Annotated in this window: 50 protein-coding genes, 1 tRNA gene and 1 pseudogene (1 of these 52 cut by a window edge); 17 read left to right on the plus strand and 35 right to left on the minus strand. The window is 70.3% G+C overall.

The window, feature by feature from the left end:
• Positions 1 to 141: 141 nt before the first annotated feature.
• The 11 genes from kynU to ACIRS4_RS18370 all read right to left on the minus strand — a co-directional run bounded on the left by kynU (position 142) and on the right by ACIRS4_RS18370 (position 11,576).
• On the minus strand, positions 142 to 1,341 hold the full coding sequence (gene kynU / locus ACIRS4_RS18320) for a kynureninase (protein WP_404196586.1): 1,200 nt from the start codon (positions 1,339 to 1,341) through the stop codon (positions 142 to 144).
• The gene (locus tag ACIRS4_RS18325; RefSeq protein WP_404196588.1) at positions 1,334 to 2,173 is read right to left on the minus strand and encodes a tryptophan 2,3-dioxygenase family protein; all 840 of its coding nucleotides are present in this window, start codon (positions 2,171 to 2,173) and stop codon (positions 1,334 to 1,336) included. Before ACIRS4_RS18325 ends, kynU begins: the two co-directional genes overlap by 8 nt.
• Before the next feature lie 240 nt (positions 2,174 to 2,413).
• Positions 2,414 to 2,827 (minus strand): DUF3151 domain-containing protein, encoded by a 414-nt coding sequence (locus tag ACIRS4_RS18330; protein ID WP_404196591.1) that lies wholly within the window; start codon positions 2,825 to 2,827, stop codon positions 2,414 to 2,416.
• 168 nt (positions 2,828 to 2,995) lie between these two features.
• Positions 2,996 to 4,984 (minus strand): Ig-like domain repeat protein, encoded by a 1,989-nt coding sequence (locus ACIRS4_RS18335; RefSeq protein ID WP_404196596.1) that lies wholly within the window; start codon positions 4,982 to 4,984, stop codon positions 2,996 to 2,998.
• Between the two features lie 244 nt (positions 4,985 to 5,228).
• A complete protein-coding gene (gene fbaA, locus ACIRS4_RS18340) occupies positions 5,229 to 6,260 on the minus strand; it encodes a class II fructose-bisphosphate aldolase (protein WP_404196599.1) in 1,032 nt (343 codons plus the stop codon).
• Between the two features lie 133 nt (positions 6,261 to 6,393).
• Positions 6,394 to 6,942: an orotate phosphoribosyltransferase gene (gene pyrE / locus ACIRS4_RS18345; protein WP_404196601.1), complete on the minus strand. Its 549-nt coding sequence runs from the start codon at positions 6,940 to 6,942 to the stop codon at positions 6,394 to 6,396.
• A gap of 35 nt (positions 6,943 to 6,977) precedes the next feature.
• A complete protein-coding gene (locus ACIRS4_RS18350; RefSeq protein WP_404196604.1) occupies positions 6,978 to 7,766 on the minus strand; it encodes an aldose 1-epimerase in 789 nt (262 codons plus the stop codon).
• A 37-nt stretch (positions 7,767 to 7,803) separates the two neighbouring features.
• Positions 7,804 to 8,607: an SRPBCC domain-containing protein gene (locus tag ACIRS4_RS18355; protein ID WP_404196607.1), complete on the minus strand. Its 804-nt coding sequence runs from the start codon at positions 8,605 to 8,607 to the stop codon at positions 7,804 to 7,806.
• An 85-nt stretch (positions 8,608 to 8,692) separates the two neighbouring features.
• Positions 8,693 to 10,228 (minus strand): polyamine aminopropyltransferase, encoded by a 1,536-nt coding sequence (locus ACIRS4_RS18360; protein ID WP_404196609.1) that lies wholly within the window; start codon positions 10,226 to 10,228, stop codon positions 8,693 to 8,695.
• Positions 10,229 to 10,293: 65 nt separating this feature from the next.
• A complete protein-coding gene (locus tag ACIRS4_RS18365) occupies positions 10,294 to 10,869 on the minus strand; it encodes a DUF2617 family protein (RefSeq protein ID WP_404196612.1) in 576 nt (191 codons plus the stop codon).
• Positions 10,870 to 11,282: 413 nt separating this feature from the next.
• Entirely contained in the window at positions 11,283 to 11,576 is a 294-nt protein-coding gene (locus ACIRS4_RS18370) for a hypothetical protein (RefSeq protein ID WP_404196615.1), read from the minus strand.
• A 140-nt stretch (positions 11,577 to 11,716) separates the two neighbouring features.
• Here ACIRS4_RS18370 and ACIRS4_RS18375 point away from each other — a divergent pair, with 140 nt between their 5' ends.
• From ACIRS4_RS18375 to ACIRS4_RS18400, 6 genes are all read left to right on the plus strand, one after another.
• Positions 11,717 to 12,913, plus strand: coding sequence for a pyridoxal phosphate-dependent aminotransferase (locus ACIRS4_RS18375; RefSeq protein ID WP_404196618.1), 1,197 nt, complete (start codon positions 11,717 to 11,719; stop codon positions 12,911 to 12,913).
• A gap of 617 nt (positions 12,914 to 13,530) precedes the next feature.
• Entirely contained in the window at positions 13,531 to 14,112 is a 582-nt protein-coding gene (locus ACIRS4_RS18380; RefSeq protein ID WP_404196620.1) for a hypothetical protein, read from the plus strand.
• Between the two features lie 2 nt (positions 14,113 to 14,114).
• Positions 14,115 to 15,398, plus strand: coding sequence for a peptidoglycan-binding protein (locus ACIRS4_RS18385; RefSeq protein WP_404196623.1), 1,284 nt, complete (start codon positions 14,115 to 14,117; stop codon positions 15,396 to 15,398).
• The gene (locus tag ACIRS4_RS18390; RefSeq protein ID WP_404196626.1) at positions 15,395 to 16,105 is read left to right on the plus strand and encodes an ABC transporter ATP-binding protein; all 711 of its coding nucleotides are present in this window, start codon (positions 15,395 to 15,397) and stop codon (positions 16,103 to 16,105) included. Before ACIRS4_RS18385 ends, ACIRS4_RS18390 begins: the two co-directional genes overlap by 4 nt.
• Positions 16,102 to 17,415: an ABC transporter permease gene (locus tag ACIRS4_RS18395; RefSeq protein ID WP_404196628.1), complete on the plus strand. Its 1,314-nt coding sequence runs from the start codon at positions 16,102 to 16,104 to the stop codon at positions 17,413 to 17,415. Before ACIRS4_RS18390 ends, ACIRS4_RS18395 begins: the two co-directional genes overlap by 4 nt.
• Positions 17,416 to 17,806: 391 nt before the next feature.
• Positions 17,807 to 19,441, plus strand: a complete 1,635-nt coding sequence (locus ACIRS4_RS18400; RefSeq protein ID WP_404196631.1) for a sensor histidine kinase — start codon at positions 17,807 to 17,809, stop codon at positions 19,439 to 19,441.
• Positions 19,442 to 19,489: 48 nt separating this feature from the next.
• Here ACIRS4_RS18400 and ACIRS4_RS18405 read toward each other — a convergent pair whose 3' ends face one another.
• Positions 19,490 to 20,179: a response regulator transcription factor gene (locus ACIRS4_RS18405; protein WP_404196635.1), complete on the minus strand. Its 690-nt coding sequence runs from the start codon at positions 20,177 to 20,179 to the stop codon at positions 19,490 to 19,492.
• A gap of 221 nt (positions 20,180 to 20,400) precedes the next feature.
• On the opposite strand from ACIRS4_RS18405, the pseudogene ACIRS4_RS18410 reads away from it, so the two are divergent.
• Both ACIRS4_RS18410 and ACIRS4_RS18415 read left to right on the plus strand, forming a co-directional pair.
• Positions 20,401 to 20,643: pseudogene (locus ACIRS4_RS18410) on the plus strand (aminotransferase class I/II-fold pyridoxal phosphate-dependent enzyme); the annotation flags it as partial.
• Between the two features lie 270 nt (positions 20,644 to 20,913).
• Positions 20,914 to 21,237: a hypothetical protein gene (locus ACIRS4_RS18415; protein ID WP_404196638.1), complete on the plus strand. Its 324-nt coding sequence runs from the start codon at positions 20,914 to 20,916 to the stop codon at positions 21,235 to 21,237.
• Positions 21,238 to 21,432: 195 nt separating this feature from the next.
• Here the strand turns inward: ACIRS4_RS18415 and ACIRS4_RS18420 are convergent, their stop codons facing one another.
• The 3 genes from ACIRS4_RS18420 to clpB form a co-directional block, all read right to left on the minus strand.
• Positions 21,433 to 22,347 carry a hypothetical protein gene (locus tag ACIRS4_RS18420; protein WP_404196641.1) on the minus strand — a complete coding sequence of 305 codons (915 nt, stop codon included), beginning with the start codon at positions 22,345 to 22,347 and terminating at the stop codon, positions 21,433 to 21,435.
• A 620-nt stretch (positions 22,348 to 22,967) separates the two neighbouring features.
• Entirely contained in the window at positions 22,968 to 23,507 is a 540-nt protein-coding gene (locus tag ACIRS4_RS18425; protein WP_404196643.1) for a YbjN domain-containing protein, read from the minus strand.
• Between the two features lie 115 nt (positions 23,508 to 23,622).
• Positions 23,623 to 26,244, minus strand: coding sequence for an ATP-dependent chaperone ClpB (gene clpB / locus ACIRS4_RS18430; protein ID WP_404196646.1), 2,622 nt, complete (start codon positions 26,242 to 26,244; stop codon positions 23,623 to 23,625).
• A 117-nt stretch (positions 26,245 to 26,361) separates the two neighbouring features.
• Between clpB and ACIRS4_RS18435 the strand changes: the two genes are divergently transcribed.
• Entirely contained in the window at positions 26,362 to 26,775 is a 414-nt protein-coding gene (locus ACIRS4_RS18435; RefSeq protein ID WP_404196649.1) for a pyridoxamine 5'-phosphate oxidase family protein, read from the plus strand.
• Positions 26,776 to 26,997: 222 nt separating this feature from the next.
• Here ACIRS4_RS18435 and ACIRS4_RS18440 read toward each other — a convergent pair whose 3' ends face one another.
• Both ACIRS4_RS18440 and ACIRS4_RS18445 read right to left on the minus strand, forming a co-directional pair.
• Positions 26,998 to 27,336: a hypothetical protein gene (locus ACIRS4_RS18440; RefSeq protein ID WP_404196652.1), complete on the minus strand. Its 339-nt coding sequence runs from the start codon at positions 27,334 to 27,336 to the stop codon at positions 26,998 to 27,000.
• Between the two features lies 1 nt (position 27,337).
• Positions 27,338 to 27,556: a hypothetical protein gene (locus ACIRS4_RS18445; protein ID WP_404196655.1), complete on the minus strand. Its 219-nt coding sequence runs from the start codon at positions 27,554 to 27,556 to the stop codon at positions 27,338 to 27,340.
• 116 nt (positions 27,557 to 27,672) lie between these two features.
• Between ACIRS4_RS18445 and ACIRS4_RS18450 the strand changes: the two genes are divergently transcribed.
• Positions 27,673 to 28,686, plus strand: coding sequence for a helix-turn-helix transcriptional regulator (locus ACIRS4_RS18450; RefSeq protein WP_404196658.1), 1,014 nt, complete (start codon positions 27,673 to 27,675; stop codon positions 28,684 to 28,686).
• On the opposite strand, the gene ACIRS4_RS18455 is transcribed toward ACIRS4_RS18450, so the two are convergent.
• Complete coding sequence (locus ACIRS4_RS18455; RefSeq protein WP_404196660.1) at positions 28,649 to 29,695, minus strand: LuxR C-terminal-related transcriptional regulator; 1,047 nt, start codon at positions 29,693 to 29,695, stop codon at positions 28,649 to 28,651. The genes ACIRS4_RS18450 and ACIRS4_RS18455 overlap by 38 nt on opposite strands.
• A gap of 180 nt (positions 29,696 to 29,875) precedes the next feature.
• On the minus strand, positions 29,876 to 31,000 hold the full coding sequence (locus ACIRS4_RS18460; protein ID WP_404196663.1) for a sugar ABC transporter substrate-binding protein: 1,125 nt from the start codon (positions 30,998 to 31,000) through the stop codon (positions 29,876 to 29,878).
• Between the two features lie 293 nt (positions 31,001 to 31,293).
• Between ACIRS4_RS18460 and ACIRS4_RS18465 the strand changes: the two genes are divergently transcribed.
• Entirely contained in the window at positions 31,294 to 34,239 is a 2,946-nt protein-coding gene (locus ACIRS4_RS18465) for a hypothetical protein (RefSeq protein ID WP_404196666.1), read from the plus strand.
• Between the two features lie 55 nt (positions 34,240 to 34,294).
• Here the strand turns inward: ACIRS4_RS18465 and ACIRS4_RS18470 are convergent, their stop codons facing one another.
• The 5 genes from ACIRS4_RS18470 to ACIRS4_RS18490 form a co-directional block, all read right to left on the minus strand.
• A complete protein-coding gene (locus ACIRS4_RS18470) occupies positions 34,295 to 34,747 on the minus strand; it encodes a heat shock protein transcriptional repressor HspR (RefSeq protein ID WP_130438710.1) in 453 nt (150 codons plus the stop codon).
• 5 nt (positions 34,748 to 34,752) lie between these two features.
• Positions 34,753 to 35,931, minus strand: a complete 1,179-nt coding sequence (dnaJ, locus tag ACIRS4_RS18475; RefSeq protein WP_404196669.1) for a molecular chaperone DnaJ — start codon at positions 35,929 to 35,931, stop codon at positions 34,753 to 34,755.
• A 33-nt stretch (positions 35,932 to 35,964) separates the two neighbouring features.
• Entirely contained in the window at positions 35,965 to 36,618 is a 654-nt protein-coding gene (gene grpE, locus ACIRS4_RS18480; protein ID WP_404196672.1) for a nucleotide exchange factor GrpE, read from the minus strand.
• Positions 36,615 to 38,465: a molecular chaperone DnaK gene (gene dnaK / locus ACIRS4_RS18485; protein ID WP_404196675.1), complete on the minus strand. Its 1,851-nt coding sequence runs from the start codon at positions 38,463 to 38,465 to the stop codon at positions 36,615 to 36,617. Before dnaK ends, grpE begins: the two co-directional genes overlap by 4 nt.
• A gap of 95 nt (positions 38,466 to 38,560) precedes the next feature.
• A complete protein-coding gene (locus tag ACIRS4_RS18490) occupies positions 38,561 to 39,865 on the minus strand; it encodes an MraY family glycosyltransferase (protein ID WP_404196678.1) in 1,305 nt (434 codons plus the stop codon).
• A gap of 204 nt (positions 39,866 to 40,069) precedes the next feature.
• Here ACIRS4_RS18490 and ACIRS4_RS18495 point away from each other — a divergent pair, with 204 nt between their 5' ends.
• From ACIRS4_RS18495 to ACIRS4_RS18505, 3 genes are all read left to right on the plus strand, one after another.
• Positions 40,070 to 42,361 carry a heterodisulfide reductase-related iron-sulfur binding cluster gene (locus tag ACIRS4_RS18495; RefSeq protein ID WP_404196680.1) on the plus strand — a complete coding sequence of 764 codons (2,292 nt, stop codon included), beginning with the start codon at positions 40,070 to 40,072 and terminating at the stop codon, positions 42,359 to 42,361.
• A gap of 229 nt (positions 42,362 to 42,590) precedes the next feature.
• Positions 42,591 to 43,592 (plus strand): Yip1 family protein, encoded by a 1,002-nt coding sequence (locus ACIRS4_RS18500; RefSeq protein WP_404196683.1) that lies wholly within the window; start codon positions 42,591 to 42,593, stop codon positions 43,590 to 43,592.
• 189 nt (positions 43,593 to 43,781) lie between these two features.
• Complete coding sequence (locus ACIRS4_RS18505) at positions 43,782 to 44,312, plus strand: hypothetical protein (RefSeq protein ID WP_404196686.1); 531 nt, start codon at positions 43,782 to 43,784, stop codon at positions 44,310 to 44,312.
• A gap of 79 nt (positions 44,313 to 44,391) precedes the next feature.
• Here the strand turns inward: ACIRS4_RS18505 and ACIRS4_RS18510 are convergent, their stop codons facing one another.
• Positions 44,392 to 45,006 (minus strand): sugar O-acetyltransferase, encoded by a 615-nt coding sequence (locus ACIRS4_RS18510; RefSeq protein WP_404196689.1) that lies wholly within the window; start codon positions 45,004 to 45,006, stop codon positions 44,392 to 44,394.
• 176 nt (positions 45,007 to 45,182) lie between these two features.
• On the opposite strand from ACIRS4_RS18510, the gene ACIRS4_RS18515 reads away from it, so the two are divergent.
• Entirely contained in the window at positions 45,183 to 45,641 is a 459-nt protein-coding gene (locus tag ACIRS4_RS18515) for a hypothetical protein (protein WP_404196691.1), read from the plus strand.
• 32 nt (positions 45,642 to 45,673) lie between these two features.
• Here the strand turns inward: ACIRS4_RS18515 and ACIRS4_RS18520 are convergent, their stop codons facing one another.
• The 4 genes from ACIRS4_RS18520 to ACIRS4_RS18535 form a co-directional block, all read right to left on the minus strand.
• A complete protein-coding gene (locus tag ACIRS4_RS18520) occupies positions 45,674 to 46,816 on the minus strand; it encodes a serine hydrolase domain-containing protein (RefSeq protein ID WP_404196694.1) in 1,143 nt (380 codons plus the stop codon).
• A gap of 227 nt (positions 46,817 to 47,043) precedes the next feature.
• Positions 47,044 to 47,571 (minus strand): phosphoribosyltransferase, encoded by a 528-nt coding sequence (locus tag ACIRS4_RS18525; RefSeq protein WP_404196696.1) that lies wholly within the window; start codon positions 47,569 to 47,571, stop codon positions 47,044 to 47,046.
• Positions 47,568 to 48,143: a dCTP deaminase gene (gene dcd / locus ACIRS4_RS18530; protein ID WP_404196698.1), complete on the minus strand. Its 576-nt coding sequence runs from the start codon at positions 48,141 to 48,143 to the stop codon at positions 47,568 to 47,570. The genes ACIRS4_RS18525 and dcd overlap by 4 nt, the downstream gene beginning before the upstream one ends.
• Before the next feature lie 121 nt (positions 48,144 to 48,264).
• A complete protein-coding gene (locus tag ACIRS4_RS18535) occupies positions 48,265 to 48,456 on the minus strand; it encodes a hypothetical protein (RefSeq protein WP_404196700.1) in 192 nt (63 codons plus the stop codon).
• Positions 48,457 to 48,750: 294 nt separating this feature from the next.
• Between ACIRS4_RS18535 and ACIRS4_RS18540 the strand changes: the two genes are divergently transcribed.
• Positions 48,751 to 48,824 (plus strand) — tRNA-Gly (locus tag ACIRS4_RS18540).
• Between the two features lie 479 nt (positions 48,825 to 49,303).
• On the opposite strand, the gene ACIRS4_RS18545 is transcribed toward ACIRS4_RS18540, so the two are convergent.
• The 6 genes from ACIRS4_RS18545 to ACIRS4_RS18570 form a co-directional block, all read right to left on the minus strand.
• Positions 49,304 to 50,050: a hypothetical protein gene (locus tag ACIRS4_RS18545; RefSeq protein WP_404196703.1), complete on the minus strand. Its 747-nt coding sequence runs from the start codon at positions 50,048 to 50,050 to the stop codon at positions 49,304 to 49,306.
• 8 nt (positions 50,051 to 50,058) lie between these two features.
• Positions 50,059 to 52,449 (minus strand): hypothetical protein, encoded by a 2,391-nt coding sequence (locus ACIRS4_RS18550; RefSeq protein ID WP_404196705.1) that lies wholly within the window; start codon positions 52,447 to 52,449, stop codon positions 50,059 to 50,061.
• A gap of 52 nt (positions 52,450 to 52,501) precedes the next feature.
• Positions 52,502 to 53,047: a hypothetical protein gene (locus ACIRS4_RS18555; RefSeq protein ID WP_404196708.1), complete on the minus strand. Its 546-nt coding sequence runs from the start codon at positions 53,045 to 53,047 to the stop codon at positions 52,502 to 52,504.
• Between the two features lie 388 nt (positions 53,048 to 53,435).
• Positions 53,436 to 54,584, minus strand: coding sequence for a tyrosine-type recombinase/integrase (locus ACIRS4_RS18560; protein WP_404196711.1), 1,149 nt, complete (start codon positions 54,582 to 54,584; stop codon positions 53,436 to 53,438).
• The gene (locus ACIRS4_RS18565; RefSeq protein WP_404196713.1) at positions 54,584 to 54,796 is read right to left on the minus strand and encodes a helix-turn-helix domain-containing protein; all 213 of its coding nucleotides are present in this window, start codon (positions 54,794 to 54,796) and stop codon (positions 54,584 to 54,586) included. The genes ACIRS4_RS18560 and ACIRS4_RS18565 overlap by 1 nt, the downstream gene beginning before the upstream one ends.
• Before the next feature lie 141 nt (positions 54,797 to 54,937).
• Positions 54,938 to 55,195, minus strand: a complete 258-nt coding sequence (locus ACIRS4_RS18570) for a helix-turn-helix domain-containing protein (protein WP_404196716.1) — start codon at positions 55,193 to 55,195, stop codon at positions 54,938 to 54,940.
• A gap of 970 nt (positions 55,196 to 56,165) precedes the next feature.
• On the opposite strand from ACIRS4_RS18570, the gene ACIRS4_RS18575 reads away from it, so the two are divergent.
• Positions 56,166 to 56,387, plus strand: partial view of a hypothetical protein gene (locus ACIRS4_RS18575; protein ID WP_404196719.1) — the 5' portion only. It continues 141 nt past the right edge of the window; 222 of the gene's 363 nt are visible here — the first part of the coding sequence; its start codon is at positions 56,166 to 56,168; its stop codon lies beyond the right edge, outside the window.

Below are 56,387 nucleotides of genomic sequence, written 5' to 3' on the forward strand. Positions count from 1 at the left end.
TGACCGCCCGCCGCCACGGAGCGGAAAGCAGGCAACCGCACCCCGCGGCATGGCCGCCCGCAGTCATGGGGCGGAAAGCGGGCAGCCGGGCGCCGCGAGTGTCACCGCTGCCCGCGACTCGTGGACGTTGTCGCCTGCGCCTCAGGGAGCCAGGGTCTCCGCCAGTGCGCGGGCGGCCCTTTCCACGTCCGAGTAGGTGACGTACAGCGGGGTGAAGCCGAAGCGGAGGATGTCGGGGGCGCGGAAGTCGCCCACCACGCCTCGGGCGATGAGGTGCTTCATGACGGTCGCGGCGTCCTCGCAGCGCAGGGCCACCTGACTGCCGCGTTCCTCGTGACGCACCGGGGTCAGTGACTCCACGCGGCCCTCGGGGACGTACTCCGTCACGCACTCCAGGAAGAAGTCCGTCAGAGCGAGGGACTTGGTCCTGACAGTGTCGATCGAGACGCCCTCCCACACCTCCAGGGCCGCTTCGAGCGCCAGCATGGAGAGGATGTCGGGGGTGCCGACACGCCCCCGCAGCGCCCCCGGGGCCGGCTCGTAGGCGGGGCGCATGCCGAAGGGCTCGGCGTGCGAGTTCCAGCCGGGGAGCGGGGAGTCGAAGCGGTCCTGGAGGTCCCGCCGGACGTACAGGTACGCCGGTGAACCCGGGCCGCCGTTCAGGTACTTGTAGGTACAGCCGACCGCGAGGTCCACGCCGTGCTCGTCGAGGCCCACCGGCAGCGCGCCCGCGCTGTGGCACAGGTCCCAGACGGCGATCGCGCCCACCGCGTGCACGGCGGCGGTGAGCGACGGCAGATCGTGCAGCCGCCCGGTGCGGTAGTCGACGTGGTTCAGCAGCACCGCCGCCGTGCGGTGCGACAGGGCCGCCGGGACGTCGGCCGGGGCGAGGGGGCGCAACCGGCAGCCGGTCATCCGGGCCGCCGACTCCGCTATGTAGCCGTCCGTGGGAAAGGTGGTCGCGTCGACGAGGATCTCGTCACGCCCCGCTCCACGCTCCGCCGTCGCGATACGCACCGCCCCCACAAGTGCCTTGAAGACGTTGACACTTGTCGAGTCGCCCACGACGATCTGGCCGGCCGCCGCGCCCACCAGCGGGGCGATGCGGTCGCCGATCCGCTCGGGCGCCGTCCACCAGCCGCTCTCCTCCCATGAGCGGATGCGCAGTTCGCCCCACTCACGGCGGACGACGTCCTCCAGCCGGCCGGGCACGGACGCGGGCAGCGCGCCGAGCGAGTTGCCGTCCAGGTACACGTCCCCGTCGAGCAGGAACTGAGACCGCTTGGAGGCCAGTTGGTCGTCGGCGTCCGACTTCGTTGCCTTGGAGGCGAGCTCAGACATGGGACCTCGCCGTCCACAGCTCCGGGAAGACGTTCTTGCGGGCGCGCTTCTCCAGCCAGGCCACACCGGCCGAGCCGCCCGTGCCGGTCTTCGCGCCCATCGCGCGCCGGGTGGCGACGAGATGATCGTTGCGCCAGCGCCACACCAGTTCGGCGACATCGGTCAACGCCTCGCCCAGACGGGCCAGTTGGTCGCTCTCGTCACCCGAGTACAGGGCGGTCCAGGCCGCCTCCACCTCCGGCGACGGCTCGTACCGCAGCGACACGTCACGCGTGAGCACGGCCTCGGGGATCGCGTGCCCGCGCCGCGCGAGCAGCCGCAGCACCTCGTCGTAGAGGCTCGGCTCGTGCAGGGCCTTCTCCAGCTCGTCGTGGACGCGGGGCGCGCCGCGGTGCGGGACCAGCATGGACGCGGACTTGTCGCCGAGCAGGAACTCCATCCGCCGGTACATCGCCGACTGGAAGCCGGATCCCTCGCCGAGGGCGGAGCGGTACGCGTTGAACTGGGCCGGGGTGAGCTGCCCGAGCGGCTTCCAGGACGCGTTCAGCGCCTCCAGCTCCCGTACGGAGCGCTTCAGGGCGGCGATCGCCGTCGGCACGTCGTCGGAGCGCAGGGCGTTCGACGCCGTCTCCCACTCGTGGACGATCACCGTGAACCACAGCTCCATCACCTGGGTCGTGACCAGGAAGACCATCTCTCCGGGGTCGTCGGAGAGGGTGTGCTGGAGGTGGGTGAGCACGTCCGCCTTGACGTAGTCCTCGTACGGCGTCGTGCCTGCGAAGTCGAGGTTCGGGGTCTCGGGCTCGAGAGCCCCTTGAGCCTCCTGGGACATCGCTGTCTCCTGTTGTGTACTCCGGGTAGCGGTCCGCCCCTGCCGTTTTCGACAGGGGGCCCCGGTCCCCACGGGCATCCTCCGCAATCGTCACCCGAAAGTGCAAGGCCCGCCTGGTCACACTCGGGAGCGCAAGGCCCGCCTGGTCACACCCGGAAGCGCGAGACCCGCCCGGTCACACCCGGAAGCGCGAGACCCGCCCGGTCACACCGGACGGGCCCGCTGCCGTACGGCCGCCCGCTAGCCCAGCGTCTGGGCCGCCGTCGCTGAGGAGTCCTTCAGGAACTGCGAGCAGCGCTCGTACTCCTCCTGCTCCCCGATCGCTCCCGCGGCGCGGGCGAGGGCGTGCAGGGCGCGCAGGAAGCCGCGGTTCGGCTCGTGCTCCCAGGGCACCGGGCCGTGGCCCTTCCAGCCGTTGCGGCGCAGGCTGTCCAGGCCGCGGTGGTACCCCGTACGGGCGTACGCGTACGACTCGACGACGCTGCCCCGCTCGAACGCGTCGTCCGCGAGCTGGGCCCAGGCCAGGGAGGACGTGGGGTACCGGGCGGCGACGTCGGCGGGAGGCGTGCCGTCGGCGAGGAGCTCGCGGGGCTCGGGCTCGTCGGGGAGGTGGGTCGGGGGCGGGCCCCCGAGGAGGTTCTCGTGAATGGACATGGCCTCCAGTCTGTCACCGACGCGGCGGACCTCCGGAAACCGGTCGAGCCCGGCGCCCCCTGGGGGACACCGGGCTCGACCACGGTGCGCGGACCGTCGGCCCGCGCACCGCGCGCACGTCACGCGCCGCGCACACCTCACGCGCCGCTCACGTCACCCGCCGACAGCTCAGCGAGTGAAGTTGAAGTACTTCCACGGCCCGTACACCGTGGAGTTCACGTTGTCGCCGTTGTAGCCGTCGATGTAGGCGGAGCGGACGCGGAAGCGGTAGCCGGCCGCACCGTCGCCGTCGAGGGTGACGAGCGACTTGCCGTCCCTGCCCAGCCCGAAGTACTCGGGGTCGCTGCCCGCGTACCAGGCGCCCTGGACGTAGACCTGGAACTCGAGACGGGTGTGCCGGCCCGGGTAGGGGTTGTGCCAGGTGGTGATGAGCGGGTCGGCCGTCTGGTGGTAGGTCTGGTACCAGGTGTTGCCGAACTTCGTCCACTTGTAGTGGCGCGAGAGGCTCGTCGACACGCCGGCGCGGGTGCGCACGCCGGACACGGCCTGGGCCCAGCCGTAGCGGGCGTCGCCGGCGAAGACCGCGGTGACGGTGGTGTCACGGCTCATCCACATCGACGCCGACAGCTTGCCCTTGGCGTTGACGGTGCCGCGCTTGAGCAGCCGCTTGGGCTCCGGGCCCCACGGGTCGGCCCAGATCTCCACGACACGGTTCTTGTAGGTCGGGCCGAGGGTGGCCGTGTACGTCACCGTGGTGGCGTAGTTGACCGTGAGGCCGTTGCGGTCCAGGGTCAGCGCGGCCTTGGCGTGGGCGACCTTGACCAGCGCGGTCCCGGAGGCGGCCGAGTGCTGGGCGTCCCCGGCGTAGGCGACCTTGTAGGTGACGTTGCCGGAGGCCGTCGGGGTGTCCGTGAACGAGAACGCCCCGCCCGCGCCGAGCTTCTTCGTCCCGAGCGCCTTGCCCTGGGGGGCCTCGACGTCGAACCGGGTCACGGTGAGCGGGGTCCCGGCGGGCAGCGGCAGCGTCGCGGCGACCGTGCCGGAGACGGTGAGCGCCTTGGCGCGCTGGGCCGTCGCCGGCGCCTTGACGGTGACCTTCGGCGCGGACTTGGTCGGCTCGTCCAGGACGTGCAGGCGCGGGTTGGTGTCGTAGTTGTTCGTCACCGCGAAGAGCCGGCCGCCGTCGGGCTCCCAGACCAGACCGCCGTCGACGAGTGCGTCCCCGCCGCTGCTGCTGCTGGTGTTCGGGAAGTCGTACGTGCGCACGGACTTCGTCTCTCCGGGCCGGTAAACGAAGACGTCGTCTCGGTACACCGAGCCGGAGCCCACCGCGACGGTGCCGTCGGGGGCGACGGCCACGGCCGCTCCGCTGTAGTCGCTCGGGTAGGTGCCCACCTCGGCGAGGTCCGACGTCTGGAAGACGTGGTGCACGTTGCCGGCGTTCGCCGTGATGAGACGGTTGCCGTCCGGCGTGTAGGCGAGATCATTGGTGATCCCGGACCAGGCGGTGGTGTTGAGCGCGGCGCGGGCCGCGGTGCCCGTCGTCACGTCGTACGTCGCGACGGCGAACCGGTGGTAGGAGGAGCTGGCGGCCGCGATGACGTTCGGGTTCGCGGGCGAGGAGACCAGGCGCGGGGCGCCCGAGTACTCGGTGTCGGCGTCCTGGTCCAGGGCGACGACGGGCTCGGCGCCGGTCACGTCGACCGAGCCGATCGCGCCGTCGTGGTCGCCGCCGTAGCCGAACCAGACCTTGCCGCCGGCGAGGGCGACGTAGCGCGGGTCGGTGCCCTCGCCGGTCGCGTACCGGGCCTGCTCGGTGACCGCCGCGGTGTCCAGGGCCACGACCGCGTCGGCGCCCGGGACGGCGGCGTACAGGCGGCCCGAGTCCGCGGAGAGCGCGAGGCCGGTGACACCGGGCAGGCCGGTGACGGAGCCCAGCACCCTGCCCTCGTAGTCGGTGGCGACGACCTTGCCGATGTACGGGTCGCTGATGAAGACCTTCTTGTGGACGCCGTCGATGACGACGTCACCCGTGGACCTGAGCGGCAGGACCTTGCTGCTGTCCGCCGCCGCCGAGCCCGCGCCGCCCACGATCAGCGCCGCGGAGCTGAAGAGGACCGCGAGTGCCGTCGCGGCCGAGAGAGTGCGCTTACGCACGATGAAGAGACCCCCCATTGGTCCTTCGCGCTCCCGACGGGAACGCGGAAACCGCCGCCCCGGACCGGGGCGCGGTGATCCGCAGAGTAGAGCATGCCCCTGACATCCCGCTTCCCGGATTACCGACGGGAGCGGCTTTCGGACACACGAGGGCCCGGCGCCGTGCGGGAACACGGGCGCCGGGCCCTCGACCTGCCGGAAACCGCTTGCCGGTCAGGAACTGCTCGTCTTCACCCTCAGGGGGTTACTTGATCTTCGTGCCCGCCGAGCGCAGGTGCTGCGTCGCCTCGACGACACGCGCCGCCATGCCCGCCTCGGCCAGCTTGCCCCAGGTACGCGGGTCGTAGGTCTTCTTCGAGCCCACCTCGCCGTCGACCTTCAGCACGCCGTCGTAGTTGCGGAACATGTGGTCGGCCACGGGACGCGTGAAGGCGTACTGCGTGTCGGTGTCGATGTTCATCTTGACCACGCCGTTCTCCAGCGCGGTCGCGATCTCCTCCGCCGAGGAGCCCGATCCGCCGTGGAAGACGAAGTCGAACGGCTGCGAGCCGGCCGGCTTGCCGAACTTGGCGGCGACGCCCTCGTTCAGCTCCTTCAGCAGGTCCGGGCGGAGCACGACGTTGCCCGGCTTGTACACGCCGTGGACGTTGCCGAAGGACGCGGCCAGCAGGTAGCGGCCCTTCTCACCGAGGCCGAGCGCCTCGGCGGTGCGGATCGCGTCCTCGGCCGTCGTGTAGAGGGAGTCGTTGATCTCGTGGGAGACGCCGTCCTCCTCGCCGCCGGTCGGCGTGATCTCCACCTCGAGGATGATCTGCGCGGCGCGGGCCTTCTCCAGCAGCTCCTGCGCGATGGTCAGGTTGTCGGCGAGGGTCTCGGCGGAGCCGTCCCACATGTGCGACTGGAACAGCGGGCCGAGACCCGCCTCGACGCGCTTCTGGGAGATCGCGAGCAGCGGACGCACGTACCCGTCGAGCTTGTCCTTCGGGCAGTGGTCGGTGTGGAGGGCCACCGTCACCGGGTACTTCTCGGCGACGATGTGCGCGAACTCCGCGAGCGCGACGGCGCCCGTCACCATGTCCTTGCTGTACTGACCGCCCAGGAACTCGGCGCCGCCCGTCGAGATCTGGATGATGCCGTCGCTCTCCGCCTCCGCGAAGCCGCGCAGAGCCGCGTGCAGGGTCTGGGTCGAGGTGACGTTGATGGCCGGGTAGGCGAACTTGCCTGCCTTCGCCCGGTCGAGCATCTCGTTGTAGACCTCGGGGGTTGCGATGGGCATTCGTCCGCTCCTTGGGTGTGCGGGTTGGCGATCTGCGTTGTTACGGCCCTGACCTAGACCTGGGGTGCGACGTCATCGTCGTCCCCATCTTTCCAGACATGGCCCGATGATCGAGCGGGTGTCCGCCCGCCGGTCAGTCCAGGCCCAGCTCGTCCTTGGCGTACGCGTACAGGTACGGCACGCCCGCGCCCTCCTGGATCTTCTCCGCGGCGCCGGTGGCCCGGTCCACGATGGTCGCCACGGCGACGACCTCGGCGCCCGCCTCGCGCACGGCCTCGACGGCGGTGAGCGGCGAGCCGCCGGTGGTGGAGGTGTCCTCGACGACCAGCACCCGGCGACCCCGGATCTCCGGGCCCTCGACGCGCCGCTGCAGCCCGTGCGCCTTGGCCGCCTTGCGCACGACGAAGGCGTCCAGCGAGCGGCCGCGCGCGGCGGCGGCGTGCAGCATCGCGGCGGCCACCGGGTCCGCGCCCATGGTCAGACCGCCGACGGCGTCGAACTCCAGGTCGGCGGTCAGGTCGAGCAGCACCTGCCCGACCAGCGGGGCGGCCTCCCCGTCGAGGGTGATGCGGCGCAGGTCGATGTAGTAATCGGCCTCGAGACCCGACGACAGGGTCACCTTGCCGTGCACCACGGCCTTGTCCTTGATCTGCTGCAGCAGCGCGCCGCGTGTGTCCGTCATGCCGGACAGCTTAGAGGCGGACCCGGAGGTGGAACTCAGAGGCGGTTCCAGCGCCAGGTCGTCGTGGTCTCCAGCGGCTCCAGGGGGGTGACCAGGCGCGGGCGGGAGTTCAGGCCGTCGGGCGGTCCGGTCTGCGGTTCCACGCACACGGCCGCCTCCTGCTCGTCGTAGACGACGACCCACTGCTCGGGGCTGGTCACCTTCAGCTCCAGCCGCCCCGGCCAGGTGAGGGTCACGTCCACGCCGCCGGGCATGCCGAAGCAGTCGTCCCAGGGGCCGGGCTTCGGCTCGACGCGCTCGCCGGTGGGCAGGTGGTCTTCGCCGCGCTCCTCCTGCCAGGCGGGGTCGAAGGCGATCCGCACGCTCTCGCCGCCGAGGTCGCGGTTGAACCAGGGGTGCCAGCCGATCTGCGCCGGGAAGGACGAGCCGTACGTCTCCACCGCCATGGACAGCGTCAGCGCGTCCTCGGTCAGCGCCACGATCTGGGTGACGCGGCCGGGGTAGGGCCAGGGCTCCACCAGGTCGTACGTCAGGACCGCCTCGTCGGCGGAACGGCGGGCCACCCGCCAGACGCCGTCGCGGACGGTGCCGTGGATGGCGTGCGGCGGGGAGTTCAGCGGCATCTGGTGGACGGCACCGCCGTCGCGGAAGCGGCCGTCCCTGATGCGCCCGCACCACGGGACCATCGGGAAGCAGCCGAACCGCTCCCCCTGGCGCAGCAGCTCCACGCCGCCGACGCGCAGCCCCGTGACCCGTCCGCCGTTGCCGGGCCGCACGGTCGCCTCCGCGTCGCCCGCGGTCAGCGTGATGTCTTCGTCGCTCACGGGACGACCCTACCCAGGCGATCAAGAGCGCGCGGGCTCAACGACGGCGGCGCAACGCCCTGCCGACGACGATCGCCGACGCGACGGCGAACGCGGCGGCGGGGGCGGCCCAGCGCAGGACGTCGTTGCGGGCGATGGTCTCCGGGGCGGGGACGGGAGCGTAGCGGCCGCGCGGCGGAGCGTGGTCGACCTCCTCCGCACTGCGCCCGATCATCGTCCGGCGAGCGTGCGCGGCTTCGGCGGGGGGGCCGTCCAGGTCTTCGGCGGGTTCGGTGCCGGCGCCGGCTTCGGGTTCGGCGCCGGTGGGGAGGCCCGAGGGGGCTTCTTCGGCGGGAGTTCCTTCGGCGGGGGTTTCCGAGGCGGGGGCTGCTTCGGCGGGCTCCGGCGCGTCGGACTCCGGGCTCCCCCCGGAGGCCTCCGCCGCCCCCTCCCCCAGGTTCTCCGCGAACCGGTTCAGCAGCCGTGCGACGGCCGAGTCGACCGCGTCCGCCGGGAGTTCGGCGATCCGGCCCGCGGCGGACGCCGTGCCCTCGAAGAGGAGGGTGGTCCCGCCCTCCGACTCCCGCAGTCGCACGGTGAGCGCAAGCTTGACCGTGCCGCTCCCGCGGGCCTCGATCGCGTCGCCCTCCACGGCGTAGCCGTCGTCCTCGCGCGCGGTGACGCTCAGGGCGCCCCGGTAGGTGATGGTGTGGCCGGCGACGCGCAGCTTCAGCCGGCCCGCGACGGGCTCGGTGCCGGCGTCCTGCTGGAGCCCGGGAACGGCCCGGGCCACCTGCTCGGGGTCGGCGAGGGCCGCCCTCAGCCGCTCGGCCGGAACCGGAACGAACACCTCTTGCTCCATAGATGCGGAGCCTACCCAGGCCCACGCCACCACACCTCCCCTCCGCCAGAACTGGCCCCCTGGCGGAAAGCCGTCAGTGACGCCGTCAGTAACGCGGATGCACCAGCGTGGAGGCCCGCAAGCCCTCCGTCCGGCGGCGCAGCTCCCGCTCGCCGGCGTCGAGACGGAGCTCGGGCGGGCGGTCTTCCGCGGCCAGGACGAAGCCCCAGTCGCCGTCGCCGTCCGTGCGGTAGGCGGCCGTGCGCAGGCCCGCCGCGCGCAGTGTGGTCTCGACGGTCCAGAAGGCGTGGGGGCGGGCGGCGACCGGGCCGGCGTGGACGGCGAGCCGGCCCGCGGGGCGCAGGGCGCGGCGGACGAGGCCGTAACACTCCTGGGAGTACAGCTTGGCGCCGGCGGTCTCGCCGGGATCGGGCAGGTCGGCGATCACCACGTCGTAGGCGGCCGGGGGGATCTCCCGCAGGCGGTCGAAGGCGTCGGCGACGGTGACGTGGACGCGCGGGTCGTCCAAGGCGTGCTCGTTGAGGCGGGAGAGCGCCGGGTCGGTGCGGGCGAGGCGGAGCAGCCGGGCGTCGGGGTCGACGACGTCGAGACGGTCGACGCCGGGACGGGCGAGGACCTCGCGGGCGGCCAGCCCGTCGCCGCCGCCGAGGAGCAGCACCCGGCCGTGCGGGCCGCGCATCGCGGGGCGGACCAGCGCCTGGTGGTAGCGGCGCGCGGCAGGGCCGCCGCCGCGGAGCCGGCCGTCGAGGTAGAGGCCGACGGGGCCGCCGTCGGCGTCACCGGTGAGGACGACCTCCTGGACGCCGGTCCGCAGCGCCACCCGGACGTGGTCGCCGTACATCGCGTGCCGCGCGGCCCGTTCGAAGTCGTCGACGAGGACGGCGGCGGAGGCGAGGACGCCGAGGACGGCGATGCCGGCGGCGACGAGGGTCCAGCGGGCGCGGCGGGTGAGGTCGCGGCGGAACAGGCCGAGGACGAGGGCGCCCCCGGCGACCACGTTGACCGCGCCGGTCAGCAGGGAGCTGGTCAGCTGGCCGAGGAGCGGCAGCAGCAGGAAGGGGAAGGCCAGTCCGCCGACGAGCGCGCCGACGTAGTCCGCGGCGAAGAGGTCGGCGACCGCGCCGCCCGCGTCCTGACGGCGGATGCGCTGGATCAGCTCCATCAGCAGCGGCACCTCGGCCCCGATGAGCAGGCCGATGGCCAGGGAGAACGCGACGATCAGCACCCGGGGTCCGTCGGCCCACAGCCCGCCCCAGTCACCCGTCCAGGCGAACGCCGCGTACAACGCCATGGCGCTGCAGCCGCCCACCAGGGCGAGCACCACCTCGATCGCGGCGAATCCGGCGGCGGCGAGCCGGCGCAGCCGTTTGGCGGCGAGGGAGCCGATGCCCATCGCGAACACCATCACCGACAGCACGACGGAGGCCTGGGTGACCGAGTCGCCCATCAAGTACGAGGCGAGAGCGACCAGTTCGAGCTCGTACACCAGCCCGCAGGCGGCGCAGACGAAGACGCACACGAGGACCAGGAACCGCCCGGTGCCCTGCCGGACGGGCAGCCGCGCGGGGCCGCGCCAGGGGGGCGGGGCGCCGGGCGGGGCTGGTGCGTGCGACTCGATCACGACTGCGACGTTACGTCACGAGTGCGGCACGCTTCGTCACCCACACGTGTGGAACCCGGCGTAGGTCACGCGCCCCGCGTTTGAGCCGCCCTCGGCAGGAAGTCGCCGTCGGCGGACGGGCCGTCGGCGAGCGCCGGCACGCGCACACCCACCCTCGTGCGCGTCGCCACCAACTGCCCGTCCTGCGGGTACGCGTGCCAGGTGCGCCAATGGACAGCCCCCTCGCGCCGTTGGGCGACCAGCGCGGTGAAGGCGTGCGGGCTGCCGGGGAAGACGCCGGCCAGACCGTGCGGGTGCCCGGAGACGAGGGCCAGCAGTTCCTGCGCGCGCACGGCGAACTGACTGGACGTCAACTCTTCTACGTGTGCGGCGAATTCGTACTCCCAGTCGCCCACCCGCTTGGCCACGCCGAGCGGGAGCGGGGTGCTGCTGCCGGGGAGGCAGGCCACCGTCTCCGAGCAACTGCCCTGCTCCTCCTCGAGCAGCACCTGGTGCGAGGCGCCGAGGAGTCGCAACTGGACCTGAGCCCCGGACAGTTCGAGGTCGAGGGTGGCCAGGGCGGGCAGCGGTTCGCGCCCCAGGGCCCAGGCGAGGTCGGCCGCGCGCGTGTCGGTGTAGGACGTGTGCAGGGTCGTGAGCATGACTCGGCTCCGCTAGAACGCAAAGAAGAGGGAAGGTCCGGCACGCCCCGGCAGACACCGGGAGGTCGCCCGGTCGGCCCGTTTCCTGGGAAGGACGTCCGCGCGGGACGTCCGTCGGGGTCCGAGGGGCTGCGTTGGTGGATTAGAGGGAATCATGAACGGTGGCGCCGCCACAGCGTTTTTACCCAACTTAGTGGGGTTTCCATCCCCTAGGGGGCTCCACAGCTCAACTGTTCAACCACGGCGTACGCCATGCGGCCCTCGCGCACCACCGCGCGCGCCTGCGCGCGACCCCCGAGGCGGCGCAAGGCCCGGTGAGGCCGGACATGGTGCGACCGCGAGGGACGCCCCGGTCAGGAGCGGACCCTCGCGGTCCGGATACGGCTCCCCCCAGGGAGCTCAGCTGCCCCGTGTCAGCTGCCTCCGCCGCATCCGCCGCCTCCGCCGCAGGACGAGCCGCCTCCGCAGGAGCTGCCCGACGACGAGCCGCAGGAGGAGCTGCTGCCGCAGGAGCTGCCCGAGGACGAGCCGCAGGACGAGCCGGCGCCGCCCCCGCCGGCCCACCAGCCGCTGCTGTGGCCGCCCCGGCCGCCCGTGCGGCGTGCGCCCGCGCCGCGCCGGCGGGACGAGCCGCCCGTGCGGGCGTGTGCGATCAAAGACGCGACGAGCACGATGACGGCCGCCGCCAGGATGAGGCCCAGGAGCATGGCGTCACCCTCCTTTCGAATCCCCCGAAGCGGCCCCCCGTGGGCGCCTCGCGCGGCGTGTGAGCGTCGCGTGCACGGGGGATTCCCATCCGCCGCGCGGGCCAAAGCGCACTTGAGGAACTCCAGAGCTTCGGCGCAGGATGACCGGCATGACCTCCACCGCACGTCCCTTCCTCAACCGCCGTCTCACCGAGTTCGGGACGACGATCTTCGCCGAGATGTCCGCCCTGGCGGTGGCGACCGGGGCGATCAACCTCGGGCAGGGCTTCCCGGACACGGACGGCCCCGAGGAGGTGCGGGAGGCGGCGGTACGGGCGCTGCGGGACGGGCGCGGCAACCAGTACCCGCCGGGGCCGGGCGTCCCCGAACTGCGGACGGCGATCGTCGAGCACCAGCGGCGCCGCTACGGGCTGACGTTCGACCCCGACACGGAGGTGCTGGTCACCGCCGGCGCCACGGAGGCCGTCGCCGCCTCACTGCTCGCGCTGCTGGAGCCCGGGGACGAGGTCGTCGCCCTGGAGCCCTATTACGACTCCTACGCGGCCTGCATCGCCATGGCGGGCGGCACGCGGGTGCCGGTGACGCTGCGGCCGGACCCGGAGCACGCCCGCTTCCGCCTGGACCTGGACGAGCTGCGCGCCGCCGTCACCGACCGCACCCGGCTGCTGCTGATCAACACCCCGCACAACCCGACCGGCACCGTCCTCACCCGTGCGGAGCTGACCGCGATCGCCGAACTGGCGGTGGAGCGGGACCTGCTGGTCGTCACGGACGAGGTGTACGAGCACCTGGTGTTCGACGACGCCGAGCACGTGCCGCTGGCGACACTGCCGGGCATGCGCGAGCGGACGGTCACCATCTCCTCCGCCGGAAAGACCTTCTCCTTCACCGGCTGGAAGGTCGGCTGGGTGACGGCGGCCCCCGCGCTGGTCACGGCGGTGCGGTCGGCGAAGCAGTACCTGACGTACGTCGCCTCCGGCCCCTTCCAGTACGCGGTCGCCGAGGCGCTGCGCCTGCCGGACACGTACTTCTCCGCGTTCCTCGCGGACATGCGGGCCAAGCGGGACCTGCTCTCGGCGGGACTGACCGCGGCCGGCTTCGCGGTCTACCGTCCCGCGGGCACGTACTTCGTCACCACGGACATCCGCCCCCTCGGCGAGACCGACGGCTTCGCGTTCTGCCGCGCGCTGCCCGAACGCGCCGGGGTGGTGGCCATCCCGAACGCCGTGTTCTACGACCACCGCGACCAGGGCGCACCCTTCGTCCGCTTCGCGTTCTGCAAGCGGACAAGCGTGCTGGAGGAGGCGGCGTCCCGACTCAAGTCGCTGGCCGCGTAGCAGCCGCACGGTCCGGGCTCCTGCGTGGACCTCAGCCCCGCACCGCAGGAGTCACATGTCAGCAGACACCGTCACGACGCTGGGGCACGATGCCGGCGAGCGTTTCGACGACACGAAACCGCACGTCGCCTTCCTGCGCCACGGTCTCCCCTCTCACTCCGGGCGGCCTGGCGCCTGCATCGTCTGCGGTGCAGGCTGTTGCGGCCCTGCCTCTTCATTGATCCCGTGCTGGATCGGCGCTGGATACTCTGCCCCGGTGTCAGGAGTGCTCAGGTGTCGTAGACGGTGGAGCGATGCCCGACGTGTACGACCCACACCACCAGCTCGCCGTTGCAGGTGTGGGCCGCGGCCGTGGGCCGGTGTCCGTCTCATGGCGGGCCGGTTCGACGGCGCGTGACTGTCGGCCTGCCGCACCGGGCAGTTCCGGCAACGCGCGCTCGCCGAGCGGTTGATGCCGCGCCGTCGTCGCGCGGGAGTCGCCGGCTGCCGTGGTGTTCCGTCCGAAGCGCACCGCATGATCGGATGACAGGTTCTTCAAAGGTTCTTCATCACCTCCGGCCTACGGTCGGCAGGCCCGCCGCGCCTGCGGTCGGGCGCGACAGGAGGCGGGAGAACCGATGAGGACGAACCGGGTGCTGATGGCCGTGGTGACGGCGTCGGTCATGGCGATCACCCTGGCCGGCTGCGGGGGCGAGGGCGACACTCCGAAGGTCCCGACCGCGGGCGGTGACAAGGCGTCCGGCAACGCGTCCGGCAAGACGACCGCGCCGAGCGGCGGCGACGACGTGGCCGCGTACGTGAACGCCCAGCGCGAGTGGGTGAGATGCCTGCGGGAGAACGGGGTCGACGCCCCCGACCCGGACGCCGTGGGGCAGGTCGACTTCGGCGACAACGCGGCGCTGAAGAAGAACACGAAGTTCCTGGACGCCTCCGAGAAGTGCGCCTCGCTCAAGGCGGCCGTCCCCGAGAGCCTCGAGAACGCCGGCCGGCCCAAGCTCACGCCCGAGCAGATCAAGGTCAAGCGGGACTACGCCGACTGCATGCAGAAGAACGGCGCCCCCGACTTTCCCGATCCCGGCCCCGACGGGACCGCGCAGGGCTCCGAGTGGAACCAGACGTCGGCGGGGGCCAAGCGTGCCACCCGGGTCTGCGCTCCGATCATCGGTGACCCGGCGGACCAGCCCGCGGGCAAGGGCTGACGATGGCGGAGACGGTTGTGCAGGCCGATCACGAGCCCGGGGCGGCTCCCGCGCCGCCGCCGCGCGGTCGGCCCGGACGGCGAACGGTCCTGGTGGCGTCGGCTCTGGTCGTCGTGGCGGCAGTCGCCGTGGCCGGTGCGCTGGGCCTCGGCGGAGGCGGGGCGGAGAAGGGCTCCTCCGCCCCGCCCCGCTCAGGCTCCACCGTCCCGGTCACCCGGACCACACTGGCCGAACGCACCACGGTGGACGGTCAGTTGGGCTACGGCACCGAGATACCGCTGCCGGTCAAGGCGACGGGCACCGTGACCTGGCTGCCCGCGGAGGGCACGACCGTGGAGCGCGGCGGCACTCTGCTGCGCGTCGACGACCGGCCGGTGGTGCTGCTGCACGGGACGCTGCCGATGTACCGGGAGCTGGGCCTGACCACGGGCACCCGGCAGGGCACGCGGCAGGAGACCGGGGCCGAGGGGGACACCCGGGACTCCGGTGGCCGGGGCCGCACGGACGAGACCTCCGGGGCTCCGGACCCCTCCGGATCGGCGACGCCCGGCGGCGCCGGGACCGGGGCCGGAGGGACAGCGGGCACGCTGCGCGGGATGGACGTCCTGCAGTTCGAGAGCAACCTCGCCGCTCTCGGCTACACCGGCTTCACCGTCGACGAGGAGTTCACCGACCTCACCGCCCGCGCGGTCAAGCGCTGGCAGAAATCCCTCGGACTTCCCCAGACCGGCACGGTCGGCATCGGGGACGTCGTCTACTCCGCCGACAAGGTACGGATCGGCCACGCGAGTGTCCGGCTCGGCTCGCCGGCCACCGATGACGCCCTCACGTACACCGGTACGTCTCGGAAGGTCGTCGTCACCGCCTCGGCGGCGGAGGACTCCTGGGCCGTGCGCCATACCGCCGTCACGATCGGGCTGCCCGACGGGACATCGGTGAAGGGCGAGGTGGCCTCGGTGGGGAAGAGCGCGACCGCACCCGAGGAGGGAGGCGGGGAGGGTGACTCCGCGGCGCCCACGGTTCCGGTGACCATCACCGTCAACGACCAGAAATCCGTGGGACGGCTGGAGAGCGCGCCGGTCACCGTCGAGTACGTGGGGCGGGAACGGGCGGACGTCCTCACCGTCCCGGTCGCCGCACTGGTCGCCCTGGCCGAGGGCGGCCACGGCCTGGAGACCGCGGACGGCCGGTTCGTCGCGGTGAAGACCGGGCTCTACGCGGACGGCCGGGTGGAAGTGAGCGGAAGCGCGGTGCGCGAGGGCATGGACGTGAGGATCCCGGAGTGAGCGGAGCATCGGCGGTCGTCCAGTTCGACGCGGTCTCCAAGACGTACCCCGGCGGTGTGGCGGCGGTACGGGACGTGACCTTGCGCATCGGGCGCGGCGAACTCGTCGCGGTCGTCGGCCCGTCGGGCTCGGGCAAGTCCAGCATGCTGAACCTCATGGGCAGCCTCGACCGGCCCTCAGAAGGGCGGGTGCTGGTCGACGGCCACGACGTGGCGAAGCTGACGGACCGTGAGGTGTCGGCGCTGCGGGCCACCCGGATCGGCTTCGTCTTCCAGCAGTTCCATTTGGCGGTGGGGGTTCCGGTCCTGGACTCCGTGGCCGACGGGCTGCTGTACGCCGGAGTACCGCTGCGCCGCCGCCGGGCCGGCGCGGCGGCGGCGCTGGAACGGGTCGGCCTCAGCCACCGCGTCCACCACCTCCCGCACCAGTTGTCCGGCGGCGAGCGCCAGCGGGTGGCGGTGGCCCGGGCGGTGATCGGCGAACCGGCGGTCCTGCTGGCGGACGAGCCGACCGGCAACCTTGACTCCGTCTCCGGAGAGGCCGTACTCGGTCTGCTGCGCGAGCTGAACGACGCCGGGACCACGGTCGTGATCATCACCCACGACCGGGAGACCGCGGCCCGGCTGCCCCGCCGTATCGAGATGCGCGACGGCCGCGTGGTGGCGGACACCGCGGCCGATGCCGCGCCGAGAGAGGCGGGCCGATGAACGACGTAACGACGAACGGCCCGCCCATGGACGACGCCCCTCCGACGCTGCCGTCCGGCCCCCGCGGGGGCGGCGGACGTGGCCGCGGACGAGCGGGCGACGGCTTCGGTGGCACGGGCGTCGGCCGACTGCGGGCCGCCCGCCTCGGTCCTCAGGACATCGTGCGGCTCGGCGGGACCGGGCTGCGGACCCGTCCCCTGCGGATCTTCCTCTCCGCGCTCGGGATCGCGATCGGCGTCGCCGCCATGATCGCGGTGGTCGGGATCTCCGGCTCCGGCCGGGCGGAGGTGGACCGCCGGCTCGACGCGCTCGGCACCAACCTGCTGCGCGTCGCCCCCGGCGACTCGCTCGACGGCACCGAGGCCGAACTGCCCCACGAGGCCGTCGCGATGATCGGCCGCATCCCGCCCGTGCAGGACGTGGCCGCCACCGGCGCGACCGACGCGCACATCTACCGCAACGAGCGCATCGCCATCGGACGCACCGGCTCCCTCGAGGTCCTTGCGGCCGACCGGCGTCTGCTCCCCGCCGTCGGCGGCCACGTCCGCCGGGGCCGCTGGCTGGACTCCGCGACCGAGCAGTACCCGGCGGTCGTGCTCGGCTCCACGGCCGCGGGCCGGCTCGACGTGCACACACCGGGGACCCGGGTCTGGCTCGGCGACCGCTGGTTCTCCCTCGTCGGCGTCCTCGATCCCGTACCGCTCGCGCCGGAGCTCGACAGCGCGGCGCTGGTCGGCTGGCCGGCGGCCCGGACGTACCTGCGCTTCGACGGCCATCCGTCGACGGTCTACGTCCGTGCCGAGGACAGCCAGATCGCGGCGGTACGGGCCGTGCTGCCGGCCACGGCGTACCCCGAGAAACCGGGACAGGTACAGATCTCCCGGCCCTCAGACGCGCTCGCCGCCCGCGAGGCCACCGAGTCGGCGCTCACCGGGCTGCTGCTCGGCCTCGGTGGCGTGGCGCTGCTCGTCGGTGGTGTCGGGGTCGGCAACACGATGGTCATCTCGGTCCTGGAGCGGCGCCCCGAGATCGGCCTGCGCCGGGCTCTGGGGGCGACCCGCGGTCAGATCCGGACCCAGTTCGTGACGGAGTCGCTGCTGCTGTCGCTCATCGGCGGCCTCGGCGGGACGGTGCTGGGGACGGCGATCACGGCGGCCTACGCCCTCAGCCGCGACTGGCCGACGGTCGTCCCGGCGTGGGCAAGTGCGGCGGGGATCGGCTGCACCCTGGTCATCGGCATGATCGCCGGACTGTATCCGGCGGTACGGGCGAGCAGGCTGTCACCGACGGAGGCCCTGTCCGGCTCCTGAGCGGCCCGTCCGTCGAACGGGTCGGGGGCGGCCGCACGCGTCAGGGGCGGCCTCGGTGGGACGGCCCCTGACGCACACCATCAGTCCTGCTCGCCGGCGCTCCTGCGGGAGGGTCGGCGAGCGTGCTGGAAGCCGCGCCCTCGGCCGTCCTGTTCCAGGAGCCGCTGTCCATGCCGGAGGAGCTGTGAATGCGTGCTCTGTCGGCACCGCTTCCCCAGGCCGTCGGATGACACCAGAGTGATACCGCGACCACTACTGCCCATGCGAGACCGGACACACCGGAAGAGGAAATGCGCCACTCCACAGTCCTTCCGGCCGGAAGCGCCCCCTCGACGAGCATCCGAGTCCCGGTGCGCACACACGTCCTGGCAGACGGGCGGGGTGTCACGCGATGAGCTTCCGGCTCCGGGTACTCGGCCTGCTGATGCTGGTCGCGACGGCTGCCACCGCCGCCACCGGCTGGCTGACCCTGCGGCAGGCGAACCGTCAGGTCCAGGAGAGTGTCACCGCGGGACGGCAGGAGGTCTCCCGGATCACCGGCGACCTCCGCGCGTACGGGTTCGCGCACGGCACCTGGGAAGGCCTCTCGCCGACGGTGCGGCGCCTGGCCGAGGACACCGGCCAGCGCATCCGGGTCGCCACCGAGAACGACGTCCTCCTCGCCGATTCCGACGCGCTCGAAGGCCGTGCCCCCCGCCCGGTGAGCAACCAGCCGGCCGTGCTGGTCGACCCGCGTCCCCTCCTGCGGATCCCCGCGCGACAGCTACCGCGCACCTCGATGAAGCTGACGGCGACCGCGATCGCCCAGTACCGCGCCGAAGCGGTGTACGCGGCCTGTCTGACCCGGGCGGGGGCCGAGGTGACGGCCCGGCCGGACGACACCGGCGTGCCGCGGATCAGCACAGAGCGCCGGCCGGAACAGTGCGAGGAGCCGAAAGGCGAACCGGACCCGCAGACTCCGCGAGACCTCGAGGTGATCCGGACCTGCGAGTCGGAGCAGCCGTTCACCACCTGCCTGCAGCGGGTGTTCAACGAGCGCGTGGGCTCCGCCGCCCCGCCACGCCTGGTGATCCGTCTCGGCGTCCGGGACGAGTCCCCGCCCACCCTGGCCGCGGCGCCCACGGTGGCGGTCGCAGGCGGCGTCGCCCTCGCCGCCGTGCTCGGCGCCCTGCTGCTGAGCCGGGCGGTGCTGCGCCCGGTCCGTGCCATGACCCTGGCCGCCGGGGGGCTCGGTGAGGGAGACCTGGGACGGCGGGTGCCCGTCTCCGGCCGGGACGAGATCGCCCAACTCGGCCGTGCCTTCAACCGGATGGCGGAGTCCATACAGGCGGGCGAGGAACGCCAGCGCCGCCTCACCGGTGACATCGCCCATGAGCTGCGCACCCCGCTGGCCAATCTGCGCGGCTATCTGGAGGCCCTGCGGGACGGGGTCGTCGAGCCGACCCCCGAGCTGCTCGACTCCCTCCACGAGGAGGCACTGCTGCAGCAGCGAATCGTCGACGATCTGCAGGATCTCGCGCTGGCCGAGGCCGGTGCGCTCACCTACCACCGGGTGCGCGTCGACCTGCGCGAGCTCCTCGAAGCCGCCGGCACGGCTCACCGGGCCCAGGCCGACGCGGCCGGTGTCGCGCTGCGGCTGGAGGCGCCGCGCCCTGTGGACGTCGTCGCCGACGCCGACCGACTGCGCCAGGTCGTCGGCAATCTGGTCGGCAACGCGCTGAGGGCCACGGCACGGGGCGGCACGGTGACACTGGCCCTGGCCCGGCACGGCGATCTCGCGTTCCTTCACGTGCGGGACAGCGGAAAGGGAATACCCGCCGAGGACCTGCCGCATCTCTTCGACCGCTTCTGGCGGGCGGACGCTGCCCGGGGCCGCGCCACCGGAGGAAGTGGCCTGGGGCTTTCCATCGCCCGCCAGATCGTGACCGACCACCAGGGGACGATCGCCGTGGAGAGCACCGTCGGCGTCGGCACGACCTTCACCGTCACGCTCGCCACGACCGGGCCGTCGGCCGACGCCGGCTGATCGGCCCAGGTCAGGACCCCGCGCGCACTGTCCTCCGACCGACCGCCCCTAGCGGTCCACCAAGCGGTATCCCCGGCCGTACACGGTCTCCAGGTGGCGCGGCCGGGCGGGGTCGTCCCCCAGCTTCCGGCGCAGGTTGCGCACATGGGCGTCCACCGTGCGCTCGAGCACGTCGCTGTCGAAGCCGAAGGCGCGCTCGATGATCCGGGCCCGGGTGAACACCCGCCCCGGCTCGCGGGCCAGAGCCTCCAGTATCGAGAACTCCTTGGAGGTCAGGGCCACCGGCCGGCCCGCCACCCGGACCTCGAAGCGGGCGGTGTCCAGTTCGACCGCGCCGACCCGCAGCACCTCGCTCCCGGCCGCGCCACCCTTCCTGGAGCGCCGCAGCAGCGCCCGTACGCGCGCGGTGAGTTCGCGCGGGCTGTACGGCTTGCTGAGGTAGTCGTCGGCCCCCAGGTCGAGGCCGAGGAGCATGTCCTCCTCGGTGCTGCGCGCGGTCAGCAGCAGAATCGGCACCTCGTGGGCCTCGGCACGCAGAATGCGGCAGACGTCGAGTCCGTCGACGAGCGGCAGCATCACATCGAGAACGATGAGATCCGGGCCCGTCGAACGCGCCCGTTCCAGCGCTGCCCGGCCGTCGGCCACGACCTGCACGGCGTTGCCTTCCCGTTCCAGATAAATCCGTATGAGACGAGACTGTTTTTCGTCATCTTCGGCGATCAGGATGCGCGCGCTCAACGATTCTCCTCAGCGAGGCCCTGCACGATTCCAGCACCGTTGATATCAACGCACCTCCGGAATTCCCCCCTCCGGAAAACCCCGGGCCGCCCGCACTGGCTGCACAGTACCGCGAGCGGATCATCCTTCGGCTCGGGCGGCATCCGGGGTGCTGAGCCGATCCGGATAGGAGATGCTCCCGGTAGACCTGCCCGACATGCGAATAGGCATACGAACAAGGAGTCGGCTGGGCGACGCGGCCCCGCGCCGTTCACGGCGGTGCGATCGGCGAAGCAGTACCTGAGCGTCGCCTCCGGCCCCTTCCAGTACGCGGTCGCCGAGGCGCTGCGCCTGCCGGACGCGTACTTCTCCGCGTTCCGCGCGGACATGCGAGCCAAGCGGGACCTGCTCTCGGCGGGACTGGCCGCGGCGGGCTTCGCGGTCTACCGCCCGGCGGGCAATACTTCGTCACCACGGACGTCAGAAACCCGCAGCCGGCAGTGACTCGACAGGCCGATGCCGCACACTGGCCGCATTCGCTGATCTCGACGACGCCGAACTCCGAGCCGCAGTGAGCGAGACGTGGGACGCCTTTCGTCACCCCTGAAGCGACCCCGTCGCTTCGTGCTCAACTCGCACACGGGGGCCGATCCGCTCGGTCTGACTCCATGTCCCGCCTCGTACCCAGAATGGCGGCTGGGAACTGCGGAACCATAACCCACCCACTGCCGTATTCATTGACCTATGTTGATCACATGGAATCCCGTGAATTCATCGACATGGCACGCAGGATCCTGGACTTCGAGTCCAGGGTGCGCGAACGTGCGGCCGACGAGATCACCGACCGGCTGAACGCTTATTCACCTGCGCAGGCTTCCGCACTGGCAACGCTGCTGTCGGCGACTGCAGCCTCCGAGAAGGAGGACGGGGCCCTGGAATCCGAGCTCCACGCCATCCTTGAACTGATGTCAACCGGGCATGTCGGCCTCGACCACATCTCACCGCTCCGGGAGATCCGACTCAGGGAGCAGTTGCCGCCTGAAGTTCGCGAATACGTCACCGACATGCTCGAAGGTTGAGGCGAGAACCTTGCTGGCGTGCGGAGGAAACTTCGCTCTTCGGAACCGCGAGGCGAATGGTGACTTCCATCCGCTCTGGAGTGAACGATGGAGGGCCGGCTGTCCCGCCGTACAGCGCCGGCAGGCGTGCTGCTCAATAAACGCTGGCGAATTGGATCGCCTCAATGGATTCCTGCATGGCCGGAGAGCGAGCGGTCAGCCGGCCGCTCGTAGAAGGCTTCCGGTGTGGTGGTCGCGGCAGTCTCTGCAGTGGCCGGGCTCCGGCGCGCGGAAGGCGCGTTCGCAGCCGTCGCAGGTGTGGAAGGGGAGTACGGGCGAGCGCTCGACGATCGGCGGGAGCGGTGCCGGGGTCGGCGCGGGCAGCGGCGTCGCCCTGAGGCGGTAGGCGAGGATGGCCGCCGGGCGGGTCAGCAAGCAGTCGGGCAGCCGTGCGGTCAGCATGTCGGTGATCCGGGCGGCCGTGACGTCGGCTGCGAGCCACTGGGAGACGGCCGGAGCCAGACGGACCGCCTCCGCCTCGGACAGGACCAGGCGTGAGTCGACTCGGCGGAGTGAGGCGAGCACGGCGACCGCCTCCGGGTCGGCGTCGGCGAGAGGCGTCAGCTCCTCCGGCTCGGGCGGGGGCGTGAGCATCGGGGAGCGCTCGCGATGGTTCTTCTCGGCCGCGGGAGCCTCGCGGGGGCGGGGCGGCTTCGGGGACCTCGGCGGTCTCGGGGACTTCGGAGGCTTCGGCGGGCCGTCCGGGTCCGGGCCGGGATCGCCGGGTGGGACGTCGTAGAAGAACGTCCTGGTGCGGACCTGTCCGGTGGGCGTCCGCTCGCGGCGGCGCTCGAGGTATCCGGCCGCTTCGAGCTCCCTGAGGGCTCGGGAGATCAGGATCTCCCCCTCGTCGAAGTGCTCGCACAGGGCGGTGATGGTCACGGGCGAGCCGTCGGGCAGCGAGGAGATGTACGTCGCGACGCCGATGGTGACCGCGCTGCCGCGCCGCTGGGCGAGGGCGTTGGCCACCACGGTGAAGTCGGTCGTGAGGCGGGTGCGGACGTGGATCACGCCGGAAGTCGGAGTTCCGGCGTCGGCGCGCGAGGGCGCGTTAGACTGCGGGCCAGCCATCAGGAAGCTTGCTTCTTCCTGATCGGTCAGGCCCTCGTTCGGGATGCCAGTCCCGGCCGGGGGCCGTCGTCTGTTGCGGACGTGGATCACGCCGGAAGTCGGAGTTCCGGCGTCGGCGCGCGAAGGCGCGTTAGACTGCGGGCCAGCCATCAGGAAGCTTGCTTCTTCCTGATCGGTCAGGCCCTCGTTCGGGAAGCCACTCCCGGCCGGGGGCCGTCGTCTGTCTGCGGTTGTCGCGGTGAACGTAGCCGTCCGCGTCCCGCCCCTGCAAGCCGGTCACTCGGACGGGTGACGCGGGCCCTCCGGCCGGGGAGGGTGGGTGGGTGGGAGTTCTTTCCCCCGGTTCTTTCAGGAGGTCAGTGGCCTGCCGGGCCCTCGCGGACAAGGCTTCGGTGAGTCCGGGAGGTGGACGGCGGCCGCGGCCCGGTCGCCTCAGGGGCGGCGGCCCCGGGCGGGAGACTGCGTACTCGCCGGAGCACAAGAACCGTGCTCGCGAGAACCGGGGCGTGGACGGCGAGAGCCCGGCCGTGCCGCGTGACCGTGGGGTCGCGGGGTGGGCCGGGCTCTCGTGGGGTGTGACTCGTGCGGCGCGGGGGTCAAGTGGGGCGCGCGGGACGGAGTTACTCCTCGCCCTCCTCGGGCTTCTCGGACTGCTCCACACCGTCGACTTCCTGCTCCAGGCCCAGCTGCTCCACGAGCCACTTGTCGAACTCGATGGCCGCCCGCACCCAGCTCACCGTCGAGGAGACGAACAGCTCGATGTTCACACCGGCGCCGATCAGCAGCTGCGCCTCGCCGATGAGGCGGACGGTGCCGTCGTCGTGGGTGTGGGTGTAGACCTTCGGCCACAGGGTGCGACGGTTCCAGTCGTCGATCGCCTCCAGCAGCTGCGGCTTGACGTCGATCTTGTGCGGCCGGTCGAAGAACGTCCGCACCGAGTAGACCGCCTGCTCCCCCTCACCGCGGAACATGAAGTAGGTGCGGAACTCCTCCCACGGCGCCGCGAGGTCGCCCTCGTCGTCGACGACGTACTTGAGCTCCATCTGGTCGAGGAGCTGCTTCACCAGGTCCTGATCCGGAACGACGGGGCCCGCCGGTCCCTGGGGCTGCGGCTCGGGCTGGCCCCCGAAGTTCGGAATCGAGGACGGGTCGATGGACATATGTGAACACTCCTGCGGTCGTCTGATCCGTCCGGCCATCACTGAGACCAGACGTACAACCCACCCTCTCTCTCTTGCCCCGTGACCGGCAACCTGCCCGGCCGGTGTGCCCCAACTACACCGTCTTTCCCGTCGCAGGGCCCGTCGCAGAGCCTGTCGCAGGGCCCACGATCAGGCCCTCCCCGAAGGCGTCCACGCGGACCGTGTCGCCGTCCTTGACCTCGCCGGACAGGATCTCCTTGGCGAGGCGGTCGCCGATGGCGGTCTGGACCAGGCGGCGCAGCGGGCGGGCGCCGTAGGCCGGGTCGTTGCCCTCGTCGGCGAGCCAGTCCAGGGCCGTGTCGGTGATCTCCAGGGTGAGCCGGCGCTCGGCCAGCCGCTTGGCCAGCCGGTCGATCTGGAGCCTGGCGATCCGGCTCAGCTCGTCCTTGGACAGAGCCGAGAAGACGACCAGGTCGTCGAGCCGGTTGAGGAACTCCGGCTTGAAGGAGGTGCGGACCACCTCCAGGACCTGTTCCTTCTTCTCCGCCTCGCTGGTGAGCGGGTCGACCAGGAACTGGCTGCCCAGGTTGGAGGTCAGCACCAGGATGACGTTGCGGAAGTCGACCGTGCGGCCCTGCCCGTCGGTCAGCCGGCCGTCGTCGAGCACCTGGAGCAGGATGTCGAAGACCTCCGGGTGCGCCTTCTCCACCTCGTCGAGCAGGACGACGCTGTACGGCCTGCGGCGCACCGCCTCCGTCAGCTGACCACCCTCCTCGTAGCCGACGTAACCGGGCGGGGCGCCGACCAGGCGGGCGACGCTGTGCTTCTCGCCGTACTCCGACATGTCGATGCGGACCATGGCCCGCTCGTCGTCGAAGAGGAAGTCGGCGAGCGCCTTGGCCAGTTCGGTCTTGCCGACGCCGGTCGGGCCGAGGAAGAGGAAGGAGCCGGTGGGCCGGTCGGGGTCGGCGATCCCGGCACGCGAGCGGCGCACGGCGTCGCTCACCGCGCGCACCGCCTCGGTCTGGCCGATGAGACGCTTGCCGAGCTCGTCCTCCATGCGCAGCAGCTTCTGCGTCTCGCCCTCCAGCAGCCGGCCGGCCGGGATGCCGGTCCAGGAGGCGACCACGTCGGCGATGTCGTCGCTGCCGACCTCCTCCTTGACCATGGTGTCCTTGGAGGCCTCCTCCTCGGCCTCGGAGGCGGCCTCCAAGTCGCGCTCCAGGGACGGGATCTCGCCGTAGAGCAGCTTGCTGGCGGTGTCGAAGTCGCCGTCGCGCTGGGCCCGTTCGGCCTGTCCGCGCAGTTCGTCGAGCTTCTCCTTCAGCTCGCCGACCCGGTTGAGGGACTGCTTCTCCTTCTCCCAGCGGGCGTTGAGGCCGCGCAACTCCTCTTCCTTGTCGGCGAGATCACGGCGCAGCTTCTCCAGGCGCTCCCGGGAGGCCGGGTCGGTCTCCTTGTCGAGGGCCAGCTCCTCCATCTTCAACCGGTCGACGGCGCGCTGGAGTTCGTCGATCTCGACGGGGGACGAGTCGATCTCCATACGCAGCCGGGAGGCGGCCTCGTCGACGAGGTCGATGGCCTTGTCGGGCAGGAAGCGGGAGGTGATGTACCGGTCGGAGAGGGTGGCGGCGGCGACCAGCGCGCTGTCGGCGATCTGCACCTTGTGGTGCGCCTCGTAGCGGCCCTTGAGACCGCGCAGGATGGCGATGGTGTCCTCGACGGTCGGCTCCGCCACCAGCACCTGCTGGAAGCGGCGCTCCAGCGCCGGGTCCTTCTCGATGCGCTCGCGGTACTCGTCGAGGGTGGTCGCGCCGACCATGCGCAGCTCACCGCGGGCCAGCATGGGCTTGAGCATGTTGCCCGCGTCCATGGCGGAGTCGCCGCCCGCGCCGGCGCCCACGACGGTGTGCAGCTCGTCGATGAAGGTGATGATCTGCCCGTCCGAGTCCTTGATCTCGGCCAGGACGGTCTTCAGCCGCTCCTCGAACTCACCGCGGTACTTGGCGCCGGCCACCATCGCGCCCAGGTCCAGCGCGACGAGCCGCTTGTTCTTCAGCGACTCGGGCACGTCGCCCTTGACGATCCGCTGGGCGAGGCCCTCCACGACGGCGGTCTTGCCGACGCCCGGTTCGCCGATCAGGACGGGATTGTTCTTGGTGCGGCGGGAGAGCACCTGCACCACGCGCCGGATCTCGGTGTCCCGCCCGATGACGGGGTCGAGCTTGCCCTCGCGCGCGGCGGCGGTGAAGTCGGTCCCGAACTTCTCCAGCGCCTTGTACTGCCCCTCGGGGTCGGCGGTGGTCACCCGGCGTCCGCCGCGGGCCTTCTGGAAGGCGTCCACCAGCTTCTTCGGGGTGGCTCCCTGCCGGGAGAGCACGTCGGCGGCCTGACCGCCCTTGGCGGCGATGCCCATGAGCAGGTGCTCGGTCGACAGGTACTCGTCCCCGAGGTCCCTGGCGCGCGTCTGCGCGTCGGCGATCACGGCGAGCAGCTCGCGGTTGGGCTGCGGGGGCGCGACGGTGGAGCCGGCCACGCTGGGCAGCGAGCCGAGCACCTTCTCCGCGCCGGCCCGCACGGCGGCCTGGTCGGCGTCCACGGCGGCGAGCAGATCGACGATGTTCTCGTTGTCCTGGCCCTCCAGGAGAGCCAGGAGCAGATGGGCGGGGGTCAGATCGGGGTGGCCCCCGGACAGGGCCCGGTTGCCGGCCGCCTGGATCGCGTCCCGGCTCCGGTTGGTCAGCTCGGCGTCCACGTTCGCTGTCTCCTCCTTGCGTCAGCCGTCATCACCTGACTCACACAACGTACACAAACTTGAGTCTATTCCACTCAAGGTGCGAGTGGGCGCCGCACGGCCGCTAAGTTCCCCACCATGGCCGCATACCCCCAGGACCCGGGCTCTCCCGACGCGCCGTACCTCGCCTTCTGGCGGGAACGGCACGTGTGCACGCTGACCACACCCCGCCCTGACGGCTCACCGCACGTGGTGCCGGTCGGAGTGACATACGACCCCGAGGCGCGAACGGCTCGAGTGATCGCCGACCGGGCGAGCAGAAAGGTGCGGAACGTGCTGGCGGCGGGCGCCGAGGGCGCGCGCGTCGCCGTCTGCCAGGTCGACGGCCGCCGCTGGGCCACCCTGGAGGGCCTCGCCTTCGTCCACACCGACCCTGAGCGCGTCAAGGACGCGGAGAAGCGGTACGAGGAGCGTTACGGCCACCCGCCGCGCCCCAACCCCACCCGCGCGGTGATCGAGATCCGGCTGACCCGGGCCCTGGGGCGGGGCTGAGAAGCCGACGGACCGGCCGGGGACCGCGGGCCGCGGCTCCCCGCCGGGCAGCCGGATGACCGGAATCGCGGGGGCGGGTTCCGGCCACCGCCGCATCGCCGCCACACCGGCACAGGTCCGGAAATGTCGCTGGAAACTGCAGCGGCGTCACCGTGTTCAGGTCACGGTGACGCCGCTGCGGGGGGAAGCACCTGAGCGATCTGTTACGACGGGGGAATCGCGTCAGGCACTGCGGGGGGTGGCTGAAATGCTCCTGGAGGCGGCCGGCTCGGCCGGTTCGGCCAGCTGGTGGTCGCGCTGATCCAGGTTCACGAAGATCATTCCGTACCGGATGGCACATCTCACGGGCTGCGGCGCCCCCCGAGGCCGCCGCAGGCACTTGTACGCCCGCACGTCGCCCTCCTCGTCCCGCGTCACCACGACCGGCTCTCCGAACACGGCCACCATCAGCGAGTCGCCGCTGTGCGGGATCGCGGTGACGAGGTCGATGAAGTGCCAGCCGGAGCGGTAGGCCGTGGCCATCTCGCGGCGGAAGGAGCGGTCGTCGGGTGGAGTGGTCACATCAGGCTCCGGATCCGTCCGCCGCACCGGACGTCGGGTCCTCGGGGGTCGGCCCCGCGACGGGGACCATCGGCCAGTGGCTGTCCGCCAGCGTGACGGTCGCGACGGACGACGGCCAGTGGCTGTCCGCCGTCACCTCGTCCTTCACGTCGGAACGGGCGCCCAGCACCCCGAAGGCCACCACGGCGGAGAGGGCGGCAACAAGTACCGAGCGAAGCATTTTGTGGCACATGGTCGGCCTCGTCCTCACTTGAAAGTCTCCTCTTCCCCCGTCGGTAAAGACGATGGCTCATTCGGGCACGTCATGACCACAGGATCGATGCATCATGTTCCTGCATGTTCAGGACCCTGGGGGGTGGAGATCTCGTGGCAAACCGGACCAAAGCAACGCATCCCCATGCGGTGACCCAACTGTGCGAGGAAGGTGGCCGACTTTACGCCAACGCCCTGCGCACGGGGAGGGCCGCCCGCGTGGATGCGGAGTCCGCGCCCTGCCTGGTGGAGCTCGCCCTGCTCGTCCCCGACCCCGACGACGCCGACTGGCTGCGTCCGGTTCCGCCCAGCGTCGCACTCGCCCAGCGGCTGCACCCCATCGAGCAGGAGATCAACGAACGCCGTCGGCTCTCCGTCGAACTCGCGGACGTCTTCGAGCCGTTCCTCGCCCTGAGCGCCCAGTCCGCCACCACCGACCACTCCATCACGGTGCTGGAAGGCGCCGCCCGCATCAACGAGGCCCTCAACCTCGCCACCGGGCAGTGCCGTTCGGAGATGCTCACCATCCAGCCCAGCGACGACCGCTTCTCCGAGCGCAGCCTCGCCCTGGGCCTCGAACGCGACCGCCCCATGATCGAGCGCGGCGTGCGCATCCGCACCCTCTACCAGCACACCGCCCGCCACAGCCCGGAGAAACTGGGGTACGTGGCCCAACTGGCCAACGGCAAGGTCGAGTACCGCACGATCGCCGAGGTGGTGGAGCGCCTCATCGTCTGCGACGAGACCGTCGCCTTCATCCCCGCCCGCGACGACCAGCAGGTCGCCCTGGAGCTGCGCCACCCGGGCCTCGTCCGCTACCTGGTGAAGGTCTTCGAGTTCATGTGGGCCCGCGCGGTCCCGCTGAGCGCCGGCGCCCCCTACGAGACGGACCCCGGCGGCATCACCGACATCCAGCACTCCATCGCCAAGCTCCTCGTCGAGGGGCACGTCGACGAGGCCATCGCCCGCCGCCTCGGCATGAACGTACGGACCTGCCGCGCCCACATCGCCAAGCTCGCGGCGATCCTCGGCAGCGGCAGCCGCGCCCAACTCGGCTTCCTCATCGCCCAGTCGGGGATCCTGGAGCGCGAGGACTGATCTCCGCCGGGGGTGGCGCCGCCCCGCCGAGCGGCTTGTCCAGGCCGACCTGTGCGATGCGCACGCCCAGTTGGGTACGGCTCGCCGCGCCCAGGGTCTCCGAGAGACGGGCGATGTGCGCCCGGCAGGTGCGGACGCTGATGCCGAGACGCTCCGCGATCACCGCGTCCTGGTGCCCCTCCGCGAGGAGGGCTGCGATGGAATGCTCCCGGTGCGAGACGCCCTCGATACGGGTGTCGGGCAGCGGCGCCGTCAGCGGGATCGCCAGCCGCCACAGCCGTTCGAAGACGGTGACCAGGTAGGCGATCAGCGCCGGGTGGCGCAGCTCCAGTGCCATGGTGCGGTCGGCGTTGGCGGGGACGAAGGCGACCGTGCGGTCGAAGAGGATCAGCCGGTCGATGACCTCGTCGAGCGTGCGGGCCTCCACCGCCGGGCCCATCAACTCCAGGTAGTTCAACAGCCCTTGGCCGTGCCGGGCCACATGCGTGTACAGGTCGCGCATACGCACGCCACGGCCGCGCAGCGCGAGCGCCCGGTGCAGCCCCTCGGACAGTTCGTGCTCGCGCCTGATGCCGCCCGGCTGGACGGTCAGCACCTCCGTGGTGCACGCCCCGGTCGCCTGGTCCAGGGCCGCCTGGATGCGGGCGTCGCCGTCCAGGACACGGATCGCCGCGCCCTCCGTGACGGCGGCGGACGGCGCCGGCCCGCCGAGGCCCGCGTACCACTCGAACGCGGCGACCGCCGAGCCCATCCGCCGCCGGCTCGCGCTCACCTCGTCGTAGAGGCCGTGCAGCAGCCGGGTCATGACCTCCTGCGGGGAGGTCGGCACCAGCCAGTCCATGTCGTCGGGGTCCGGGTGGAGCAGGGCCAGCTCCAGCAGACAGGGCACCGGCTCGGCGTCACGGCGGGGCACCCGGCCCCGGCGGACGGCCCGGGAGTACACGCGGTCCCCGGCCTCGCACAGCCGGTCGGCGCCGTGCGGATGGTCCTGCGCCCCGTGCCCGGCCATCGCCCGTCCCACCCCCGCTGCCCGCGGCCGTCGGCGCCGTAGATGTCGGTGCCGGTGCCGCCCGCGCCTGTGCGCCTGTTTTCCGCAGCGCAACTATGCGCGGCCCGGACCGGCTCCGCAACAACGGCAGGGGGCACGCGGTGTGCGTGCCCCCTGCCGTTGTCGCGGCGCCCCGGTGGGTTACTTCAGGCCGATGGAGCTGCAGGCGGACTTGTACTGCGCGGTGCAGATGTCGGACACCTTGTAGATGCCGTCCTCGATGACGGTGCTCTTGATGTTGCTCTTCGTCAGCGCGACCACCGAGACCAGGTTGGCCCGGATGCCCTTGTCGGTGGGGCTGTCGACCTTGTCGCGGGTCAGGGACTCGAACTGGATGTCACGGCCGCGGGCCTTGGCGACGGCCATCGCCGCGGCGGCGGCCGCCATCTGCGGGTAGGGCTTGTAGACGCTCATGTACTGCTCGCCGCTGACGATCCGCTGCACGGCCGGAAGCTCCGCGTCCTGGCCGGTGACCGGGGGCATGTCGTCGTCGCTGACGCCCGCCGCCTTCAGCGCCTTGATGACGGCGCCGGCCATGGCGTCGTTGGCGGAGTACACGGCGGAGACCTTGTCGGCGCCGCCCATCTTGGCGATCGCCTTGGTCATGTTGGCCTTGGCCTCCGCCGGGTCCCAGTCCTTGGTGTCGAAGTCCGCGGAGATCGTCACGCGGCCGTTCAGCTCCGACATCGCGCCCTCCTTGAACTGGGCGGAGTTCGGGTCGGTGGGCGAGCCGTTCATCATGACGATCTTGTCGCTGAGGTCGGCCGACCCCAGGGCCTCCACCAGGGTGCGGCCCTGGACCTCGCCGACGAGCTCGTTGTCGAAGGAGACGTACGCGTCGATCGGGCCCTGGGCCAGGCGGTCGTAGGCGATGACCGGGATGCCCGCGTCCTTGGCCTTCTTCACCGTGTCCGCGATCGCCTTGGCGTCGACGGCGTCCAGCAGGATGATGTCGACCTTGTCGTCGATCATCCGCTCCATCTGGGTGACCTGGGTGGAGTTCTTGGCGTTCGCGTTGGCGTACTGGACGCTGCCCTTGTTGTTGGTGAGCTCGGCGACCTTGGCCTTGATGATGGGGTAGTCGAACTGCTCGTAGCGGGTGTTGGTCTCCTCCGGCATGAGCAGGCCCACGGTGAGGTCGTCACCCTTGGTGGGTGTCGCCTCGCCCGCTTCCTCCGTCGCGCCCAGCATGCCGCAGCCGGCGAGTGAGAGGGACAGCGTGGAGGCAGCCACGGCTATGGCGATACGACGCATTCGGGGGCTCACTTCAGGTGCGTTCCGGACATCGGGTGCGACATGCTGACCCAGGTGTCAGAAAAGCCAACGCGGCGGCGACCATCGGCGTCAAGCCAAACTACTTAACGAAGTAACAACATCACCCTCCGCTCAGCATGTGAAGACGCATGGAGACGACACGAAGAGTGCGTCATGAACCGACGGAGAACCGCGCGCTTCGCACGGGCATTTCGTCAACGCGCCCCGTGTCGGCGCTTCTTCAGCGGAACGCCGAGCTTCTCCGTGTCGGTCGCCGGCGCGGGGGCTGTGATCAACTCTGGGATGTGAGTGAATCTCAGGTCGTCGACTTCGATCCCACCTTCGTAGCCCTGTTCCGGCACGCGACACCGGATGCCGTGCCGAGAGTGGCGGAGAGGATCGGGGCTCAAGCCCGCTTGTCCGTTCTCGGCCAGAACCGGTACGCGCCTCCCGCGTGCCTGGGCGACTGGGTTGCCGCGCAGGGCACTGCCGAAGAAGTACAGGCGCTGTACACGACATGGGGTCTGAGCGCGCGGCAATCGCGACTCCTGGTGGAGCGCGACGACCTCCTGGACGACCTCGACGCCGGCCTCGTCGGCATGCTGGCCGCCGCCGGTCCGCAGGCGCTGCCCTCCGCCGCCGTGGAGCGGCAGTGGCGGGCGACCCCGGCCGGACGGTTCCGGAACCCCGGCGTCTTCGGATCCGACGCACCGCTTCCCGAGGTGGAGGAGAGGGTGCGCGCCCGCCTCGGCTCCGACGAGCGAGCCTGGGAGACCGCGTTCGACTTGCTGGCCGGCGGCTTCCCGGAGGATCTGCCCACGCTGCTGGAAGCCGCCCTGCGGTACGACTCCACCGTCCCCGAGCCCTGTCGGCACGTCGACCCCGGGGCCCATGTGAGCTGGCTGGCCCGCATCGCGCCCGGTGATCTGCCCCAGCGGCTGCTCGGCCGCCTCGACTCGTGGTCCTTGCGGCGAGCCGTCTCGGGGAACCAGCGCGTACCGCTCGCCCCTCTGATCGCCGCCATGGACAGCCCGGGGCTGTGGCAATCGATGCTGGGGCGTCTCCCCGATGCCTCGGGCTTCGGAGCATCCGCCGACGCGCAGGTGATGACCGCCTTCCTCCAGCGCGACGACCCCAGGCTCAACGCCTGGCTGCTCATCGACGCCACCCACCCGGAACTGCGACTCGCTCCCGCGACCCGGCTGGCCCTGCTGGAGGGACGTCCTTTCGGTACGAAGGCCCAGTACCCGTTGCCCCGCACCGACGCGGTACGCGCGCGCGTCGCGTTCGAGCCCCCCACCGCCTGGGACGACGACCTGCTGCGCCTGTGCTACGACTCACGCGAGCCCGGTCTCGCGGCTCAGGCGCTGCGCGCCGCATGGCAGGACGACGGGGAGGTGCTGACCCCGTACCAACAGCTGGTGGCCGGTATTCGTCTCTGGGCTGCCGGCCGGAGCGACGTCCTGACGTCGCTGATGTCCCACAGCGCGGCGGGGGTGCGCGCCAAGGACGTGGAGGACGCGTTCACCGAGGCACTGCGTCAGCACTCCGTGAACCCCCTGTACGCCGCCGCACGGCACCGCGGGCAACGAGGCGACGAGCATCTGGACGAGGCACTGCGGATCTGGCGACAGCGCGTCCCCACCTCACTGCGAGCGTCCGACCTGTACCGGCTCCCGCAGAACGAACTCGCCGCGGTGAGCCGCGCCATCACCGGCGACCGCTGGTACGACGTCGACTGGGACCTGGTACGCCGTCGGCTCGACGCGCCCCGGGCGAAAGCTCATCGCCGACGCATCCGCGAACGGTACGGCGTCCTGCTCGCCCGGGGCGACTGTCCGGCCGACGTCGTGCGCATCCTGGCCGGCACGGACCTCACTCCGCTCGAACTGCTGCGGATCTTCAGCGACCGGGACGCCGCGATCAGCGCACTGTCCACCCGCTGCCTCGCCACCTGGACGCCCGAATTCGGCACCGGTCTGCCCCGGGTGGTGGTGCAGGCCGCTGTCCCGCAGCCGGACTGGCATCCTGCGGTCACCGTCGAGGACGTGATCCGGCACGCCCGCCCGGCCGAGGGCGTCATCCAGCACGCCGGCTCCGACGCGGTCGGCCGTGTCGTCGCCGAGACTCTCGAGGAGATACGTTCCTCTCGGGAGAGCCTGGACGAGACAGAACTGTGGGTTCAGCTCCTCCGCGTCGTCCGGCACTGCACGGCCCCGGCGCCCGGTCTTCTGCGGCTGGCCGCGGAGCTGACGGCGGGCGGGAAGACGGTCGACGTGCTGCCGGCGGCCGAGTTCCTGGTGAGACCCGAAAGCGCCGACCTGGCCGACGAGGTCCGGCAACGGCTCGACGTGCTGCCGGAGCGCTGGACACGGGCACTACGGCTGCTGACCGCGGGTTTCGAGGGGCCACTGCCCGCGCTCCTCGATGCCGCACGACGTCACGAAGAGGAACTGCCGATTCCTCCGGGCCGCTCCCCCGCCGACCACTGCGCCCCCGCTCTGCTCCTCGAGCTCGCGCCCGCCGCCGTCATCGAGACGGTCGTGGCTCGGCTCGATCCGCCCCTGTGCGTCCTGCTCGCCCGAAGCTCCTCCAGCGCTGACGTCGTGTGCGCGCTGGTCCGTCGAGGCGACAGACAGGTGTGGGACACACTCCTCAGCGGGACGAGGGTGCCCAGCCCGCTGCACAGGGCAGGGGAGACGTCGCGCTTCGACTGGGCGCGGACGCGCGACGAGACTCTGATCCCCGCGCTTCTCGCGCAGAACGATCCCGAGCTCAATGCCCGCCTTGTCCGCGAGCACTTCGGATGGAGCCACTACGCCGAGCGCATCCGGGCGATCCTCTCCGGCACCTCGTTCGGCCCCAGCCCTGACCCCGTGCCCGTCGCGCCCGATCTGATCGCCGACTTCGCCGACTGGACTCCCGTGTCGGGCCGGAAGCTGCCGCCATGGACCGTCAACGAAGGCTTCTGGGACTTCCCCGAGCCGGTGCTCGCCTTCCAGGCACTGATGGCCGTACGCCAGACCAACTACCAGGATCCGCCCTCGACGACGCTCGCCCTGCGCCAGAGCCTGACCGCGGCGACGACGATCGCCGCGGCAGGCCGCTTCGACCTGCTGCGACACGCCGTCGACCACTGGCACATCCGCTATCCCTGGGGCGACCACCTCGACGAACGAGCGCTGTTCGAGGAAGCGGTGAACCTCCGCTCACCCGCGCCGCTCGAGGCCAGGCTGGAGGAACTGGGGTGAGCCGAAGGGCCGGGAGGCTTGCTGCCTCCCGGCCCTTTCAGTCGGTTCAGTCGGTTCAGTCGGTCTGTTGCTGGCGCTTGGGGCGCCATACGACCAGTGCGCTGGTCTGCTGTACCTCCTGGTACGGCACCAGGTCGCGGCGGTACGAGGCGTGCACCGCGGCCTCTCGCTGCTGCATGGCCGCCGCCGCGCCGTCCAGGGCCGACTGGAGTTCGGCGACCCGGGACTGCAGTGCGGCCACCTGGTTCTCCAGTTCGATGATCCGCTTGATGCCGGCCAGGTTGATGCCCTCGTCCTGCGACAACTGCTGGACGGTGCGCAGCAGTTCGATGTCGCGGGCCGAGTAGCGGCGGCCCCGGCCGGCGGTGCGGTCCGGGGAGACCAGGCCCAGGCGGTCGTACTGGCGCAGGGTCTGCGGGTGCAGGCCGGAGAGCTGGGCCGCCACCGAGATGACGTAGACCGGGGTCTCCTCGGTCAGTTCATACGGGTTGCGCCGACGGCCGTCCATGCCTCTCATGCTCCCTTCGCCGCCTCGAACAGCTCTGCCCGCGGATCCTCCTCCGCGGTCGCCTCGCGATACGCCTCCAGTGCGTCACGAGCCTTCCCCGACAGGTCCTTGGGAACACTCACCTCCACGGTGACCAGGAGGTCGCCGCGGGTGCCGTCCTTACGGACCGCGCCCTTGCCCCGCGCGCGCATGGTGCGCCCGTTGGGCGTGCCGGGCGGCAGCTTCAGCGTCAGCGAAGGACCGCCCAGGGTGGGCACCTTGATGTCGCCGCCGAGCGCCGCCTCGGTGAACGTCACCGGCACGGTCACCGTCAGGTTGTCGTCCTTGCGGCCGAAGACCGGATGGGCGCCGACGTGCACGGCGACGTACAGGTCGCCCGCCGGGCCGCCGCGCTCGCCGGGGGCGCCCTTGCCGCGCAGCCGGATGCGCTGCCCGTCGGTGACGCCCGCGGGGATACGGACCTGCATCGTGCGGGAGGACTTGGCGCGGCCGCTGCCCGAGCACTCCGTGCAGGGGTGTTCGGCGATCAGACCGCGGCCCTTGCAGTCGGGGCAGGGGTCGGTGAGGGAGAAGCCGCCGCCCGAGCCGCGCGCCACCTGCCCGGTGCCCACGCAGGTCGGGCACACGCGCGGTGTGCCGTTCTTGTCGCCGGTGCCGGAGCAGGCCTTGCACGGGGACTGGGAGGTCATGCGCAACGGGACCGTCGCGCCCTCGATCGCCTCGGTGAAGCTGAGGGTGACCTCGGTGTCGATGTCCTGTCCGCGCCGGGGCTGGGTGCGCGTCCCCGCGGCGCCGCCGCGGTTGAACAGTCCCCCGAAGACGTCACCGAGCCCGCCGCCGAAGCCGCCGGCGCCTCCCGCTCCGCCCTGGGCGCCCCCGAAGAGGTCGCCCAGGTCGAAGTTGAAGCTGCCGCCGGCGGCGCCGGGTCCCGGACGGAAGCCGCCGTTGCCGAAGAGGGCGCGCGCCTCGTCGTACTCCTTGCGCTTCTTGGGGTCGCCGAGGATGTCGTTCGCCTCGGAGATCTCCTTGAAGCGCTCCTCAGCCTTGACGTTGCCCTTGTTGGCGTCCGGGTGGAACTCGCGGGCGAGCTTCCGGTACGCCTTCTTGATCTCGGCCTCGGTGGCGTCCTTGGGGACGCCGAGGACCTTGTAGTAGTCCTTCTCGATGAAGTCCTTGGTGCTCATCCTCGACGCCCCTCCTTCCGTGTCGGTTCAAGCTCAGCCCTCGTCCGGGCCACCGCTCTCCTTGTCGTCGGACTTCTCGGCGTCCTCGGCCTTGGCCGCCTGGGCGCCGGGCTGGGGTTCGGCCACCGCCACCCGCGCGGGGCGGATGGTGCGCTCGCCGATCCGGTACCCGGGCTGCAGAATCGCCACGCACGTCGTCTCGGTGACGTCCGGCGCGTAGCTGTGCATCAGGGCTTCGTGGATCGTCGGGTCGAAGGGCTCGCCCTCCTTGCCGAACTGCTGCAGGCCCATCTTCGCCGCGACGGTCTCCAGCGACTCGGCGACCGACTTGAAGCCGCCGACGAGTTCGCCGTGCTCCCGCGCGCGGCCGATGTCGTCGAGCACGGGCAGGAGTTCGGTCAGGAGGTTCGCGATGGCGATCTCCTTGACCGCGATCCGGTCGCGCTCGACCCGGCGGCGGTAGTTCTGGTACTCGGCCTGGAGGCGCTGGAGGTCCGCGGTGCGCTCGCCGAGCGCGGTGCGCACCTGGTCCAGCTGGGCCACCAGTCCGGCTGTCTGGTTCGCGTCCCCGGCCGGGGCCGCCCCCTCCGCCTCAGCGGTGGAGTCGGCCTTCGGCTCGGCGTCGTCGGGGGTGGCGCCGGAGGGGACGTCGGGCTTCTCGTCGAAGCCCGGGGTCTCCTCCGTCACGCGGCACCGTCCTTGCGCTCGTCGTCCACGATCTCGGCGTCGACGACGTCGTCGTCGGCGGCCTTGGCGCCCTCGCCCGCGGCGCCCTCGGGGCCGCCCGCGCCCTGCGCGGCCTGGGCGTCGGCGTACATGGCCTGGCCCAGCTTCTGCGAGACGGCGGCGACCTTCTCGGTGGCCGTGCGGATCTCGGAGGTGTCCTCGCCCTTGAGCTTCTCCTTCAGCTCGGCGACGGCGCCCTCGACCTCGGTCTTGATCTCGCCGGGGACCTTGTCCTCGTTGTCCTTGAGGAACTTCTCGGTCTGGTAGACGAGCTGCTCGCCCTGGTTGCGGGCCTCGGCGGCCTCGCGGCGGCGGTGGTCCTCCTCCGCGTACTGCTCGGCCTCCTGGCGCATGCGGTCGACCTCGTCCTTCGGCAGCGAGGAGCCGCCGGTGACGGTCATCTTCTGCTCCTTGCCCGTGCCGAGGTCCTTCGCGGTCACGTGCATGATGCCGTTGGCGTCGATGTCGAAGGACACCTCGATCTGCGGGACGCCGCGGGGCGCCGGCGGCAGACCGGTCAGCTCGAACATGCCGAGCTTCTTGTTGTACGCCGCGATCTCGCGCTCGCCCTGGTAGACCTGGATCTGCACGGACGGCTGGTTGTCCTCGGCCGTCGTGAAGATCTCCGAGCGCTTCGTCGGGATCGTGGTGTTGCGCTCGATGAGCTTGGTCATGATGCCGCCCTTGGTCTCGATGCCGAGGGACAGCGGGGTGACGTCGAGGAGCAGGACGTCCTTGACCTCGCCCTTGAGGACACCGGCCTGGAGCGAGGCGCCGATGGCGACGACCTCGTCCGGGTTCACGCCCTTGTTGGCCTCCTTGCCGCCGGTCAGCTCCTTGACGAGCTCGGCGACGGCGGGCATACGGGTGGAACCGCCGACGAGAACGACGTGGTCGATCTCGGAGAGGTTGATCCCGGCGTCCTTGATGACGTTGTGGAACGGCGTCTTGCAGCGCTCCAGCAGGTCCGCGGTCAGCTGCTGGAACTGAGCGCGGGTGAGCTTCTCGTCCAGGTGCAGCGGGCCCTCGGCGGACGCCGTGATGTAGGGCAGGTTGATCGAGGTCTCGGTGGACGAGGACAGCTCGATCTTCGCCTTCTCGGCGGCCTCGCGCAGACGCTGCAGCGCCATCTTGTCCTTGGCGAGGTCGACGCCGTGGCCGGTCTTGAACTGCTGCACCAGGTAGTCGACGACGCGCTGGTCCCAGTCGTCGCCGCCGAGGTGGTTGTCGCCGTTGGTGGCCTTCACCTCGACGACGCCGTCGCCGATCTCCAGGAGGGACACGTCGAAGGTGCCGCCACCGAGGTCGAAGACGAGGATCGTCTGGTCGTCCTTGTCGAGGCCGTACGCGAGCGCGGCCGCGGTGGGCTCGTTCACGATGCGCAGGACGTTCAGGCCGGCGATCTCGCCGGCCTCCTTGGTCGCCTGGCGCTCGGAGTCGTTGAAGTAGGCCGGGACGGTGATGACCGCGTCCGCCACCTTCTCGCCGAGGTAGGCCTCCGCGTCCCGCTTCAGCTTCTGCAGGATGAAGGCGGAGATCTGCTGCGGGTTGAAGGGCTTCCCGTCGAGCTCGATCGACCAGTCGGTGCCCATGTGGCGCTTCACCGAGCGGATGGTCCGGTCCACGTTCGTGACCGCCTGGCGCTTGGCGACCTCGCCGACCAGCACCTCGCCGTTCTTGGCGAAGGCGACGACGGACGGCGTGGTCCGGGCACCCTCGGCGTTGGTGATGACGGTGGGCTCGCCGCCCTCCAGAACGCTGACGACGGAGTTAGTCGTGCCCAGGTCGATGCCGACCGCACGTGCCATGGTGATCTCCCTCCAGCTGACTTGAGTGCAACGGACTCAAGTGTGCACGACGGTTCCCGTGCGGTCAACAGACATGAGTCGAGCGGGCTCAACTCTTATCCGTTCCTTACACGCAAGGGGCCGCTGACCTGGGAGGAATCCATCCGCCGAGCCGTTCGCACGACCGTTTCGGCCGAACTGCGAGGGGGACTCACAGCGGACACAGGTTGACGCCGCGGACGCTGTCCGCCCCGCGCGGGGGCCTCACCGGCGCGGCGCGCGTCCACCTCGCCGACCCGGCGCACCTCGACCTCGTCCGCACGGCGTACGAAGCCCCGTCTCGCGCGGCGCGCGCCCGCCTCCCCCGCGCGGCGTACGGCGCCGTAGACCGGACGACCCTCCGCCTGGCGCCCGTCGCCGGCGCGCCCTTCGGCCCAACGCCCTTCGCCCGCGCGCCCGTACACCGGCACCCGCCACAGCCCCAGGACGACGAGCGAGGTCGCGCCCGCCACCCACAGCACGGCGTGGGCGTCCGCCCAGCCGGAATGCACCAGCACTCCCACGAGTACCCCGGCGAAGGCCGCGGCACCGATGACGATCGTCACTCCCTGGGGGGTGAGGCCGAGCCGCCGCAACCGGTGCGCGAGATGGTCCCGGCCGCCGCGCGTCAGCGGCCGGCCCGCGACGCGCCGTGCCAGCAGGACGAGGGCCGCGTCGGCGACGGCGACCGCGGAGAGCGCGAACAGCACGGCGGCGCCGGTGGCCGCCTCCTGCCCCGCGCGCGCGGACACGGCCGCCGCGGCCAGCACGAACCCGGCGAACAGCGAGCCGCAGCCGCCGAGCGCCACGCGCGCGGGTGGCCAGTTGTGCATCAGGAAGCCGGTCAGCGCGGCGGCCAGCACACTGAGCAGCACCGCGAGCCCGTCCATCACCTCGGCCGCGGCGCAGGCGCCCACTCCGAACGCGGTGACGACCCCGACCGTCCCGGCCACGCCGTCGGCATGGTCGAGGGCCCGGAAGGCGAGCGCCACGCACGCGATCCAGCACACGGCCACGGCCCCCTCGGCCGCGCCGGTGTCGCCGTACGGCACCACGAAGGCCGCAGCGATCACCGTACCGAGGGCGAGCAGCCAGGTCTTGAGCCGCCACAGGTCGGCGGCCAGTCCCAGCGCGGCGACCCCGGCGGCCGCGGCGAGCAGCGCGCCCATCCCGTCCCGCAGGGGCGCGTATCCGGTCCACTCCCCTGCGGCCACGACCAGGCAGGTGGCCAATACGACGGCGGCGCCCCCGGACAGGGGAACGCGCCGCTGCCGGTGACGTCGGTCGAGCAGCCCGAGCCGCAGCGCGGGCGCGCGCAGCAGCACGGCTAGGACGGCGGTGAGGAGCAGGGCGGTGGTGGCGGCGACGATCCCGTAGAGCACGGATATAAATTAGTCATGAATGTACCAATTTGGTACGAATAACACGGTCGGGATCGGAAGGGATTTCTGAGGTGACCCTCAGCGATTCAGATCACCCCAGGCCCGGCTACAGTGCGGCGGGAGATCGGGGTAGTCTCAGACGGACTGCATAAGTTACCGCTTAGTAATCTCGAACATCCTCCCTCGCAGGCCCGAGGAGCCCCCATGCAACTCGCCGCGATCATCGTGTCGCTGGTCCTGACCGTGGTCGGCGTCGCACTGCTCGCACGCGCGATCGGCCAGTTCGTCCGCTACTTCAAGCTGGGCCAGCCGGTCCCGGCGGGCACCCGGACGGACAACCCCTACCAGCGCAGCGTGACCCTGGTGAAGGAGTTCCTCGGCCACACGCGCATGAACCGCTGGGGCATCGTGGGCTTCGCCCACTGGTTCGTCGCCGTCGGCTTCCTCACCCTGCCGCCCACCCTGGCGCAGGCGTTCGGGCAGCTCTTCGAGGCCGACTGGACGCTGCCCGTCATCGGCGGCTTCCTGCCCTTCGAGCTCTACATCGAGTTCATCGGCGTGATGACGATCCTCGGCATCGCCGTGCTGATCGTGATCCGCCTGCTGAACCTGCCGTCCCGCCCGGGCCGCAAGTCCCGCTTCGCGGGCTCCAAGGCGGGCCAGGCGTACTTCGTCGAGTACGTCATCCTCACCATCGGCCTCGCCATCTACGTGCTGCGCGGCCTCGAGGGCGCGATCCACCACGTGGAGCACTACGAGGCGGCGTACTTCGCCTCGTACCCGCTGGTCCTGGCCTTCAAGGGACTGAGCGTCGGCGCGCTGCAGAACCTGATCTATCTCACCGCCATGGTGAAGATCAGCACCTCGTTCATCTGGATGATCGTCGTCTCGCTCAACACCAACATGGGCGTGGCCTGGCACCGCTTCCTGGCCTTCCCGAACATCTGGTTCAAGCGCGAGGCGACCGGCGGCACCGCCCTCGGCGGACTCCAGCCGATGACCTCCGGCGGCAAGCCGATCGACTTCACCGACCCCGGTGACGACGACGTCTTCGGCGTCTCCCAGGTCGAGCAGTTCTCCTGGAAGGGCCTGCTGGACTTCTCCACCTGCACCGAGTGCGGCCGCTGCCAGTCGCAGTGCCCCGCCTGGAACACCGGCAAGCCGCTCTCCCCCAAGCTGCTCATCATGTCGCTGCGCGACCACGCGCACGCCAAGGCGCCGTACCTGCTGGCCGGCGGCGGCAAGACCATGGAGGGCGAGGAGAAGGCCTCCGAGGAGCAGCTCAAGGACGTCCCCGCGGCCGCGCTGGCCGAGGCCGAGCGCCCGCTGATCGGCACGGCCGAGGAGAACGGCGTCATCGACCCGGACGTCCTGTGGTCCTGCACCACCTGCGGCGCCTGCGTCGAGCAGTGCCCGGTGGACATCGAGCACGTCGACCACATCGTCGACATGCGCCGCTACCAGGTGATGATCGAGTCGTCGTTCCCCTCCGAGGCGGGCACGATGCTCAAGAACCTGGAGAAGAAGGGCAACCCCTGGGGCCTGGCCAAGAAGCAGCGCCTGGAGTGGCTGAAGGAAGTCGACTTCGAGGTGCCGGTCGTCGGCAAGGACATCGAGGACCTGTCCGAGGTCGAGTACCTGTACTGGGTCGGCTGCGCCGGCGCCCTGGAGGACCGCGCCAAGAAGACCACGAAGGCCTTCGCGGAGCTGCTGCACATCGCGGGCGTCAAGTTCGCCATCATGGGCGGCGACGAGAAGTGCACCGGTGACTCCGCCCGCCGTCTCGGCAACGAGCCCCTCTTCCAGGAGCTCGGCATGGAGAACGTCATGGCGCTCAACATGGCGTTCGGCGAGGAGACCGACGACGAGGGCAAGGTCACGCCCGAGTCGAAGAAGCCGAAGTCGGCCAAGAAGATCGTCGCCACCTGCCCGCACTGCCTCAACACGCTCGGCAACGAGTACCCGCAGCTCGGCGGCGACTACGAGGTCATCCACCACACCCAGCTGCTCCAGCACCTGGTGGACGAGGGCAAGCTGATCCCGGTCACCCCGGTCGAGGGCATCATCACCTACCACGACCCCTGCTACCTGGGCCGGCACAACAAGATCTACACGCCGCCGCGCGAGATCATCGCGAGCGTGCCGGGCCTGCGCAACGAGGAGATGCACCGCCACAAGGAGCGCGGCTTCTGCTGCGGCGCCGGCGGCGCGCGGATGTGGATGGAGGAGCGGATCGGCAAGCGCATCAACAACGAGCGCGTCGACGAGGCTCTTTCGCTGAACCCCGACATCGTCTCGACGGCGTGCCCGTTCTGCCTCGTCATGCTCACGGACTCCGTGAACGGCAAGAAGAACGACGGCAAGGCGAAGGAGTCCATCCAGGTCGTGGACGTCGCCCAGCTCCTGCTGGAGTCGGTCAAGACCCCGGCCGAGGACGAGCCCCCGGCCGCCGCCGGGGAGACGGAGAGCGAGCCGGAGCCGCAGCCGGTGAAGTGAGCGTCCCCCAGGGCCCTTTGACACGCCCCCTGTCCAGCGCGTTCTCCGCGCGACGGACGGGGGGCGTTCGTCTTGAGGGCGGGGGGCGGGACGGGCCCGGGGCGGCCGGGGGTGGGATACGGGTGGGGGTACGGGTCTCCCTTAGGGGATGTCACAGGTCGGCCGCAAAGCCGGTACCGGACGGTAGGGCCCGGCACGTCGCTCCGCAGGACCAGGTACGTTCGAAGGCGTGGCTGGATTCAGGATCGGACGCGGCGGCCGGGACGGCCGCGCTGCGCAAGCGCGACCCCAAAACCCTCCGTACGGGCAGCAGGCGCCCCAGGGGCAGCCGCCGTACGGCTCTCCCTCGACGCCGCAGCGGCCGCAGTACCGCGGCGGCGGCCAGCAGCCGCCCCACGGCGGCGGTGGCGGCGGACAGTGGCCTTCGGCCAACGCCGGTGGCCGGGGCGGCGGTTACGGCGGGCACGGGGCGAGCGGCGGGCACGGCGGTTACGGCGGACCGGGCGGCGAGCCGGAGTACTTCGGCGGCGACGACCCTTACGGCGGCCCCGCGGGGGCGGGCGCCCCGCACGACCCGTACGCCGCGAACAACCCGGGTCACACCCAGGCCTTCTCGATCGACGAGCAGGACCGGTACAACCAGGGCGGGACCTACCAGGCCGGCTCCGGCGCCCCCGTGGGCCCGATCGGCCCGCGCCTGCCCTGGAAGGAACTGCTGAAGGGGATCGTCCTCTCCCCCAACCAGACATTCCTGCGGATGCGGGACTACACGATGTGGGGCCCCGCCCTGGTCGTGACCTTCCTCTACGGTCTGATCGCGGTCTTCGGCTTCGACGACACCCGCCGGGACACCATCAACGCGACGTTGTCCAACGCGATCCCGATCGTCCTGACGACGGGCGTCGCGATGGTGCTGAGCGCGTTCATCCTGGGCGTCGTCACCCACACCCTCGCCCGCCAGCTCGGCGGCAACGGCGCATGGCAGCCGACGGTCGGTCTCTCCATGCTGATCATGTGCCTCACGGACGCCCCGCGCCTGGTCGTCGCGATGTTCTTCGGCGGCGACGCGGCGTTCGTCCAGATGCTGGGCTGGGCGACCTGGGTCGCGGCCGGCGTCCTGCTCACGCTCATGGTCAGCCGCTCCCACGACCTGCTGTGGCCGAAGGCGCTGGGTGCCTCGGCGATCCAGCTCGTGGCACTGCTGTCGATAGTGAAGCTGGGCACGTTCTAGCGGCTTGCCGCACCCCTCAGGGACTCACATGAGGCTCCCCGCCTGTCTGTTCGGCGGGGAGCCTTCGCGTGGTCACTACGAAGCGGCTACGAGCGCGCAACGGATGAGGTCAACGCCCCCGTACGGGACGCCACTCGCCCCTACCATCCGGGGGAGGGGAGTCCAACAGTGCGCCGGTAAGGGGGACTTGTGCGGTCGACGACCTCACGGCCGGCGTGCCGGCGCTTCATCGGTTCCGCCGCGGCCTGCGTCGCCCTGGCCGCCACCTCGGGATGCACGGTCCCCATCGACGCCGTCGCCGGCGTCTCCGTGACCGAGGACGGACGTCTGCTCGGCGTCATGATGGTCTGCGGACATCGGATCGACGGCGCGACGCTCTCCGTGGACAGCGCCGACCCCGACAAGGCGGTGACGGTCGGCTCATGGACCGCCGAACGTCCCCTCACGCCCGGTCTCGCCACCTGGACCCTCGACTCCCCCGCGCCCGGCTGGACCGCGACCGAACCTCTCACCCCGCTCGCCGCCGGAACCACGTACCACCTCTACGGCTGGACCGAGGACAACTCGTGGTCGTCGCGCGACGCCTCCTTCACCCTCGCCGACCGGAACCGGATCACCCCGGGATCAGTCCGCTACCTCAGCGTCTCGGAGGACGGCGACGAAACCGCGGTCACCGTCCCCATGACCGAGTTCGAGGCCACGGCCTGCCGGAACATGTGACGCCACGGCGCCAGGCCGGGCGCCGGCAGGCACAGCAGGTCGGACAGCTTCGGTGTGCGGCTCGGCCGCTGCGCCCGGATCACTGACGGGGTCGCCGAGCGGCGGTACGTGTGGCGAGGTCCTCGTCCGTGATGGGGCGGACCACCCGGCAAGGGGTTCCGACCGCGACGGTCATCGGGGGAATGCTGCGGCTGACGACGCTGCCGGCGCCGATGACCGACCCGTGTCCGATACGAACGCCGGGCAGGACCACCACGTTGCTGCCGATCCACACCTTGTCCTCGATCACGATCGGTTCCGAGAACCGTCCGAAGTCGGCGCGTCGCGAGGGATGCACCGGGTGCCCCGTCGTGGTCAGTGTCACGCTGGGCGCGATCATGACGCCGTCGCCTATCCGGATGTCCACATCGTCGACGAACGTGAGGTTCACGTTCCCGAAGAAGTCGTCCCCGATATGGACATTGCTGCCGAACCCTGCGTGGAACGGCGGCAGCAGCACCGTGCGCTCACCGACAGAGCCGAAGATCGCGACGAGCAGCGATCGACGCTTCTCGGTTTCGCTCGGTGGTGTGTGGTTGTACTCGAAGATCTCCGAGGTGCGGCGCCGAGGGGCCTGGAAGGCCGCTTCCGACTCGGTGTAGACGAGCCCCTTGGCGATCCGGGCCAGAACTTCTTCCTCATGAGCATGCGTCACAGCGGAACGCTCCCTTCGGCCAACCCCTACGGCACGGGCCCACCGCGCCCCCGGTCGACCGCGCGCACCAGAGCCTACGTGCAGGGCAAGAGCCGCGCGGGGAGGCCCTCTTGGCTGAAGACTTCGACCGGGCTTTCCTGGTCCCGGGGGACCGGTCTCAGGGTGGGGAGGGGTCCATGGCAGACGAGTCTGACGTGCTGCTCGAACTGTGGAAGGGGCAGCGCGAGGAAGCTCGGCAGATGGAGAACCAACGAGCAGCACTGACCAACATCGTGATCATCGTGACGGCTGCGGCTCTTGGCTTCCTTACTCAGCAAGAGGGCCTTGGCGCGTCCACGTTGGGCCTGACGCTCCCCCTGTGCGCACTGGGCGCCTTCGGCGCGGTGGCGAGTGCGAAGTACGGAGAGCGTTGGGCCGTCCACTCCGGCCTCGCGGACAGCTTGCGTCAGGAACTGGGACTTCGCCACCCGGAGATCAACTTGCGCGGCCTCATCGCCGACAACCACGCGGAACACCGGGCCGAGTTCCCTCGGATCCTCAAACTGAGGATCTGGATCCTCTGGGTGGTGCTCCACGGAGCCATAGCCGTCGGGAGCCTGCTTCTCAGCCTCTGGATCCTGGTGACCTCAGCCTGACACACCCCCCAGAGGCGACGCGTCACTCGTCTCTACCGGTCCAAGGCGGCTGCTCCGCTCACCGCGCGCGGCCCGGCGAACGCGGCGTTGACGATCGCCTTGATGTACGGGAGGTCGTTGCCTGTCCCCGTCGGGTTCAGGGAGTACACCACGCGGTGCCGGAGGTTGCGGGTGGCGAAGACCCCGTTGTCCCAGCCGGGGCGGGAACCGGTCTTGCCCCACACGTACTCGCCGCTCGGGAGCTGGTGGCGCAGGAGTCCGCCGATGCTGTAGCAGGCCTGCTGCCCGACGCAGTTCGTGTTGCCGGCGGCGCTCTTCACGTTCGGTGTCTCGAACACCAGCTTCTGCTGGGCGGGCGGGAGCAGGCGGCCCCGGAACAGTGCGGTGATGAAGCGGTCCAGGTCGGCGGCGGTGGAGATCATGCCTCCCTCGGCCCACGGGTACGGGCTCTGCTCGGTCACGTCCTGCCCCTCGAGGTACACCTCCGCGTGGGGCGAGGGGATCGTGGGGTCGTCGGCGGCGGGCAGGCTCGTGTGCCTCAGACGCAGCGGCCGGATGATTCTGCGCTGCAGTTCGTCGGCGAAGGAGTGGCCGGTGACCTTCTCGACGATCAGGCCGAGGACGAAGGAGTTGAGTCCGTTGTACTGCTGCTCGGAGCCGGGTGCGGGCGGCGCGTCGGTGACTGCGGCGAACGAGTCGCGCAGGAAGTCCTCGGGCGTCACCGACTCGAGCTGCCATCCGGGTCCGTCGGCCGGGCCAGGCGTCCGGGCGGGCCTGGGCAGGCCGCTCGTGTGGTCGAGGAGCTGGCGCACGGTGACGCGGTCGTACGCCTCGGGCAGCACTTGGGGGACGTACCTCCGCGCCGGTGTGTCCAGGCCGATCCGGTGCTCGGCGACGAGTTGGAGCACCACCGTGTTGGTGAATGCCTTGGTGACACTGCCGATCCGGACATGAGCGTCAGCGGTGACCGGGCCGGCGGTGGCCACCACGCCGTCCCGTCTGACCAGCGCGCCCGCCACGACATCGTCGGGCAAGCGGTCGAGGATGTCCTGAACGGTGGGGTTCGCGGCCGCCGGGGCGCTGGAGGCAGGTGTGGCGGCCGCCGCGGGCAGGGCCGCGCCGGCGGTGAGAGCGGCGGCCAGGGCGAGGGTGGTGACGGCGAGGCGGATACGCATCGAAGCTTCTCTTCCACGGCGCTGACGGGAATTGCTGACAACGCCAACTCTGCTGCGTGCAGTCGCTGTCGCCCATCGGTGATCACCCTGATCACAACCCTGAACGGCCCCTGACCCATGCGAACTGGTGCCGCCGGCCCATCAGTTCGCCGGGTTGAGTGAGGCTACGGTCGCGAGGGGGGGCTGCGGTGGAAGGAGTCGATTGTCGGCTGTGCAAGACCCGCAGGTCAGAGCGCTTCCCTGGACGGGGTGACCGGCTCCCCCGACTTACGCACCACAGGCAGGACACTCCACGGGAAGTTGATCCATTCGTCCGTCCGCTTCCAGACGTACTCGCACTTCACGAGGGAGTGGGACTTCTCGTAGATGACGGCGGTGCGGACCTCGGCGACGGTCTCCAGGCAGAAGTCGCGCACCAGTTTGAGCGTCTTGCCGGTGTCGGCGACGTCGTCGGTGATGAGGACCTTCTTGTCGGAGAAGTCGACGACGTCGGGGACGGGAGCGAGCATGACGGGCATGTCGAGGGTGGTCCCGACGCCGGTGTAGAACTCCACGTTGACCAGGTGGATGTTCTTGCAGTCGAGGGCGTACGCGAGCCCGCCGGCCACGAAGACGCCGCCGCGGGCGATGGAGAGCACGATGTCCGGCTCGTAGCCGTCGTCGGCGATCGTCTGCGCGAGCTCGCGCACGGCGGTGCCGAACGCCTCGTAGGTGAGGTTCTCGCGTATGGGCGCGGTCGCGGACTCGTCGCTCATACCTGGGTCCGGTGGAAGTTGAGGTAGGACCGGGAGGCGGTCGGGCCGCGCTGACCCTGGTACCGGGAGCCGTACCGCTCACTGCCGTAGGGGTGCTCGGCGGGCGAGGTGAGCCGGAACATGCACAGCTGCCCGATCTTCATCCCGGGCCAGAGCTTGATGGGCAGGGTGGCGAGGTTGGACAGCTCCAGGGTGACGTGCCCGGAGAACCCCGGGTCGATGAACCCGGCGGTGGAGTGGGTGACGAGCCCGAGCCGGCCGAGGGAGCTCTTGCCCTCCAGCCGCGAGGCGAGGTCGTCGGGGAGCGTGATGACCTCGTACGTCGAGGCGAGCACGAACTCACCGGGGTGGAGGATGAACGGTTCGTCGCCCTCCGGCTCCACCAGCCGCGTGAGGTCCACCTGCTCGATGGAGGGGTCGATGTGCGGGTACCGGTGGTTCTCGAACACCCGGAAGTAGCGGTCCAGCCGTACGTCGATGCTCGACGGCTGCACCATGGAATCGTCGAAGGGATCGATCCGTACCCGCCCGGCGTCGATCTCGGCCCGGATGTCCTTGTCTGAGAGAAGCACGTCCCGAGGATACGCAAGGCGCGCGGACCGACCACAATCGGACGACTCCGCGCGCCGACCCCGCTACGGCCCGCTACGGCCTGTGACAGAGCCCCTGCTGCTCAGCTGCCTTACTGCCGCGTCACTGCTTCCTGCCGCTACCACTGCCGCTGCCGACGACGCTTTCGAGGGGCACCGGCACCACGCTGCGCATCCGCGCACAGCGAGGACACCGGACGAGCCGCCCCGGGCCGAGGCGCTCGGCCTTCTGCATCGGGAACGAAGCGGTGCTGAACACGTGCCCATCGGCACAACGGACGACGGTGCGCTCCATCAAGTCCAAGAGTCCCTTCCCCAAGAGCCACGTCCGGCTGCTGCCCGCCGGACAAAGGCCACACTACGGGACGTTCAGGACGGCTTCACAAGCGGCACTCCGGGACGCGGAACACCCCTGGCCGGCTCGACGCGCGGCCCCACGGTACGCCCCAACTCCGGCCACGTGTACCCGGATCCCGCCCTTGAAACGCACGCGGCGCAAGGTTCCCTCGAGCCCCTGGCTTCAGCGCGGTGGGCTCGGCATGGGGTACAGTGACGAGGCAATCGGACACCGGCCCGGCCGGCGTCTTACGCGGGTGTAGTTTAATGGTAGAACATCAGCTTCCCAAGCTGAGAGCGCGAGTTCGATTCTCGTCACCCGCTCCATGCGAAACCCCCAGGTCGGAGACCCCGGGGGTTCTTTGTTGTCTAGACCATTTCGGGGGTCCTGTGCCCTCTGCGTGCCCTAAGTGCAGGTCAGTCGCTCCCTCCAAGGACCCTCGGGCGCAGATTGGGTCGACGGGGCACACGGCCGTCTCGAATAACGAGACGCATTCTCGGTGGCCTGGGTCACAAGGTGGGCAAACGGGGGACCAGTCGCCGAAGCAAAGGGACTCGCCATCGCTAGGCCGTATCAGGGTGGTCGCTGCTCGGCTCACGCTTGGATGCCAAGCCCGACGCTGCACCTCCGTGACCATGCCGGAGATAGGGAGCCTCATCAGGGTGCCGCCGTAGCCTCGCGCGCCGCCAGGCGACGTCGAAGCTCATGCCCTCGTGGTCATTCCGCAAGATCTGCAACGCGCGCCAGCTAGTAAGTGGGGACAACAAGCAGCGGAGCACGGTGAGCCCGGATTGGTTTCCGCGCTTCACGCGGGCCTCCCCTGTGGGGCTTCGTGAAGCGTGACGGGAAGCTGCTCTGCCAGCTCCTTCTCCCCGTACTCCTCGAACATCCCGCGGACCGTACGCAGAAGGTCGCCTCGGTCTTCCGCACTGAGGTTGGTGAGGAACGTGTGCAGAAGCTGGGCAATCACCACCCATTGCGCCTGGGGATGCCATTGCTGGGCGTCCCGGACGATCTCGTTGATGTCGGTGCCCGGTGGCAGAGCACCGTGCTGCGCGTTCTGTTCCAGCGTCAGGTAGAGCCGGGCAGTTGCCGGCGTACGCAGGATTTCGTCCTGCATGAATCTGATCCGGGCTGCGGTCTGCTGTCGCGCGATGTCCTCGAGAGCTGTCTCGCGGCGTAGCTGGGCCATGCGCTCAGCGCTGGAGCGTGTGTGGTCGTCTACGTGTAGCGAGACCTGAGCCCGAAGGATCTCGATGCCCTCTGTCTGCCACGGCGTTCGCCGCCGCAGCTCGTAGTTGATGTCCTGCTCCGTGGCCTCCGCACGCAGAACGCTGCGCTGTTTGGCCATGTCCTGTGCCACCAGCCGCACTTGGCGTCCTGCGTCGTCGTAGGCAGTCGTGGTACTCGGGCCATCAACGGGACGGCACCATTCGACTCGCATGGTGGCGGTGAAGGTCAGTTCGTCGTCTCTGCTGTCGAGGAAGTCACAGAACTCGCGGATCCATGTGGGTCGTTCGGCTTTTCGACCCTTGGCGTCACCTCGGCGCATGAGTGGGCTCACGCCTCGTCCGAGCGATGGGATGCTCTCGGGTGGTACTTGGCGACGGATCGGCTGCGGTCGTGATCCAGAAGGTCCACCAGTTCGTGCCGCAGCCGTACCCGGTCCGCATCGACGCTCGGTGCAGGCGAGGGCTGCCAGGCGTACAGGAGATCACGCAGCCGATGGCGCAGTCGGCGCCCTAGTGCTGAGTCTTCCGTGCTGACGGCTCCGCGGAGTACTCCGAAGATCAAATGCTGAAGGCTGGGCTCACCGTGAGCCGCGTCCATCCAGAGATTCACAGCCTCTGTGGGCGCCTCCTCGTCAGCTTCGGTCGGCAGAAGAAGCGCGCCCCAACAGATGGACAGGTCCTCGTACGAGGGCTGGAATCCTCCCTCCTCTTTGTCTCTCAGGAGCAGTGAGGGCACCCTTTCTTCGGGTTCATAGCCCTGCGAGGCCAGTGTTGCGAGCGCAGCGAATGAGCGCCGGCCGGATGCCAGGCGGTCGGAGTTCGGTGCGCACCATTTGGTGATCGAGGTGAACAGACTCTTGCGGGCCGAGGGGTCGGACCAGATCGTTCGTACGGCTGCGCCGACTGCCTTCTGCACTTCAGAATCCGTTGAGCCCGCGGCGTATCCGAGACGGAGCAGCGCCTTGGCAGTGTTTCGCCGTCCAAACTCGCCCGCGCACACTTCCACGGTCAGCTTCTGCAGCTCCGGAGTGCTGCTTGCCTTGGACCACCGCAGAAGGAGCTCGTGTATGAACCGGCCCATCGTTGGGTGAAGGGCAGCGGCAGAAATCAGGTCGGTAGCCGCCGACCAGAGGTTCCTGTCCTTCTGCCAGGCCGAGATGATCTGTTCTAGAGGGTCCGGCTTCCGATGGTGAGTGGCCCACCGCACGGCGAAGGCACCTACTCGGTTGGCCAGCACCAACCGCTCTTCAGCAGTGAACGTTTCCAGGAAGTCCGTTGTCTTCGTCGTGGGCGCCTCGGCCATCCAGGACAGGAAGGTCTTGCGCGCTGGGGGACGGTCGATCCAGAAGTAGCTGAGGACAGCGTCGTCCCATCCAGGGCGAGCAAATTCGATGGTGTCGTTCGTCGGATCAAGATCAGCATCGATCTCTGACACCATCTCGACGACGCCAGGCTCTTCCTGCCCCTGCAGCGAGACCGGCTGCCCAAAGAGACGGCACAAGGCTGCTGTCTGTGCGTAGACGTGCGCAACGGACGCGTTCCGGAGCAGTGACGCGACGAGCAGGAAGTTCCGCTGGAAGCTGGTCCGCCCCTTCTTGCTATGCCACTCCAGCAGCTGCGTCCGCCAAGCTGTGCGCGCTTGGACAACGCTCAGGACCTTCGCGTGAAAACCGTCAGGGTCGGAATCCGAGACGTCTGCCAGCGGCTTGGAGCGTTCAGCCTTGAGAATGTGACCGACGGTCTCCAGTACGTCGGACGGTGACTGCCCTTCCAGCAACTTCGCAATGCGCTCATCAGCAAGCCAGCGTGACACGTCGAGGTCTGGGGGGGCCTCGGCCTTGAGCCATGCCTCGGCGACGGCACGGCCGTCTGGTCGCTTCAACGGTGGTACGACGTCGGCGGGTGCGTCGCCGCCGATCCGCTGCCATTGCTCCGGCGTCGTCAGCACGATCAACCGCGACGACCGGTTGAGAAGGTTCCTTTGGACTTCGAACAGAGACGCACCGAAGTCTGCGCTGACCTCGAAGGTGTCCTCGTCCGAGGGCAGTTCCAGCAAGTAGCCGGCGTTCTCTTCCCTCGGCAAGCGGTGCAGCGGAAACCGTCCGGAGGTGCCGAAGCTCAGGGGACCCACTTTGGCTGCGGTACGGAGTTGCAGGTCAGCCAGGAGGGCGTGAGCCGTGAAGGTCCGCCCTGCGCCGGGCTCGCGTAGGAGAACGAGCACAGCACCGGGGTTCTCAAGCGTCTTGGACGCTTCGTCGTATCCATCGGGTGGGGCAAAGACTGCGCGGACCGTGTCGAGATACCGCCTGGGCAGCTCCGAGTGTTCGAGCAGCTGTCCCAAGATCGCGGTCAGTTTGACTGCGTTCATCTCACCGAAGTTGAACAGCGCTTCCTGGCGCAGCTCGGCGACGGCCGCACGAAGGACGCCGCGCATGTGCTGGACGGCCGGGTCGTCTTCTGCGCCTGCCGCCTCCCGTGAGGGAACAACATCGCTGCCAGAGTCGCCGTGCGCGGTCTCGGTGTCGACGGCGCTCTCGCCCTCATCTTGATGGGCCTCCGGCGATTCCCTTTCCTGTTGATCAGCAGGGTTTCGCTCTCCCCACCCCCTGTCGGCCAGGTCGCCCTGCGGGGCTGGCACGGGCGGACGCCAACCGCCACCGTGGCGCGGCTGGTCCGACCAGTCAAAGCTGGAGTGATCGCCAGGCGTGGCGGAATCCACGTTCGTCCCCCCGTGGGTGATCGTTCGAGTCGCGGGCCTTGAAATACGACGGCTAAAGGAGGTCGTCGATCACGGCCCCGGTCGCCTCTCCGCCCGGGTGCACGACTTCGACGTCGTGCTCGACCTCGACATTCGCGAGGCGAGACACACGACCACCCCTGAAGCCAGTGGCCTTGCCATGCACGTCTCCGGCACGCGCCACCACTCGGACACCACTGGCCGGCCGTTCCTCACCGACGAAGGTGATGCGGCGCCCGTAGATGTCTTCGAGAACGGCCCGCAGCCGGCCGAGGTTGCGACGCAGCCGCTCGTCCTGACCGTCGATGAGCTGCTCGTTCTCGGCATAGAGACCCAGCAGCTCCACCAGGGAGTCCAGGCGCTCGGCACGCTCAGCAGTCAAACGCTCCAGTTCGAAGTCCAGAGGGCTCCCTGGGTCGCCGACGACCACGGCGGGCACCATCTCCGGTGGGCGCTCTTCGTCGGCGTTCCGACGCGCTGCTCGCCGGTCGAGAACCACCTCGGCACGGCGGTACAGGAACCCGATGGCCTGGGTAAGAGCGGAGGTGGCTAACACTGGGAACCCGAACGCATCGCTCAACGTCAATCCCCCCTCGTGATCCCCTCCACACCCATCAGTCACGGTACGGAGGCACATGCATCCAGAATGCGACGATCACGGCCCGCAGAAAGGGCGAGTGACTAGAGATGACCTAAACGTGACGCCGAGGTGAAAAGCGGAACGTGCTCTGCGAAGTGGGCCATACCTGCTGGAGATCCATTCATGGCCTGCACGTTCACCCACGTTCCGTCCTTGCTGGACCCTCCCTCGTGGGCGGCAAGAACGTTCCTGGGACTATGCACCTCTTCTGTATGGTTCGACCGAAACTCAGCTGTTGACAGCGATTGCACCACCAACAGGGCAGGCACGGCATAGCCCGCAGGGTCCTAGCCGAGCAGCTCGGTCAGGGCCCTGCGAACCTCGTCCGTCACGCTTCGCTTGCCCGCTCGGCCTCGGCTACCTCCCGCCGCTGGATCCTCACCTCGGCATCGATCCCCCGCGCTAGTTTCCGCTGATGCTTGGCCGTCGAGTGCTGGTAGATCAGCTGGGCCCGCTCCGAGGACTGGCCGGCGCGGACCATGAGGTCCTTCAGCTTGGCGCCGGTGTCGGCGGCGAGGTTGTTGCCTGTGTGCCGGAGGTCGTAGAAGCGGAAGTGCCCCGGCATCCCGACCTTGCTCCTCGCCTTGCGCCACTTCCGTCCAAAGGTCGAGCGGCGGAAGGGGGCGCCCTTTTCTCCGACAAAGAGGAGGCCGTCCGGCTCCTTCTCCGCGAACCATTGCAGGTGCCGACGCAGCTCCGGGAGCAGGAAGTCAGGCAGGTAGACCGTGCGCCTGCCCGCACGGGTCTTGGGGTCGCCGGTGACGCGCCTGCCGTTGGTCAGCTCCGGCGAAGCCTGCGTGACGCGCAGGGAACATTCGTCGAGATCGACACTGTGACGGCGCAGTTCAGCAAGCTCCTCCGGGCGGAGGGAGGCGAAGGCTCCGAGGAGGACCATCAGGCGCCAGCGCGGGCCCATCGCATCGGCGAGGTCGAAGACCTGCTCGATGGTGGCGGTGGGTCGCTCGTCGGCCTCCTCTTTGCCGGCGCCCTTGATGCGGCATGGGTTGGTGCGGAGGAGGTCGTCGTCGACCGCGGTCTGAAGGACGGCCTTTAGGAGGCGGTACGACTTGGCGACCGTGGTGGCGCCAGTCGCCTTCAGGCGCTCGGCTCGCCACGTGCGGACGGAGGGCGGGGTGATCTCGTCCAGGTCCTTGCCGCCGAAGGTCGGCAGGATGTGCAGGCGCAGCAGGCCCTCGTAGCGGTCGACCGTGGTCGGGGCCAGGCCGCGCTCCTCCAACCAACGCAGTGTGTACTTCTCGAAGTTGACCGCGCCGGCGTCCGGGTCCCGCCAGTGGTTGCGTTCGATGTCGGCCCGGGTGAGGTTGAGCCAGTCCTGGGCGTCGGACCTGGTCTCGAACGTCTCGGGGGCGGTGTACCGCTGCCCGTCCGGGCCGACGTAGCGGGCCTGCCACCGACCGGAGGGAAGCTTGCGGGTCGTGCCGAACTCTCGCCGCCGCTGCGGCTTGCGTCCCGCCATCAGGCGGCCCTCTCGTAGCGGGTACGGACACGACGGATCGGCTCGACGGTGTGCGCCTCGACGTACTCGGTGATCGCGGTCTCGGGGATGCGGACCGGGCGGCCGAGCTTCACGTAGCGGATGCGACGCTCGGCGATCAGGCGGCGGACGAAGCGCTCGCCCGTGCCGAGCATTTCACCAGCCTCGGCCACGGTCAGGAGACGGTCAGTCATTCGCCGTCACCTCCCGCGCGATGCGGGCGGCGCGTTGAGAGCGAGGAAGGGCAGGGGATATCACGGGTCGGCGCAAGGGCGTTGGGTCCTTTACACGGGGGCGGTTCGGGGTGGCAGGCCATTCGGCGCGCGTCACCTGGGCTACGCGGCGCGGATCCCTTGGAGGAGGGCCAGGGGTGAGACCCAGAGGGCCTGGGCGAGGGCGACGAGGTCGTCGATGTCGCAGCGCTGTTGGGCGCGTTCGATGCGGGACAGCATCGTGTTGGTCATCGGACGACCGAGGGCGGTGACGCGGGCGGCGAGCTCGCGCTGGGCGAGGCCGCGTTCGGTGCGGAGGATTTCGACTGTGCGAGCTGTCCGTATCCCGTCCGGTCCGATTTCCAGGGATCGTGCTGCCATGGCTCCATTTGTAGCTTCCATTCGCCGGTTTGGTTAACCGGGGACCGTCGGCTATGTTCCGCCGGGCGACGGGCGGGAGATGGCTCTGGGCTGGGATTTGGATTATCCGTTGGTCCGTTGGGCGTTTCCTTCTCCGCCCGACATTGCGCTCTGACGTGGGGTGTTGTGTTGTAACTTCGCGTCGCGACGGAAGTCAACGGCCTCTCGATGTGATCCCTCTGACTTCGCCTAACCGGGCATTATTTCGGCAACCGTTGATCCGGGTTTATGATTTTGGTGATGCCTCGCTCACAGTAAGCGTTCGCCGTCAGCTGTCTGGTTCCCTGGCGTAATGCTCGACTTGCGCGGCATGGATGTGGCTGTCTTGGCCATATGACGCCACCAGCCTTCCCCCGCGTCTTCGGACCAGGGCTGCGTGCAACTTCCTCCCTGTGCACTGCCCGACGAGGGCCGCACCTCCACGCCCTGATCTAGGAGCCGCCGCCCGATGAGCTACGACGCCCGTGAATGGGTGTGGGACCACAGCGCCAGTAAAGGCACCGCCCGCATGGTTCTTTCCCTGATCGCCGACCGGTGCCGCGACCGGCAGTGCGTCGCGTACGCGTCCGTGCCCACCCTCATGAAACGCGCCAACGCCTCCCGCACGGCCGTGCGGGATGCCCTGACCAAGCTGATCGCCAGCGGCGAGCTGGTCCAGATCCCTGACCGCAAGGGACCACGGGGAGAGACGTACTACCGCCTCCCGGTCGCCGCCCGATTCCTCGCCGATCAGGCCGCGGAGGGGCGTCGGAATCCGACACCCCTGGAGGATCAGATTCCGGCCCTAGGAGGGCCGGATCCAGACCCGACCGAGCACTGCGAGGGGGGATCGGAATACAACCCTGGGGAACGGAATCCGGCCCCCAGGGGGTACGGATCCCGACCCGACGGGGGTGCGGAATCCGCCCCCCAGAACAGTAGAGAACCGAAGGTGAACGGTAAGAGCAGCAGCAGCTCTGCCCCGCTCATCTCGGCCACCGAGTGGCAGGTCGACGACAGCGCCCGCACCTGGCTGGAGCATCATGGCCACGCAGACCGACTCGGCGAGCACGCCCTGCACGTCGCCGACGAGAAGTGGCGCACCTACCGGGCCACATGGGCACCCCGCCCCGCCACCGCATGGGCAGCCGACTGGCGCGCGTGGATCACCCGG

Source organism: Streptomyces sp. NPDC101166 (genome assembly GCF_044768125.1).
Lineage (GTDB): Bacteria > Actinomycetota > Actinomycetes > Streptomycetales > Streptomycetaceae > Streptomyces.

Coding starts and splice junctions, on each gene's coding strand:
- kynU (WP_404196586.1), bottom strand. CDS start 1,341: ATGTCTGAGCTCGCCTCCAAGGCAACGAAGTCGGACGCCGACGACCAA.
- ACIRS4_RS18325 (WP_404196588.1), bottom strand. CDS start 2,173: ATGTCCCAGGAGGCTCAAGGGGCTCTCGAGCCCGAGACCCCGAACCTC.
- ACIRS4_RS18330 (WP_404196591.1), bottom strand. CDS start 2,827: ATGTCCATTCACGAGAACCTCCTCGGGGGCCCGCCCCCGACCCACCTC.
- fbaA (WP_404196599.1), bottom strand. CDS start 6,260: ATGCCCATCGCAACCCCCGAGGTCTACAACGAGATGCTCGACCGGGCG.
- pyrE (WP_404196601.1), bottom strand. CDS start 6,942: ATGACGGACACACGCGGCGCGCTGCTGCAGCAGATCAAGGACAAGGCC.
- ACIRS4_RS18355 (WP_404196607.1), bottom strand. CDS start 8,607: ATGGAGCAAGAGGTGTTCGTTCCGGTTCCGGCCGAGCGGCTGAGGGCG.
- ACIRS4_RS18365 (WP_404196612.1), bottom strand. CDS start 10,869: ATGCTCACGACCCTGCACACGTCCTACACCGACACGCGCGCGGCCGAC.
- ACIRS4_RS18370 (WP_404196615.1), bottom strand. CDS start 11,576: ATGCTCCTGGGCCTCATCCTGGCGGCGGCCGTCATCGTGCTCGTCGCG.
- ACIRS4_RS18375 (WP_404196618.1), top strand. CDS start 11,717: ATGACCGGCATGACCTCCACCGCACGTCCCTTCCTCAACCGCCGTCTC.
- ACIRS4_RS18380 (WP_404196620.1), top strand. CDS start 13,531: ATGAGGACGAACCGGGTGCTGATGGCCGTGGTGACGGCGTCGGTCATG.
- ACIRS4_RS18385 (WP_404196623.1), top strand. CDS start 14,115: ATGGCGGAGACGGTTGTGCAGGCCGATCACGAGCCCGGGGCGGCTCCC.
- ACIRS4_RS18395 (WP_404196628.1), top strand. CDS start 16,102: ATGAACGACGTAACGACGAACGGCCCGCCCATGGACGACGCCCCTCCG.
- ACIRS4_RS18400 (WP_404196631.1), top strand. CDS start 17,807: ATGAGCTTCCGGCTCCGGGTACTCGGCCTGCTGATGCTGGTCGCGACG.
- ACIRS4_RS18415 (WP_404196638.1), top strand. CDS start 20,914: ATGGAATCCCGTGAATTCATCGACATGGCACGCAGGATCCTGGACTTC.
- ACIRS4_RS18420 (WP_404196641.1), bottom strand. CDS start 22,347: ATGGCTGGCCCGCAGTCTAACGCGCCCTCGCGCGCCGACGCCGGAACT.
- ACIRS4_RS18425 (WP_404196643.1), bottom strand. CDS start 23,507: ATGTCCATCGACCCGTCCTCGATTCCGAACTTCGGGGGCCAGCCCGAG.
- ACIRS4_RS18435 (WP_404196649.1), top strand. CDS start 26,362: ATGGCCGCATACCCCCAGGACCCGGGCTCTCCCGACGCGCCGTACCTC.
- ACIRS4_RS18445 (WP_404196655.1), bottom strand. CDS start 27,556: ATGCTTCGCTCGGTACTTGTTGCCGCCCTCTCCGCCGTGGTGGCCTTC.
- ACIRS4_RS18450 (WP_404196658.1), top strand. CDS start 27,673: ATGTTCAGGACCCTGGGGGGTGGAGATCTCGTGGCAAACCGGACCAAA.
- ACIRS4_RS18455 (WP_404196660.1), bottom strand. CDS start 29,695: ATGGCCGGGCACGGGGCGCAGGACCATCCGCACGGCGCCGACCGGCTG.
- ACIRS4_RS18470 (WP_130438710.1), bottom strand. CDS start 34,747: ATGGACGGCCGTCGGCGCAACCCGTATGAACTGACCGAGGAGACCCCG.
- dnaJ (WP_404196669.1), bottom strand. CDS start 35,931: ATGAGCACCAAGGACTTCATCGAGAAGGACTACTACAAGGTCCTCGGC.
- dnaK (WP_404196675.1), bottom strand. CDS start 38,465: ATGGCACGTGCGGTCGGCATCGACCTGGGCACGACTAACTCCGTCGTC.
- ACIRS4_RS18495 (WP_404196680.1), top strand. CDS start 40,070: ATGCAACTCGCCGCGATCATCGTGTCGCTGGTCCTGACCGTGGTCGGC.
- ACIRS4_RS18515 (WP_404196691.1), top strand. CDS start 45,183: ATGGCAGACGAGTCTGACGTGCTGCTCGAACTGTGGAAGGGGCAGCGC.
- ACIRS4_RS18520 (WP_404196694.1), bottom strand. CDS start 46,816: ATGCGTATCCGCCTCGCCGTCACCACCCTCGCCCTGGCCGCCGCTCTC.
- ACIRS4_RS18525 (WP_404196696.1), bottom strand. CDS start 47,571: ATGAGCGACGAGTCCGCGACCGCGCCCATACGCGAGAACCTCACCTAC.
- ACIRS4_RS18535 (WP_404196700.1), bottom strand. CDS start 48,456: ATGGAGCGCACCGTCGTCCGTTGTGCCGATGGGCACGTGTTCAGCACC.
- ACIRS4_RS18545 (WP_404196703.1), bottom strand. CDS start 50,050: ATGCGCCGAGGTGACGCCAAGGGTCGAAAAGCCGAACGACCCACATGG.
- ACIRS4_RS18560 (WP_404196711.1), bottom strand. CDS start 54,584: ATGGCGGGACGCAAGCCGCAGCGGCGGCGAGAGTTCGGCACGACCCGC.
- ACIRS4_RS18565 (WP_404196713.1), bottom strand. CDS start 54,796: ATGACTGACCGTCTCCTGACCGTGGCCGAGGCTGGTGAAATGCTCGGC.
- ACIRS4_RS18570 (WP_404196716.1), bottom strand. CDS start 55,195: ATGGCAGCACGATCCCTGGAAATCGGACCGGACGGGATACGGACAGCT.